54 protein-coding genes (1 of these 54 running past the window's edge) are annotated in these 56,113 nt (G+C 72.4%); 22 read left to right on the top strand and 32 right to left on the bottom strand.

Going from position 1 to position 56,113, the window contains the following annotated elements; all coding sequences use genetic code 11:
- Positions 1–70: the start of an SAM-dependent methyltransferase gene (locus tag BX285_RS16320; RefSeq protein WP_259470551.1), read on the bottom strand. Its footprint begins 836 nt before the window's first position; the window shows 70 of its 906 coding nt (coding positions 1–70); it begins with the start codon at positions 68–70; its stop codon lies off the left edge, out of view.
- 246 nt (positions 71–316) lie between these two features.
- Between BX285_RS16320 and BX285_RS16315 the strand changes: the two genes are divergently transcribed.
- Complete coding sequence (locus tag BX285_RS16315; protein WP_097238645.1) at positions 317–1,234, top strand: polysaccharide deacetylase family protein; 918 nt, start codon at positions 317–319, stop codon at positions 1,232–1,234.
- Positions 1,235–1,245: 11 nt separating this feature from the next.
- Here BX285_RS16315 and BX285_RS16310 read toward each other — a convergent pair whose 3' ends face one another.
- The gene (locus tag BX285_RS16310; protein ID WP_097238644.1) at positions 1,246–2,064 is read right to left on the bottom strand and encodes an SDR family NAD(P)-dependent oxidoreductase; all 819 of its coding nucleotides are present in this window, start codon (positions 2,062–2,064) and stop codon (positions 1,246–1,248) included.
- Positions 2,065–2,347: 283 nt separating this feature from the next.
- Between BX285_RS16310 and BX285_RS16305 the strand changes: the two genes are divergently transcribed.
- A complete protein-coding gene (locus tag BX285_RS16305) occupies positions 2,348–3,217 on the top strand; it encodes a 3-hydroxybutyryl-CoA dehydrogenase (RefSeq protein ID WP_097238643.1) in 870 nt (289 codons plus the stop codon).
- 95 nt (positions 3,218–3,312) lie between these two features.
- On the opposite strand, the gene BX285_RS16300 is transcribed toward BX285_RS16305, so the two are convergent.
- The 11 genes from BX285_RS16300 to infC all read right to left on the bottom strand — a co-directional run bounded on the left by BX285_RS16300 (position 3,313) and on the right by infC (position 14,365).
- A complete protein-coding gene (locus tag BX285_RS16300; protein ID WP_097238642.1) occupies positions 3,313–4,155 on the bottom strand; it encodes a chitosanase in 843 nt (280 codons plus the stop codon).
- Between the two features lie 122 nt (positions 4,156–4,277).
- Entirely contained in the window at positions 4,278–5,243 is a 966-nt protein-coding gene (locus BX285_RS16295) for an ABC transporter permease subunit (RefSeq protein WP_097238641.1), read from the bottom strand.
- Entirely contained in the window at positions 5,240–6,166 is a 927-nt protein-coding gene (locus BX285_RS16290) for an ATP-binding cassette domain-containing protein (RefSeq protein WP_097238640.1), read from the bottom strand. The genes BX285_RS16295 and BX285_RS16290 overlap by 4 nt, the downstream gene beginning before the upstream one ends.
- Complete coding sequence (locus BX285_RS16285) at positions 6,166–6,603, bottom strand: GntR family transcriptional regulator (RefSeq protein ID WP_097238639.1); 438 nt, start codon at positions 6,601–6,603, stop codon at positions 6,166–6,168. Before BX285_RS16285 ends, BX285_RS16290 begins: the two co-directional genes overlap by 1 nt.
- Before the next feature lie 125 nt (positions 6,604–6,728).
- Positions 6,729–9,230, bottom strand: a complete 2,502-nt coding sequence (gene pheT / locus BX285_RS16280; RefSeq protein WP_121175516.1) for a phenylalanine--tRNA ligase subunit beta — start codon at positions 9,228–9,230, stop codon at positions 6,729–6,731.
- Positions 9,230–10,351 (bottom strand): phenylalanine--tRNA ligase subunit alpha, encoded by a 1,122-nt coding sequence (gene pheS, locus BX285_RS16275; RefSeq protein WP_097238637.1) that lies wholly within the window; start codon positions 10,349–10,351, stop codon positions 9,230–9,232. The genes pheT and pheS overlap by 1 nt, the downstream gene beginning before the upstream one ends.
- 243 nt (positions 10,352–10,594) lie before the next feature.
- The gene (locus tag BX285_RS16270; protein WP_097238636.1) at positions 10,595–11,698 is read right to left on the bottom strand and encodes an ATP-binding protein; all 1,104 of its coding nucleotides are present in this window, start codon (positions 11,696–11,698) and stop codon (positions 10,595–10,597) included.
- 109 nt (positions 11,699–11,807) lie between these two features.
- Positions 11,808–12,674 carry an RNA methyltransferase gene (locus BX285_RS16265; protein WP_097238635.1) on the bottom strand — a complete coding sequence of 289 codons (867 nt, stop codon included), beginning with the start codon at positions 12,672–12,674 and terminating at the stop codon, positions 11,808–11,810.
- Between the two features lie 113 nt (positions 12,675–12,787).
- Entirely contained in the window at positions 12,788–13,183 is a 396-nt protein-coding gene (rplT, locus tag BX285_RS16260) for a 50S ribosomal protein L20 (RefSeq protein WP_030055649.1), read from the bottom strand.
- A 109-nt stretch (positions 13,184–13,292) separates the two neighbouring features.
- Positions 13,293–13,487, bottom strand: coding sequence for a 50S ribosomal protein L35 (rpmI, locus tag BX285_RS16255; protein ID WP_045701618.1), 195 nt, complete (start codon positions 13,485–13,487; stop codon positions 13,293–13,295).
- Between the two features lie 143 nt (positions 13,488–13,630).
- Positions 13,631–14,365, bottom strand: coding sequence for a translation initiation factor IF-3 (gene infC / locus BX285_RS16250; protein WP_121175515.1), 735 nt, complete (start codon positions 14,363–14,365; stop codon positions 13,631–13,633).
- A 478-nt stretch (positions 14,366–14,843) separates the two neighbouring features.
- Here infC and BX285_RS16245 point away from each other — a divergent pair, with 478 nt between their 5' ends.
- Positions 14,844–15,221, top strand: coding sequence for a DUF1844 domain-containing protein (locus BX285_RS16245; RefSeq protein WP_097238633.1), 378 nt, complete (start codon positions 14,844–14,846; stop codon positions 15,219–15,221).
- 67 nt (positions 15,222–15,288) lie between these two features.
- On the opposite strand, the gene BX285_RS16240 is transcribed toward BX285_RS16245, so the two are convergent.
- Entirely contained in the window at positions 15,289–16,062 is a 774-nt protein-coding gene (locus BX285_RS16240; RefSeq protein ID WP_121175514.1) for an SseB family protein, read from the bottom strand.
- 90 nt (positions 16,063–16,152) lie between these two features.
- On the opposite strand from BX285_RS16240, the gene BX285_RS16235 reads away from it, so the two are divergent.
- The 3 genes from BX285_RS16235 (at position 16,153) to BX285_RS16225 (ending at position 19,007) form a co-directional block, all read left to right on the top strand.
- Positions 16,153–17,370 carry an amino acid deaminase/aldolase gene (locus BX285_RS16235; protein WP_121175513.1) on the top strand — a complete coding sequence of 406 codons (1,218 nt, stop codon included), beginning with the start codon at positions 16,153–16,155 and terminating at the stop codon, positions 17,368–17,370.
- Between the two features lie 43 nt (positions 17,371–17,413).
- On the top strand, positions 17,414–17,848 hold the full coding sequence (locus BX285_RS16230) for a hypothetical protein (RefSeq protein ID WP_147465173.1): 435 nt from the start codon (positions 17,414–17,416) through the stop codon (positions 17,846–17,848).
- Between the two features lie 241 nt (positions 17,849–18,089).
- Positions 18,090–19,007, top strand: coding sequence for a lytic polysaccharide monooxygenase (locus BX285_RS16225; RefSeq protein ID WP_121175511.1), 918 nt, complete (start codon positions 18,090–18,092; stop codon positions 19,005–19,007).
- 141 nt (positions 19,008–19,148) lie between these two features.
- Here BX285_RS16225 and BX285_RS16220 read toward each other — a convergent pair whose 3' ends face one another.
- From BX285_RS16220 to BX285_RS16210, 3 genes are all read right to left on the bottom strand, one after another.
- Positions 19,149–20,324 carry a DUF2510 domain-containing protein gene (locus BX285_RS16220; protein WP_097238628.1) on the bottom strand — a complete coding sequence of 392 codons (1,176 nt, stop codon included), beginning with the start codon at positions 20,322–20,324 and terminating at the stop codon, positions 19,149–19,151.
- A gap of 130 nt (positions 20,325–20,454) precedes the next feature.
- Entirely contained in the window at positions 20,455–21,255 is an 801-nt protein-coding gene (locus BX285_RS16215; RefSeq protein ID WP_121175510.1) for a 3-oxoacyl-ACP reductase, read from the bottom strand.
- 41 nt (positions 21,256–21,296) lie between these two features.
- Positions 21,297–22,700, bottom strand: a complete 1,404-nt coding sequence (locus tag BX285_RS16210; protein ID WP_121175509.1) for a glutamine synthetase family protein — start codon at positions 22,698–22,700, stop codon at positions 21,297–21,299.
- Positions 22,701–22,856: 156 nt separating this feature from the next.
- Between BX285_RS16210 and BX285_RS16205 the strand changes: the two genes are divergently transcribed.
- The 5 genes from BX285_RS16205 to BX285_RS16185 all read left to right on the top strand — a co-directional run bounded on the left by BX285_RS16205 (position 22,857) and on the right by BX285_RS16185 (position 27,204).
- Complete coding sequence (locus BX285_RS16205; protein WP_121177564.1) at positions 22,857–23,645, top strand: gamma-glutamyl-gamma-aminobutyrate hydrolase family protein; 789 nt, start codon at positions 22,857–22,859, stop codon at positions 23,643–23,645.
- Between the two features lie 194 nt (positions 23,646–23,839).
- The gene (locus BX285_RS16200; protein ID WP_121175508.1) at positions 23,840–24,925 is read left to right on the top strand and encodes a cation diffusion facilitator family transporter; all 1,086 of its coding nucleotides are present in this window, start codon (positions 23,840–23,842) and stop codon (positions 24,923–24,925) included.
- Positions 24,926–25,000: 75 nt separating this feature from the next.
- The gene (locus BX285_RS16195; RefSeq protein ID WP_121177562.1) at positions 25,001–25,912 is read left to right on the top strand and encodes a 5'-3' exonuclease; all 912 of its coding nucleotides are present in this window, start codon (positions 25,001–25,003) and stop codon (positions 25,910–25,912) included.
- Between the two features lie 150 nt (positions 25,913–26,062).
- The gene (locus BX285_RS16190) at positions 26,063–26,857 is read left to right on the top strand and encodes a hypothetical protein (protein WP_121175507.1); all 795 of its coding nucleotides are present in this window, start codon (positions 26,063–26,065) and stop codon (positions 26,855–26,857) included.
- Entirely contained in the window at positions 26,854–27,204 is a 351-nt protein-coding gene (locus BX285_RS16185) for a transcriptional regulator (protein ID WP_121177559.1), read from the top strand. Before BX285_RS16190 ends, BX285_RS16185 begins: the two co-directional genes overlap by 4 nt.
- Before the next feature lie 121 nt (positions 27,205–27,325).
- On the opposite strand, the gene BX285_RS16180 is transcribed toward BX285_RS16185, so the two are convergent.
- The 4 genes from BX285_RS16180 to BX285_RS38410 all read right to left on the bottom strand — a co-directional run bounded on the left by BX285_RS16180 (position 27,326) and on the right by BX285_RS38410 (position 30,015).
- Positions 27,326–28,420, bottom strand: a complete 1,095-nt coding sequence (locus BX285_RS16180) for a radical SAM protein (protein WP_310794215.1) — start codon at positions 28,418–28,420, stop codon at positions 27,326–27,328.
- 13 nt (positions 28,421–28,433) lie between these two features.
- On the bottom strand, positions 28,434–28,967 hold the full coding sequence (locus BX285_RS16175; protein WP_121175506.1) for a class IV adenylate cyclase: 534 nt from the start codon (positions 28,965–28,967) through the stop codon (positions 28,434–28,436).
- 16 nt (positions 28,968–28,983) lie between these two features.
- Positions 28,984–29,565, bottom strand: coding sequence for an AAA family ATPase (locus BX285_RS16170; RefSeq protein WP_121175505.1), 582 nt, complete (start codon positions 29,563–29,565; stop codon positions 28,984–28,986).
- A 132-nt stretch (positions 29,566–29,697) separates the two neighbouring features.
- The gene (locus BX285_RS38410) at positions 29,698–30,015 is read right to left on the bottom strand and encodes an ATP-binding protein (protein WP_259470550.1); all 318 of its coding nucleotides are present in this window, start codon (positions 30,013–30,015) and stop codon (positions 29,698–29,700) included.
- Positions 30,016–30,715: 700 nt separating this feature from the next.
- On the opposite strand from BX285_RS38410, the gene BX285_RS16160 reads away from it, so the two are divergent.
- Complete coding sequence (locus tag BX285_RS16160; RefSeq protein WP_147465172.1) at positions 30,716–31,549, top strand: hypothetical protein; 834 nt, start codon at positions 30,716–30,718, stop codon at positions 31,547–31,549.
- Entirely contained in the window at positions 31,546–31,848 is a 303-nt protein-coding gene (locus tag BX285_RS16155; RefSeq protein WP_121175503.1) for a hypothetical protein, read from the top strand. Before BX285_RS16160 ends, BX285_RS16155 begins: the two co-directional genes overlap by 4 nt.
- A gap of 161 nt (positions 31,849–32,009) precedes the next feature.
- Here the strand turns inward: BX285_RS16155 and BX285_RS16150 are convergent, their stop codons facing one another.
- Complete coding sequence (locus BX285_RS16150) at positions 32,010–34,865, bottom strand: RNA helicase (RefSeq protein ID WP_097238622.1); 2,856 nt, start codon at positions 34,863–34,865, stop codon at positions 32,010–32,012.
- A gap of 253 nt (positions 34,866–35,118) precedes the next feature.
- On the opposite strand from BX285_RS16150, the gene BX285_RS16145 reads away from it, so the two are divergent.
- Positions 35,119–35,493, top strand: a complete 375-nt coding sequence (locus BX285_RS16145) for a hypothetical protein (protein WP_097238621.1) — start codon at positions 35,119–35,121, stop codon at positions 35,491–35,493.
- Positions 35,494–35,523: 30 nt separating this feature from the next.
- Positions 35,524–35,883 carry a helix-turn-helix transcriptional regulator gene (locus BX285_RS16140; RefSeq protein WP_257032865.1) on the top strand — a complete coding sequence of 120 codons (360 nt, stop codon included), beginning with the start codon at positions 35,524–35,526 and terminating at the stop codon, positions 35,881–35,883.
- 64 nt (positions 35,884–35,947) lie between these two features.
- Here BX285_RS16140 and BX285_RS16135 read toward each other — a convergent pair whose 3' ends face one another.
- Positions 35,948–37,162: an aminotransferase class V-fold PLP-dependent enzyme gene (locus tag BX285_RS16135; RefSeq protein ID WP_259470549.1), complete on the bottom strand. Its 1,215-nt coding sequence runs from the start codon at positions 37,160–37,162 to the stop codon at positions 35,948–35,950.
- Positions 37,163–37,283: 121 nt separating this feature from the next.
- On the opposite strand from BX285_RS16135, the gene BX285_RS16130 reads away from it, so the two are divergent.
- The 4 genes from BX285_RS16130 to soxR all read left to right on the top strand — a co-directional run bounded on the left by BX285_RS16130 (position 37,284) and on the right by soxR (position 43,008).
- Positions 37,284–39,389, top strand: coding sequence for a prolyl oligopeptidase family serine peptidase (locus BX285_RS16130; RefSeq protein ID WP_220783912.1), 2,106 nt, complete (start codon positions 37,284–37,286; stop codon positions 39,387–39,389).
- A gap of 100 nt (positions 39,390–39,489) precedes the next feature.
- Positions 39,490–39,867, top strand: coding sequence for a YrdB family protein (locus BX285_RS16125; RefSeq protein WP_121175501.1), 378 nt, complete (start codon positions 39,490–39,492; stop codon positions 39,865–39,867).
- 155 nt (positions 39,868–40,022) lie between these two features.
- Positions 40,023–42,389, top strand: coding sequence for an immune inhibitor A domain-containing protein (locus BX285_RS16120; RefSeq protein ID WP_121175500.1), 2,367 nt, complete (start codon positions 40,023–40,025; stop codon positions 42,387–42,389).
- A gap of 166 nt (positions 42,390–42,555) precedes the next feature.
- Positions 42,556–43,008, top strand: a complete 453-nt coding sequence (soxR, locus tag BX285_RS16115; RefSeq protein ID WP_097238617.1) for a redox-sensitive transcriptional activator SoxR — start codon at positions 42,556–42,558, stop codon at positions 43,006–43,008.
- 77 nt (positions 43,009–43,085) lie between these two features.
- Here soxR and BX285_RS16110 read toward each other — a convergent pair whose 3' ends face one another.
- The 5 genes from BX285_RS16110 to BX285_RS16090 are packed head-to-tail and all read right to left on the bottom strand — an operon-like array spanning position 43,086 to position 48,868.
- Positions 43,086–44,132 (bottom strand): ABC transporter ATP-binding protein, encoded by a 1,047-nt coding sequence (locus BX285_RS16110; RefSeq protein ID WP_121175499.1) that lies wholly within the window; start codon positions 44,130–44,132, stop codon positions 43,086–43,088.
- On the bottom strand, positions 44,132–45,130 hold the full coding sequence (locus BX285_RS16105) for an ABC transporter ATP-binding protein (protein WP_097238615.1): 999 nt from the start codon (positions 45,128–45,130) through the stop codon (positions 44,132–44,134). Before BX285_RS16105 ends, BX285_RS16110 begins: the two co-directional genes overlap by 1 nt.
- The gene (locus BX285_RS16100) at positions 45,130–46,116 is read right to left on the bottom strand and encodes an ABC transporter permease (protein WP_121175498.1); all 987 of its coding nucleotides are present in this window, start codon (positions 46,114–46,116) and stop codon (positions 45,130–45,132) included. The genes BX285_RS16105 and BX285_RS16100 overlap by 1 nt, the downstream gene beginning before the upstream one ends.
- Positions 46,113–47,105 (bottom strand): ABC transporter permease, encoded by a 993-nt coding sequence (locus BX285_RS16095; RefSeq protein WP_121175497.1) that lies wholly within the window; start codon positions 47,103–47,105, stop codon positions 46,113–46,115. Before BX285_RS16095 ends, BX285_RS16100 begins: the two co-directional genes overlap by 4 nt.
- Positions 47,106–47,116: 11 nt before the next feature.
- Complete coding sequence (locus BX285_RS16090; protein ID WP_121175496.1) at positions 47,117–48,868, bottom strand: ABC transporter substrate-binding protein; 1,752 nt, start codon at positions 48,866–48,868, stop codon at positions 47,117–47,119.
- 166 nt (positions 48,869–49,034) lie between these two features.
- Here BX285_RS16090 and BX285_RS16085 point away from each other — a divergent pair, with 166 nt between their 5' ends.
- Positions 49,035–50,489, top strand: coding sequence for an aminopeptidase P family protein (locus BX285_RS16085; protein ID WP_259470548.1), 1,455 nt, complete (start codon positions 49,035–49,037; stop codon positions 50,487–50,489).
- Between the two features lie 115 nt (positions 50,490–50,604).
- On the opposite strand, the gene BX285_RS16080 is transcribed toward BX285_RS16085, so the two are convergent.
- From BX285_RS16080 to BX285_RS16070, 3 genes are read right to left on the bottom strand one after another with little or no spacing between them, the layout of a single operon-like run.
- Positions 50,605–51,633, bottom strand: a complete 1,029-nt coding sequence (locus BX285_RS16080) for a nitronate monooxygenase (protein WP_121175495.1) — start codon at positions 51,631–51,633, stop codon at positions 50,605–50,607.
- A 44-nt stretch (positions 51,634–51,677) separates the two neighbouring features.
- The gene (locus BX285_RS16075; protein WP_097238610.1) at positions 51,678–52,310 is read right to left on the bottom strand and encodes a response regulator transcription factor; all 633 of its coding nucleotides are present in this window, start codon (positions 52,308–52,310) and stop codon (positions 51,678–51,680) included.
- On the bottom strand, positions 52,307–53,554 hold the full coding sequence (locus BX285_RS16070; RefSeq protein ID WP_121175494.1) for a sensor histidine kinase: 1,248 nt from the start codon (positions 53,552–53,554) through the stop codon (positions 52,307–52,309). The genes BX285_RS16075 and BX285_RS16070 overlap by 4 nt, the downstream gene beginning before the upstream one ends.
- A 179-nt stretch (positions 53,555–53,733) precedes the next feature.
- On the opposite strand from BX285_RS16070, the gene BX285_RS16065 reads away from it, so the two are divergent.
- Positions 53,734–54,810 (top strand): ABC transporter permease, encoded by a 1,077-nt coding sequence (locus BX285_RS16065; protein ID WP_121175493.1) that lies wholly within the window; start codon positions 53,734–53,736, stop codon positions 54,808–54,810.
- Positions 54,807–55,487: an ABC transporter ATP-binding protein gene (locus BX285_RS16060; RefSeq protein WP_121175492.1), complete on the top strand. Its 681-nt coding sequence runs from the start codon at positions 54,807–54,809 to the stop codon at positions 55,485–55,487. Before BX285_RS16065 ends, BX285_RS16060 begins: the two co-directional genes overlap by 4 nt.
- Position 55,488: 1 nt before the next feature.
- On the opposite strand, the gene BX285_RS16055 is transcribed toward BX285_RS16060, so the two are convergent.
- Positions 55,489–56,085, bottom strand: coding sequence for a Uma2 family endonuclease (locus BX285_RS16055; protein ID WP_121175491.1), 597 nt, complete (start codon positions 56,083–56,085; stop codon positions 55,489–55,491).
- Positions 56,086–56,113 lie beyond the last annotated feature (28 nt).

Below are 56,113 nucleotides of genomic sequence, written 5' to 3'. Positions count from 1 at the left end.
TCCAGTCGGTGTCGGCCGCCCGCCCCGCCGCAGTGTCCTCGTACATCCCGTCCCGCCCCCAATGCGCCATGCCGGAAGTGTGGCGACCGCGCGTCGTCCCGCGGTGCGCGGTGATCGTATCCAACGACAGGCCGTGGAAACAGCGGGAGTTCAGGTTTACGCAACACCCGTAGACAAGATGTGTGCACGTCAAACACGCCATGGACAGCGAACGGACAGCGAACGGACAGCGATACGGACAGCAGTACGGGCAACGGCCCGGACACCGGTCGTACCGGATCGCCCGCCGGGCCCGTCGTCTCTATGCTGGCTGCCGATGACTGCCGACCGCCGCACCGTGCTGCGCACCACCGCCAAGATGGCCGCCCTCACCGCCACCGCCGGCCTCCTCACGGCCTGCGGTACCGGCACGCCCCGCCGGGCCGACCCCGGGGCGCTGGCCGCGCACCCCGGCACCGTCGATCCGCAGCACACCACCGACCCGGCGTGGAACGGCGGCGAGGGCCCGGCCTCCCCCGCCCCCACGGCCCCGGCCGAGCCGGCCGAGCCGCAGGCCGCCGCCGGGGCGGGCGCGACCGCCGCCCAGCCCTCCGCCCCGCCGACCCCGCCCCCGCTGCCCCCGCTCGCGGCCGGCACCCCGGTCGAGGTCGTGTACGGGCCGCGCACCGGCAGGAACGTGGCGCTCACCTTCCACGGCAGCGGCGACCCGAAGCTGGCCACCGCCCTGCTGGAGATCGCCGAGCAGCGCGGCGCCAAGCTGACCGTGATGGTCGTCGGCAGCTGGCTCGACCAGCAGCCGCAGATGGCCCGACGGATCCTGGACGGCGGCCACGAGTTGGGCAACCACACCCAGAACCACCTCAACATCTCCGCCATGACGCCCGACCAGGCGCGCGCCGAGATCGCCCAGTGCGCCGAGCGGCTGCAGCGGCTCACCGGCTCGATCGGCCGCTGGTTCCGCCCCTCCGCCGCCCAGTACGCCACCCCGATGGTGCGCGAGCAGGCCAGGGCCGTCGGCTACGAGCACGTGCTGTCCTTCGACGTCGACCCGCGCGACTACAGCGACCCTTCGGCCGCCGAACTGCAGCGCCGGGTGCTGAACTCGGTGCGCGGCGGTTCGGTGGTGGCCCTGCACATGGGCCACCAGTGCACGGTGGACGCGCTGCCGGCCATCCTGGACGGCCTGGCCAAGGCGGGGCTCAAGCCGGTGACGGCCAGCCAGTTGTGCGCCTGAAGGACTGCTGATCAGACCATCGGGTCGTCGTCCTTGTACGGGCGCAGCCGCAGGGTGCGGGCGTCCGCGGCGCGGATCTCCTCGGCCCGGGTGACCAGCTCCTCCAGGTCGTCCCGCCCGGCGTGGATGAACCGCCCGTGCAGCGCGTCGAAGCGCCCGCGGGCGGCGTCCGCGGTGACCGCGACCATGTACGGGATGGAGCCCCAGGTCTTCATGTCCTTGAACATCGGCATCCCGGCGGTCATGTCGGTGGCCACCGCGCCCGGGCTGATGTCCAGGACGACGACGCCGTGCCCTGCGAGCGAGTCCGCCATGTTGTCGGAGAGCTGGAGCAGCGCGCCCTTGGAGGTGGCGTAGGCGGTGTAGTGGCCGTCGGGGCGCAGCGCGAAGCCGGAGTTGAGGTTGAGCACCCGCCCGCTCCGCCGGGCGACCATGCCGGGCAGGACGCAGCGCAGCAGGTTGTAGGGGCCGCGCAGGTTGGTCTCGACCACCTGCCACCACTGGTTGGCGTCGGTCTCCCAGATCGGCACCTCGGCGCGGTCGACCTGTCCGGCGTTGTTGACCAGCAGGTCGATCGGGCCGAGGTCGCGTTCGACGAGCCGGACGGCCTCGCGCACCGAGCCGGGCCGGGTGACGTCGGCGGTGACGGCCACGCCCCGGGAGCCGTGCTTGACGCACTCCTTGAGGGTTGCGGTCAGCGTCTCGTGGGTGCGGCCGACCAGGCCGACGGCCATCCCCTCGGCGGCCAGGCCGATGGCGATCTCCCGGCCGATTCCCCGGCCGGCGCCGGTGACCAGGGCGACCTGTCCTGTGAGCGATCCCGTCGGCACCGTGTGCTCCCTTCCCGTCCCCGGCCCCCGTCTGCGGCATTCTGTCGGCCGGCGGGCGGTGGCGGCCCCCGGGCGCACCCGCAGGGGGCGCGGGCTCACCCTTTCGGGGGACTCCCGGCGGTGGCACTCCTCCGGGGAGGGGGTGACCTACCGGCCGGTACGGAGTAGTAACGTCGTCGGGGCGGTGACCGGTGCACCCATTCCGGCGCACCGGCCCGTTGACCAGCAGCTTGCTGGGCCACCAGTCGCTGGGTGACCCCCAGCACCACCGAAGGGCAACTGAGTGAGTGACATCGCGCGCGTCGGAGTAGTCGGCTGCGGTCTGATGGGGTCGGGCATCGCCGAGGTCTTCGCCCGGGCCGGGCTGGACGTCCTGGTGTCGGAGGCCAGCGGCGAGGCGCTGGAGTTCGGCCGTACCCGGCTGACCAACTCCCTGGAGACGGCCGTCAAGCGCGGCAAGCTGACCCCCGAGCAGCGGGACGAGGCGATGGCCCGGCTGTCCTTCACCACCGACCTGTCCGACTTCGCCGACCGTGACCTGGTGGTCGAGGCGGTCGCCGAGCGCGAGGACATCAAGGTCCAGATCTTCCAGACCCTGGACCAGGTGATCGAGCGCCGCGACGCGATCCTGGCCTCCAACACCTCCTCGATCCCGATCGTGAAGCTGGCCGCCGCCACCTCCCGCCCGGAGCAGGTCATCGGCCTGCACTTCTTCAACCCGGCGCCGGTGCAGAAGCTGGTCGAGGTCATCCCGACCCTGACCACCTCGGCGACCACCACCGAGCGGGTCGAGGCCTTCGCCACCCAGGTGCTCGGCAAGGAGCCGATCCGCGCCCGCGACCGGGCCGGCTTCGTGGTCAACGCGCTGCTGGTGCCGTACCTGCTGTCCGCGGTGCGGATGTTCGAGTCGGGCGTGGCCACCGCCTCCGACATCGACAAGGGCATGGAGGCCGGCTGCGCCCACCCGATGGGCCCGCTGCGGCTGTGCGACCTGATCGGCCTGGACACCATCGTCTCGATCGCCGAGTCGATGTACGACGAGTACAAGGAGCCGCTGTACGCCGCTCCGCCGCTGCTGTCCCGGATGGTCGACGCGGGCCTGCTGGGCCGCAAGTCGGGCCGCGGCTTCTACGACTACACCGCGAGCGCCTGACCCTTCCGGCGGGAGCGACAACGGGGCCCGGCGGCCGTGATCCGGCTGCCGGGCCCGTTGCATTGACGATACGTCAGCTACTGATGGTGCATCAGCTAGCTGTTGATGGCGTAGCTGTCGCCGTAGACCTTCCACTTCAGCGGCGGGTTGAGGTCGAAGTTCTTCGCGTTGAGGAAGACCAGCTGCTCGGTGTCGACCCGGCTGGTGTCGGAGTGGGCCTCCTCCTTCTTCATGACCACCTTGCGGGCGTCCAGGAACGCCTTCAGGTAGGTGGCCTCGTCGCCGCCCTGGGCCGGGGTCTTGGCCTTCTTCATGGCGGCGGCGCGGATGCCGCCGAAGCTGTCCGAGCTGTTGCCCGGGCCGTGCATGACGATGGCGTCGTAGTAGGCGAACTGGCCGAGCGCGCGCAGGCCGTCGGCCTTGGCCTGGTTGACGGCCGGGTTGAAGTAGACCCGGTCGCGCTCGTCGTTCTGGGCCTGCTGGAAGACGGTGTCCTTGGCGGCCGTGGCCCAGTCGCGCTCGAACGCGGAGCCGAGGCCGGCGTGCGAGTCGGTGCCGTTGACCTTCTTCAGGGCCGGCAGGTACTTGGCGAGGATGTTGCCGGGCTTGAGGTCGGTGTAGTGCTGGACGAGCTCCAGCATGTCGCCGGTGCCGGAACAGAAGCCGATGATGCCGGCGGTGTAGCCGCGGCCGTCCTTGATGTCCTCGATGTACTTGTACTGGGCCTTCCAGTCCAGCGAGGAGTTCTCCGCGCTGGACACCAGCTGCATCGCGATGTCCTTCTTGTGCGGGTCGTCCAGCCCGACCCCCTTGAGCCGGACGGACGCGGCCGGCGCCGGGGCGGCCTGGGCCGCCGTGGTGGCCGCGACGGTGAGGGGCGCGGCCACCAGGGCGGCGGCGAGGGCGATGCGGAGGGCACGGCGGGGCTGAGGGCGCATGGGACGCTCCGATTCCTCGTGGGTTAGGAAACTTTCCTAACGAGAGGAAAGGAAACGCCCTCCGGACCCGCCCCCGCAAGGGTTTTGACGGAAACTCTTCAAGCGATCAAGGGAGTCGCAGGTCAGGCCGCCCGGCGCCGGACCCACCACACCGCCGCCGCGCAGGCGGCCAGCCCCAGGGCGGTCATCCACCCGAACTCGATGAACTGGAACGGCCAGAAGCGGTCCGCCGGCTGGTACACCTGATGGGCCGTGTAGCCGCCGTCCCGCAGCAGTGCCTGGAGCTGCCCGAAGTCGCCGTGCCGGTAGAACTCGTCGACGGAGATCCGGTTCCCGGCCGGGTCGGAGTACCAGACCTCCCCCAGCCAGCGCCCGTCCAGCGCCATCGCCCGCATCGAGTGCACCGGCTCCTCCAGCGGCTGCAGGTAGTGGAACCGGAAGGACGCGGCCACGTACGGCAGCAGGACCGAGACCGCCAGGCCCGTACCCACCGCCACCACCGTGCGCCGCAGCACGGCGCCGACCAGGGCGGCCACGCCGAAGGGCAGCACCACGCGGCCGATCATCACCGGCCAGGTCTGCGCGAACAGGTCCTCGGAGAACTGCCCGTCCGCCAGCTTCAGCGGCGAGCTCCACCAGCGCAGCAGGAGCCCGAAGAGCCCGGCCACCACGGCCACCACCCCGCCGGCCAGCGCCAGCGAGCCGGCCGTCCAGCGGGTGCGGCCGACGCCCTGGGTCCAGACGAAGCGCACCGTCCCGTGCTCGAACTCCCGCGCCAGCAAGGGACCGCCGACGAAGGCGCCGAACGCTCCGCCGAGCACGTACAGCACCAGGTCGAGGGACTGCAGCCCCGCGCCGCCGTACTGGTGCAGGAACTGCTTGAACTTCTGCAGGCAGGCCTCCGAGGCCGGGTCGCAGGACGCGGCCCCGGAACGCTCCAGGCCGTCGTGGACGTACCAGCCGTGCAGCAGCAGCGCGAGCGCGATCGCGGCCATCACGGCGAGCAGGGTCACCAGGGTCGTCCGGTGGCGCAGCCCGGCCGCCCGCAGGACGGCGGAGCGGGGCGGGGCGATGGTGGTGGCACTCACGGCAGCAGCACCCTCTCGTTCGGGCGAACCGCTCCGCGCGGGCCGGGCAGGGCGGAAGCGGTCGGCTCGCGCAGGTAGGCGAGCACCAACTCCTCCAGGCCGACGCGCTGTTGGCGCCAGCCCTCGGACACCGGGGCGTCCGGGCCGCCGGTGCGGACCAGTAGGTGGGACTGGACTCCGGCCCGGCGGTCGCGGACCACCGGCAGCCGCCCGGCGACCGCGTCCGCCTCGGCGGTCGGGCCGGTGAGCATCCGGTGGCCGGCCAGCAGGTCGTCCACCTCCCCCGCCACCTGGACCCGGCCGCCGCCGAGCACCACCAGGTAGTCACAGCTCTGCTCCAGCTCGTTGACGGCGTGCGAGGAGAACACCACCGAGAGGCCGTCCTCGGCCACGGCGGTCAGCAGCACGGACATGAAGTCGTGCCGGGCCAGCGGGTCGAGCGCGGCCAGCGGCTCGTCCAGGAGGAGGAGTTCAGGCCGCTTGGCGAGCGCCAGCGCGAGCGAGACCTGCGCCTGCTGGCCGCCGGAGAGACGGCCGTACTTGCGGTCCAGCGGGATGCCGAGGCCGTCCAGGTGGGTGCGCGCCCGGGCGGCGTCCCAGCGGCGGTTGAGGTGGCGGCCCATCGCGAGCAGGTCGCGCACGCGCAGGCCCGGGTAGAGCACGGCGTTCTGGGCGACGAAGCCGATCCGGTCCAACGCCCGGGGAGAGCCCGGGAGTTGGTCACCCAGGACGGTCATGGCGCCCACGCTGGGCAGGGTCAGGCCGGCAGCCAGGCCGAGCAGCGTGGTCTTGCCGGCGCCGTTCGGGCCGACCAGGGCTACCACGTGCCCGGCCGGGACGGCGAGCCGGCAGTCCCGCAGCGCCCAGGAGCGGCGGTAGCGCTTGCCGAGCCCGGCGCAGTCGATCACCGTGTCCGCGGCCATCAGGCCACCACCCCGTCCCGGCCCTCGCGCAGGTCGCGCAGCGCGTCCTCGAACACGGCGGCCATCCCCTCCTCGTCCAGCCCGGCGGTCCGCGCCGAGCGCATCCAGTCCAGCAATCCCCGCCGCAGCGCGGCCCGTTCGCGCAGCGGCACCACCCCGGCGGGCAGCCCCCGGACGAAGGTGCCCTGGCCCCGGCGGCCGACCGCGAGGCCACGGTGCTCCAGCTCGCGGTACGCCTTGAGCACGGTGTTCGGATTGATCGCCAGCCCGGCCACCACCTCGCGCACCCGGGGCAGCCGGTCCCCCTCGGTCAACCAGCCCATCCGCAGCGCCTGTTCGACCTGCTGCACGAGCTGCAGGTAGGTCGGGACGCCGGAGGCCGGGTCCAGGCGGAACTCGATCGGAGAGGGCCGGTCCTCGCCTTTATCTACTTCCATAGGTAAAGAGATAAGCGATGGACTGATGTCCGGTCAACCCAAGACACCGTCAAATCCGGAACATGCAAAGGGCCCCACCCCGACCTCTCGGTCCGGAGTGGGGCCCCTGGCAGGGCGCTACGCGATCAGGCGCCGCGCAGCACCGCGCCCGTACGGGTGACGGCCTCGGCGACGGCCGCCTCGCGGGCCGCGCTGGCCTCGTCGGCGGTCAGCGTCCGGTCGACGGCGCGGAAGCGCAGCGCGTAGGCCAGCGACTTCTTGCCCTCACCGATCTGCTCGCCGGTGAACACGTCGAACAGCCGGATGGCCTCCAGCAGTTCGCCGGCGCCCGCACGCAGCGCGGACTCCACGTCGGCGGCCGGGACCTTGGTGTCGACGATCAGCGCGACGTCCTGGGTGGCCACCGGGAAGCCGGAGACGGTCGGGCCGCTGACCCGCTCGGCACCGTCGGCGGTCAGCAGGTCGATGTCGATCTCCATCGCGACACTGCGGGCCGGCAGCCCGAGCGCCTTGACCACCCGCGGGTGCAGCTCACCGGCGTGGCCGACGACCCGGTCGGTGCCGGCCACGACCAGCTCGGCGCAGCGGCCCGGGTGCCAGGGCGCCAGCTGCCCCTGGCGGACGGTCAGCTCGACGCCGGCCGCACGGGCCACCGTACGGGCCGCCTCGACGGCGTCCGCCCAGGAGGCCTGGTCTCCCTTGCCCCACCAGCCCGAGGGCAGCCGCTCGCCCGCGAGGGCGACGGCGATCCGGCGCGGCTGGTCCGGCAGCGCGGCGTCCAGCTCGGCCAGCTCCTCGTCGCTGGGCCGGTGGTCGACGGCCGGACGCGGGGCGACCCGCAGCTCGTCCTTGGGCAGGAAGACGGTGCCCGCCTCGAAGATCGCCAGGTCGGTGTTGCCGCGGCCGACGTTGCGGCGCAGCGCCCCGAGCAGGCCCGGCAGCAGCGTGGTGCGCAGCGCCGGCTCCTCGTCGTTGAGCGGGTTGACCAGCTTCACCGTACGGCGGCGGCGGTCGTCCGCCTCCAGGCCGAGCGCCTCCCAGGCGGCGTCGCCGAGGAACGGGTAGTTGTTGACCTCGACGTAGCCGGCCGCGGCCAGCGCGACGCCGATCCGGCGGTTGACCCGCTGGTCCTCGGTCAGGCCCTTGCCCGGCGGCACGTTGGGCATCCGGGCGGGGACGTTGTCGTAGCCCTCCAGCCGGATGACCTCCTCCGCGAGGTCGTACGGGTCGGTGAGGTCGGGGCGCCAGCTCGGCGGGGTGACCTCCAGGACGTCCGCACCGGCGACCGCGCAGCCGACTTCCTGCAGGCGCCGGGTGACGGTCTCGCGGCCGTACTCGGTGCCGGCCACCCGGTCGGGCAGGTCGGCGGCGATGGTGATGGTGCGCACCGGGTGCGGGCCGGCGATGTCGGTGACCCCGGCCTCGGCGGTGCCGCCTGCGATCAGCACGAGCAGGTCGACGGCGCGCTGCGCGGCGGCGCGGGCGGCCTCCGGGTCGACGCCGCGCTCGAAGCGCTTGGACGCCTCGGAGGGCAGCTTGTGCCGCTTGGCGGTGCGGGCGATGGCGACCGGGTCGAAGTGCGCCGCCTCGATGATCACCTCGGTGGTGCCCGGGCCGGCGGCCGGGTCGAGGATCTCGGTGGAGGCGCCGCCCATCACGCCGGCCAGGCCGATCGGGCCGCTGTTGTCACAGATCAGCAGGTCCTCGGCGGAGAGCTTGCGCTCCACACCGTCGAGGGTGGTGAGGGTCTCGCCCTCCTCCGCCCGGCGGACCGTGATCGGGCCGTTCACGCGCTGCTTGTCGTAGGCGTGCAGCGGCTGGCCGACCTCCAGCATCACGTAGTTGGTGATGTCGACGGTCAGTGAGATCGGGCGGATCCCGGCCTTCTGCAGGCGGCGCTGCAGCCAGATCGGGGACTTGGCGTTCGGGTCGACGCCGACGACCGTCCGGGCCACGAAGCGGTCGCAGCCGGCCGGGTCGTTGACCTTGACCAGGTAGCCGAAGGAGTTGGCCGGCGGCACGTCGAGCAGCGCCGGGTCGGCCAGCGGCAGACCGTACGCGGCGGCGGCCTCGCGGGCCACGCCGCGCATGGACAGGCAGTAGCCGCGGTCCGGGGTGACGGCGATGTCGAGCACCTCGTCGACGAGCTGAAGCAGCTCGATGGCGTCGGTGCCGGGCTCGTACTCCGGCGGGAGCACGATGATGCCGCTGTGGTCGTCGCCCATGCCCAGCTCCCGGGCGGAGCAGATCATGCCGGCCGAGGTGTGGCCGTAGGTCTGGCGGGCGGCGATCGGGAAGGGGCCGGGCAGCACGGCGCCGGGGAGCACGACGACGACCTTGTCGCCGACCGCGAAGTTGGTCGCGCCGCAGACGATCTCCTGCGGCTCGCCGGTGCCGTTGGCGTCGCCGACGTTGACGAAGCAGTGCCGGATCGGCTTCTTGAAGCCGGTCAGCTCCTCGATGGAGAGCACCTCGCCGACCACCAGCGGGCCCTTGAGCTCGCCGCCGAGCTGCTCGACGGTCTCGACCTCCAGGCCGGCCCGGACCAGGCGCTCCGCGACGTCACGGCCGGTCTCGCCGGCCGGCAGGTCGACGTACTCGCGCAGCCAGGAAAGCGGGACGCGCATCAGATCTCCATCCCGAACGGGAGGGTGAAGCGCACGTCACCCTCGACCATGTCGCGCATGTCGGCGACGTTGTGACGATTCATCAGGATCCGCTCCAGGCCCAGGCCGAAGGCGAAGCCGCTGTAGCGGTTCGGGTCGACGCCGCAGGCGATCAGCACCCGCGGGTTGACCACGCCGCAGCCGCCGAGCTCGATCCAGCCCTCGGAGGAGCAGGTGCGGCACGGCCGGTCCGGGTTGCCGACGCTCTCCCCGCGGCACACGAAGCACTGCAGGTCGACCTCGGCCGACGGCTCGGTGAACGGGAAGTACGAGGGGCGCCAGCGCAGTTCGAGGTGGTCGCCGATCAGCTTCTCGACCAGCACCTCGATGGTGCCCTTGAGGTCGGCGAAGGTGATGCCCTCGTCCACCGCGAGACCCTCGACCTGGCGGAAGACCGGGGTGTGGGTGGCGTCCAGCTCGTCCGTCCGGTAGACCCGGCCGGGGCAGACCACGTACAGCGGGGGCTCGCGGTCGAGCATGGTGCGGGCCTGGACCGGGGAGGTCTGGGTGCGCAGCACCACGCCGGAGTCGGCGGAGCCGTCCGGGGCCTGGACGAAGAAGGTGTCCTGCATCGACCGGGCCGGGTGGTCCGGGCCCAGGTTGAGGGCGTCGAAGTTGAGCCACTCGGCCTCGACCTCGGGGCCCTCGGCGACCTGGTAGCCCATGGCCACGAAGGTGTCCTCGATGCGCTCGGCCATGGTGGTCAGCGGGTGCCGGGCGCCGCGCGGGGTGCGGTCGTACGGCAGCGTGACGTCCACCGCCTCCTCGACCAGCACGCGGGCGTCCCGCTCCGCCTCCAGCTCGGCCTGGCGGACGGCGTGGGCCTTGCCGACCCGTCCGCGGGCCTCGCCGATCATCTTGCCGGCGGCGGCCTTGGCGTGCGGGGGCAGGGCGCCGATCTCGCGGTTGGCGAGCGAGAGCGGGGACCGGTCGCCGGTGTGGGCGACCTTGGCCTGCTTCAGCTCGTCCAGGGTGGTGGCGGCGGCGAAGGCGGCGATGGCCTCGTCCCGCGCCTGCTCCACCACCTCGGGCTTGAGGGCCTCGACCTCGACCGGGTCGTACGACTTGTTGGGTGCCGACATCTCTATCTTTCCCGTGCTCCTGCTCGTCCGTGCTCAGGTGGGTGGGCTCGCCTTCGCGTCACGCCCGGCGGGGCCGGAGGCACGGGCAGCCGATCTCCGTTCACCGGAGGCTCACGGGAGGGGGTGTCCGCGGCTCAGCCGCGCAGGGCGTTGCGCGACGCCAAAGGTCGAGTGTAGTCGCAGCGCGTAGCGCGGCTGCCGCGAAGCCCGTCCGGCGGGACCTCCGTGACCTGTCGGAACAGGTCAGAGCATGAAGTCCGGAATGCCGGCGGGCAGGATAAATCGGAACCGGGCGCCGCCGCCGGGTGCGCGGTCGACGCGGATCGAGCCGCCGTGCGCCTCCACGATGCCCTTGACGATGTAGAGGCCCAGGCCCGTGCCGCCGCGCTTGGAACCGCGCCAGAACCGGGTGAAGACGCGCGGCATCGACTCCTCGGGAATGCCGCTACCTTCGTCGCTCACGGTGACCGCTGTGCCTTCCACGATGCGGGGCGGGGTGCCGGAGCGCTCCCAGACGGGCGCCTCGACGACCTCCTTGGCCGGTGCCACCTCGATCGTGACAGTTCCCTCACCGTGCCGCACCGCATTTTCCAGCAGGTTGGCGAGCACCTGGTCGACCTTGTCCGGGTCGGCCCACAGGACGGTCAGCGGCTCGTTGACCCGGACGTCGAAGCGCTCCTCGGGGATTCCGGTGGCGACCTTGCGCTCGACGTGCCGGCGCACCGCCGCGGCCAGGTCCACCACCTGCTTGCGCAGCTCCAGCCGGCCGGCGTCGATCCGGGAGATGTCCAGCAGCTCGGCGATCAGCCGGGTGACCCGGTCGGCGTCGGCGTCCACGGTCTCCAGCATCAGCCGCTTCTGCCCGTCGGTGAACCGCTCCCACTTGGCCAGCAGCGTCGCCGTGAAGCCCTTGACACTGGTCAGCGGCGAGCGCAGCTCGTGCGCGACGGTGGCGATCAGCTCGGCGTGGCTGCGCTCGGTGCGGCGCCGGGCCTCGGTGCCGCGCAGGGCGATCACCAGGCGCTCCAGCCGCCCGCACGGCTCCGTACGGACGTACCGGGCGGAGACCAGCACCTCGCGGCCGCCGGGCAGCAGCAGGTTGCGCTCCGGCTGGCGGGTGCGGGTGGCCAGGCCGCCGTACGGGTCGGTCAGCTGCCACCAGCGCCGGCCGTCCAGGTCCTCCAGCGGGAGGACGTCCTCCAGCTCGTGGCCGAGCGCGGCCTCCGGGGACACGCCGGTGAGCCGGGCCGCGGCCCGGTTGAAGCAGACCACCCGGCCCAGCCCGTCGGCGACCACCAGGCCGTCCGGAAGGTCGTCCGGGTCGAGCTCGGGCCCGCTGCCGACCATGGGTTGCCTCCCCGATTACCCACCGTGCCGTTCCCCCCACCGAGGCAGACCCTAGCGCCTCCCAGGCCCAGGCAGTAGGGCTTGCAACGGGTGATCCGCACGCGCCCGGTCAGGCGTTCGAGCGGCAGCCGCCCGGGGAGCGCTGCGCCCGGGCGGAGGCGTACAGGCAGACGGCGGCGGCGGTGGCCAGGTTGAGGCTCTCGGCGTGGCCGTGGATCGGGACGCGCACGACCTCGTCGGTGAGCGCGCGGGTCTCCTCCGGGAGCCCCCACGCCTCGTTGCCGAACACCCACGCGCCGGGTGCGCCCAGGGTGCCCTCGTCCAGTTCCTGGTCCAGGTCGCGCTCCCCCGCGCCGTCCGCAGCGAGCACCCGGACGCCGGCCTCGCGCAGCCTGCCGACGGCCTCCTCGACCGGCACGCCGACGGCCACCGGCAGGTGGAAGAGGCTGCCCACGGAGGCCCGGACGGCCTTCGGGTTGTAGAGGTCCACCGAGGCGTCGGTGAGCACCACCGCGTCCGCCCCGGCCGCGTCGGCGGTGCGCAGCACGGTGCCGGCGTTGCCGGGGTCGCGCACGTGGGCGAGGATCGCGACCAGCCGCGGGCGGGCCTTGAGCACCTCGTCGAAGGGGGTGTCGATGAAGCGGCAGAGCGCCACGATGCCCTGCGGGGTCACGGTGTCGCAGATCCCGGCGATGACCTCGTCGGTGGCGGTCAGCACCGGCAGCCCCTCGGCGAGGGCGGCCTCGACGATGTCCGCGTGCCGCTCGGCGGCGTCCGGCCCCACGTACACCTCCACCACGGCGTGCTCGGCCGTGCCCGGCAGCCTGCCGAACGCGATGGCCTCCCGGACGGCCTGCGGGCCCTCGGCCAGGAAGCGGCGCTCCTTGGTCCGCTGGTTGCGCTTGGCCAGCCGGCGGGCGGCCACGACGCGCGGCGAGCGCAGGGAGGTCAGCAGGGGGGTGTCGGTGCTCGGCATGGTCTCGTTCTCTGGAGGCGCTGGCGGACGGAGGTCGCTGAGGGGCTGGAATGCAGAACCGGACCCGCAGGAGAGCCTGCGGGTCCGGTCAGAGCTCAACCGATCTCGGAAGATCAGGCGGCGTCCGCGGCGGCCTTCGGGGCGTTCACGTCGGCCGGCAGCGCCTTCTGGGCGACCTCGACCAGGGAGGCGAACGCACCCGGGTCGTTGACGGCCAGGTCGGCCAGCATCTTGCGGTCGATCTCGACGCTGGCGGCCTTCAGGCCCTGCACGAAGCGGTTGTAGGTGATGCCGTTGGCACGGGCCGCAGCGTTGATGCGCTGGATCCACAGCTGACGGAAGTCGCCCTTGCGCTTCTTGCGGTCGTTGAAGTTGTAGACCAGCGAGTGGGTGACCTGCTCCTTGGCCTTGCGGTACAGGCGCGAACGCTGGCCACGGTAGCCGCTGGCGCGCTCCAGGATGACCCGGCGCTTCTTGTGGGCGTTGACTGCCCGCTTGACGCGTGCCACTTGATTACTCCTTGGGTTGGACCACGGACTACTTCACGTGGTCCGTCATTCGAATGGGTCGGGAAGGATCAGCTGCCCCGCTCACGGCTCGCGCCGGGCGGGAGGGCGATCACTTGCCGAGAAGCTTCTTGATCTTCTTGGCGTCAGCGGGGGCCAGCTCGATCGTCCCGGCCAGCTTGCGGGTCAGCGTCGAGGGCTTGTGCTCCAGGAGGTGGCGGCGGCCGGCGCGCTCGCGCAGCACCTTGCCAGAGCCACTGATCTTGAAGCGCTTGCTGGCGCCACTGTGCGTCTTCTGCTTCGGCATTTCGCCGTATCTCCTCGTCGGTCCCGTTCGCGCCCGCGCGGCGCGTGCCACGCGGGCGTGAACTGGATGGATCTGCGGTGACCGGGCGGGCTGCCCCGTCACCTTGGGGGCCGGTCCCCCGGACTGCCCGAGCCGGTGAAGGCTCAGGCGCCCTGGGAGGCGGCCGGCTGCTCGACCGGAGCCTCGGCCTCGGTGGCCGGCGCCTCGGCCGGGGCGTCCTGCGCCTCGGTCTCGGCGTCCTCGGTCACCAGGTCCTCGGCCACCGCGTCGTCGTCCGCGGGGGCGGCGTCGGAGCCGGGGGTGCGGCCCTGACGCTCGGCCTTGCGGGCGTCCGCGAGGGCGCGGGCCTCGGCCATCGCCTCGGTCTTCTTCTTGTGCGGGCCAAGAACCATGATCATGTTACGGCCGTCCTGCTTCGGCGAGGACTCGACGAAGCCCAGGTCCTGGACGTCGTCGGCGAGCCGCTGCAGCAGGCGGAAGCCCAGCTCGGGGCGGGACTGCTCACGACCGCGGAACATGATCGTGATCTTGACCTTGTCGCCCTGCTTGAGGAACCGAACGACGTGACCCTTCTTGGTGTCATAGTCGTGCGGGTCGATCTTCGGCCGGAGCTTCATCTCCTTGATGACCGTGTGCGCCTGGTTCTTGCGCGCCTCACGGGCCTTCATGGCCGACTCGTACTTGAACTTGCCGTAGTCCATGAGCTTGCACACCGGCGGCCGGGCGGTCGCCGCGACCTCGACCAGGTCGAGGTCGTACTCCTGCGCAAGCTCCAGCGCCTTGGCAAGCGGCACGATGCCGACCTGCTCGCCGCTGGGACCGACGAGTCGCACCTCGGGGACGCGAATCCGGTCGTTGATGCGGGGCTCGGTGCTGATGGGGCCTCCTCGGTTGCACCTTCTGCGATGCGGCCGTCGGACGGCGGTCGCACGTAGTGGACTCGACCACTGGGCGGGGCTTCATTCGTGCTGCGCTGCCCGGCACCCTCCGGCACCGTGTGCACCCGCGACACGAAAAAAGCCCCGCTCGGTACAAGCGGGGCTCCACACAACCGGGGGCGGCGCCCGGTGAGGGGCGCTGCGGCGACTCGGCGCCAGAGCGCCCGTCGCGGACCGGGACCCGTCGACCGCGAAGTCGATCAGGTGGGAGACTTTCGCGGTTGCCCTCTCGGGCCTCCTCAGTGGAGCCTCCACTTGCTGGCCAGGCGCCCATGCGGGATCCCGGCCGGTCAGTCTCGAAGCTTACAGCGTCGCGCCGTCGAACGCTATTCCGCCCCCGCGCACTGCCTTTCCGGCGCGTTCCGGAGCCCTTGTACGCTCCACCTGTACCCACTTGGCACGAAGGAACGAGCCCCTCTTGAGCAGCGAGCCCACCCAGACCCCCGGCGCGGACGACGACGCGATCGGCTTCGACGACCTCACCCGCGACATCGCCGAGGTCCCGGCCGTCGAGGTGATCACCACCGTCGCCGTGCACCTGATGAGCGCGGCCGCCGTCAAGTGCGGTCTCGCCGAGGGCGGCGAGAAGGACAAGGATCTGGACGAGGCCCGCAAGCTGATCACCGCGCTGGCCGGGCTGGTCACCGCCGGCGCCCCGGAGATCAGCAACTTCCACGCCGCCCCGCTGCGGGACGGGCTGCGCTCGCTGCAGCTCGCCTTCCGCGAGGCCTCCCTCGTCCCGGACGCGCCGGGCGCGGGCCCGGGCGAGAAGTTCACCGGGCCGGTCTACGCCTGAGAACCTGCGAGAAGGGCCACCTCACCCATCCGGGCAGGTGGCCCTTCGGCGTCTCCCAGGGCCTGTCCTAGCGCCGGTACAGCGGCTCCCCCGGCAGCTCGGCGCTCGCCGGCAGCACCGCGAGGTCCAGGCCCCGGTCCAGCCGCACCCGCAGTACCGGGTCGGCGGCCACCGCCTGCCCGACCCGCTGCGCGGCGGCCTGCAGCCCCGACTGGTCGAGCGCCGCGTCGAACACCACCGCGAGCACCCCGTCCGAGCTGTCGGAGGGCGCCAGCAGCCCGGCGGCCACCTGCGGCTCGGCTGCCAGCAGTGCCCGGACCGCCTCGCGCACCTCGGGATCCCGGGCCGGCGGCAGGAACGGGCGGTTCTCCGCGAGCGCCCGCAGCCGGGCGCCGGTCAGCTGGAAGGCCACCGGGCCGGCCGGATCGATCAGCAGGGTGTCGGCCCGCTCCGAGAAGGCCACCATCGCGGCCTGCGGGGCGGCCACCGGCGCCGGGCGGGCGTCGGCCCGCCAGCGAGCGAGCGTCTCCAGCGAGGTGAAGGCCGGCAGCGCCCGGCGCCCGTCCGGGGCCTCCAGCACCGGGACGGCCATGTCGCTGCTCTTGTCGTGCTTGTGCCCGTGCTCGTCCACCTCGACCTCGCCGAGGAGCGCGACGATCGGGACCATCAGCCGGGTCGGGGTCAGCGCCGCCAGCACCCCGGGCTCCGCCGTACGGTCCTGCGACCAGCGGGCGAGCGCCTCGGCGAGCGCCGGATCGGCCGTGCCGTCGTCGTCGCCGAAGCCGGGGTTCGGGATGTTCTTGCCGACGAACGCCGGGTTGGAGAAGTCTTTGCGGTCCACCCGCCGACCCTATGCCACTGCACCCGACCGGCCCCATTTCGCTGCGCGCACCCCCTACCCCCCGGTAGCCCGCTGTGGCACCCTGCGGCCATGGTGATCCTCGACGCACCCGCGCCCGCCCCGGTCTCCGACCGCCTCCGGTACGACCGGGCCACCGCCCACCTGGACGGACCGGTCGCCGTCGTGGACCTCGCCGCCTTCGACGCCAACGCCGCCGACCTGGTGCGCCGAGCGGGCGGCAAGCCGGTCCGGGTGGCCAGCAAGTCGGTGCGCTGCCGGGCCCTGCTGGAGCGGGTGCTGGCCACGGACGGCTTCGCCGGGGTGATGGGCTTCACCCTGGACGAGTCGCTCTGGCTCGCCCGCTCGGGCTTCCGCGACATCCTGCTCGCCTATCCCTCCGCCGACCGGACCGGCTTCGCCGAACTGACCGCCGACCCGCAACTCGCCCGGGAGATCACCGTCGTCCTGGACGACCCGGCCCAGCTGGACCTGATCGACAAGGCCCGGGGCGGCGACGCCGAGGTCCGGGTCTGCCTGGAGCTGGACACCGCCCTGCACCTGCTCGGCGGACGGGTCCGGGTCGGCGCCCGCCGCTCGCCGCTGCGCACCCCCGAGGACCTGGGCGCCTTCGCCGAACTCGTCCAACGGCGCCCGGGCTTCCGGGTGGTCGGCCTGATGGCGTACGAGGGGCACGTCGCCGGGGTGGGCGACCGGGTACCCGCACGGCCGGTGCGCTCGCAGCTGGTCCGGCTGATGCAGGCCAGGTCCCGGGCCGAACTGGCCGAGCGGCGCGCGGCGGTGGTCCGGCGGCTGCGGCAGGTGGCCGAGCTGGAGTTCGTCAACGGCGGCGGTACCGGCAGCGTCGAGTCCACCGTGGCCGAGCGCGCCGTCACCGAGGTGGCGGCCGGCTCCGGGCTGTACCAGCCGCAGCTGTTCGACAACTACCGCGCCTTCCGGGGCCGTCCGGCCGCCCTGTTCGGCCAGCCGGTGGTGCGGCGCCCCGGCGTCGGCGTGGTCACGGTGCTCGGCGGCGGCTACCCGGCCTCCGGCGCGGCCGGCCCGGACCGCTCCCCGGTGCCGTACCTGCCGCCGGGCCTGCGCTACGACCCGATGGAGGGCGCCGGCGAGGTGCAGACCCCGCTGCTCGGCTCGGCCGCGGACGACCTGCTGATCGGCGACCGGGTCTGGTTCCGGCACGCCAAGGCGGGCGAGCTGTGCGAGCGCTTCGCGGAGCTGCACCTGATCGAGGGCGACCGGGTCGTCCGGACCGTGCCGACGTACCGGGGCGAGGGGAAGACGTTCCTCTGACGCTCCGTCCGGCCTTGCCCTACCGTGGTGGCGACACTGCGTCATGAGCGAGGGAGTGGCATTGGACGCCGAGATCACGGAAATCGCAACGAGGGGCGCGACCGTTCTGGCCGGCCTCATGGTCACCTCGGCCTGGGAGCGGGTCAGGCCGCGCATCGCGGCGATGTTCGGCCACCGGGCGGAGTCGGTCTCCGAGGAGCTGGACGAGACCCAGGCCGAGCTGGTCGCGGCGCAGGAGGGCGACAGCGAGTCCGCCGCCCGGAGCGCGCAGGGCGAGTGGGCGCCGAAGCTCCGCCGACTGCTGGCCGCGAACCCGGCCATGGTCACCGAACTCCGGTCGATCCTCGACGAGTTCGAGCCGGAGGTGTCCGAGCAGGCGACCACCGTGAACTACATCACCAACACCCACAACGGCGGCGGATCGACGTACAACGACACCGTGATCCAGGCCGGCATCATCCACAACCTGAAGCGCTGACCTTTCCGGAGCCTTAAGAGGGCCCGATGGAAGAGCCAACTCCGGCCTTTCATCGGGCCTTTGTGCTGCTCTGGGGCCTACGGCCCGTCAACAACTGCTCCACGCACGACTATTGCGCGATGGTCCAGACCAATCCTACGCTCTGGCCGGGGGTCGCGCACCGGGCCGGCGACCCCCGAGCGGGCAGGCGTGCCCGTTCCCCCACACTCGCCCGGAACGACGGTCAAGGAGTCCCCACCCCATGTCCCTCAAGCGAACTGCCCTGTCCGTCGGCGTGGTCGGCGCCGCGGTCCTCGCGGTGGCCGCGACCACCGCCGGTACCGCCAGTGCCCACGGCACGATGACCAATCCCGTCAGCCGGGTCGCCGCCTGCTACGCGGAGGGCCCCGAGCACCCGGTGTCCCAGGTCTGCAAGGACCTCGTCGCCGCGAGCGGCACCCAGCCGCTGTACGACTGGAACGAGGTCAACATCGCCAACGCCAACGGCAACCACCAGGCGCTGATCCCGGACGGCAGGCTCTGCTCGGCCAACCGCGACAAGTACGCCGCACTGGACTGGCCGCGCACCGACTGGCCGGCCACCCCGGTCAAGGCCGGCGCGTTCACCTTCCAGTTCCGCACCACCGCGCCGCACCTCGGCACCCAGACCGTCTACCTCACCAAGCCGGGCTACGACCCCACCAAGCCGCTGAAGTGGTCGGACCTCGACCCGACCCCGGTGGCCCGGGTGCAGGTCGACCGCACGGCCACCAACGGCTACTACACCTACTCGGGCACGCTGCCGCAGCGCACCGGCCGTCAGCTGCTGTACATGATCTGGCAGCGCAGCGACAGCCCGGAGGCGTTCTACAGCTGTTCCGACGTCGACTTCGGCTCGGCCTCCGGCGCTGCAGCCCCGGCGCTCGCCGCCGAGGCCCCGGCCGCGCCCAGCGACGCCCAGATCGCGGCCGACGCGCCCAGGTCCACCGTCGCCCACCACGGCCACGGCGGGGATCCGAACGCCCCCGCGGGCCGGATCGCCCCGACCAGCTCCGCGGCCGTGGCCGGCACCTCGGCCACCGGTCCGCTGCTGCTCGCCGGTGCCGCCGCGATCGGCGTCGGCTGGGCCGGCATGGTGCTCCGGCGCCGTCGTGTCGAGGCTGTTCGACGCGACTCCTGACGCCGGACGCGGGACCGGGCCGGCCACACCCCCGTCCGGCCCGGTTCCCGCGGCACTGCGGGAACCCTGAACGTGAACGGCGGCGGCCCACCCGGGGGTTCACGTCCCGGGTAGGCCGCCGCCGTGTGAGGAGCGCGGGGCTCAGGTGGTGGTGCCCCCGGTGCCTCCCGTACCGTCGGCCCCGGAACCGGAACCCGATCCCGAACCCGAGCCGGGCAGCCCGGGGATGCTCGGGATCTTGCCCTTGAAGTCGGCGATGCCCTGGACGATGGTGTCCATCACCGCGACGTCCGGCGCCTTGTCGGCGATGTCGAAGCCGAAGTGCACCGAGACCAGTGCCTTGCCGTCAGCGGACGGGAAGACCACCGTCTGCACGTACCCGTTGTTGCCCTTGGGTGCGTCCACCTTCCAGCGGACCAGGTAGCCGTTCCGGCCGTCGACCTTGACCGCCTCGGACTTGAGCTCCTGGTGCCCGGTGATGTCGCCGTACGACTCCTTGGCGGCCTTGGCGATGTCGGCGTTGGCCGCCGCCTGGACGTCGGTGCCGCCGCCGTCGATCCGGCCGGTGGTCACGCCGCCGAGGGTGCAGTTGTCGGTGCCGTCCGCGCAGGTGTACGAGCCGACGGTGATCATGGCGTAGCCGTCGCCGGAGGTACCGGCCTGCCAGCCGGAGGGGACGGGCAGGGTGAGCCGGTTCACCACGTCGATCGCCTGGCCGGCGCCGGGCCGGGACTTGCCGCTGCCCTTGCCGTCCCCGCTGCCGCCGCCCTTGCCGCCCTTGCCGCCGTTGCCGCCGGGCGCACCGTTGCCGCCGGGCGCACCGTTGCCGCCGGGGTCGCCGAAGCCCGGGAAGCCGTCCCAGGGCCCGTACCCGCCCTGCGGGGCCTGCCGGGCGGAGGCCTTCGGACGGTCGCCGTGCCCGTCCATCGCGAGGTAGGTGATCCCCGAGCCGGCGCCCAGCCCGAGCAGGGCGGCGACGGCGGTCGCCACGACCAGCTTGGACGGCTTGCGCCAAGCCTTGCGCGGCGGTGGCGCGACGGGCGAGCCGTAGGCCGTGCCGAACGGCGGCGGCTCCGGGTAGCGGACGGTCGGGCCGCTCTCCAGGACCTCGCCCTCCAGCACCGTGGCCTGCTCGGCCGTCCCCGGCGCGGCCGGCTCGGGGGCCTGCGGTGCCTGCGCGGCCGGCTCCGGGGCGTCCGAGGGGGCGGGCCGGGTGTCGGCCGTCCAGCCCTTGCCGTCCCACCACCGCTGCGCCCGCGGCTCGCCGACGGTGTCCTTGGGGTCCGGGTACCACCCGGCGGGGATCTGCTCACTCACAGCAGAGAATCTAAAGGCAGCCGGATAAACGCGAAATCAGCGCGGCACGGAATTCCCCCGGTTTTCGATGAGATTACGGTGAGAAGCCCTTCCAGGCCCCCGCCACACCCCCGTCCCGCCCCCGCTCCGCTTACGGCGGGGTGACGTACGCCCCCGAGATTCCGCCGTCCACCAGGAACTCGCTCGCCGTGATGAAGGAGGAGTCGTCACTGGCCAGGAAGGCCACCGCGGCGGCGATCTCCTCGGCCCGGGCGAACCGGCCGAGCGGGATGTGCACCAGCCGCCGCGCCGCCCGCTCCGGGTCCGCGGCGAACAGCTCGCGCAGCAGCGGGGTGTCCACCGGCCCCGGCGAGAGCGCGTTGACCCGGATCCCCTCCCGGGCGAACTGCACGCCCAGCTCCCGGGACATCGCGAGCACCCCGCCCTTGGCGGCGGTGTACGAGATCTGCGAGGTGGCCGCGCCCATCCGGGCCACGAAGCTCGCGGTGTTGATGACGGAGCCCCGCCCGTGTCGGCGCATGTACGGCAGGGCGGCCCTGCAACACAGGTACACCGAGGTCAGGTCGGCCTCCTGGACCCTGCGCCAGGCGTCCAGCCCGGTGGTCAGGATCGAGTCGTCCTCCGGCAGCGAGATGCCCGCGTTGTTGAACGCCACGTCCACGCTGCCGTAGGTCTCGTACGCCTCGTCGAACAGCGCCTCGACCATGTACGGGTCGGTGACGTCGGTGTGCACGAACAGCCCGCCGACCTCCTTGGCGGCGGCCCGGCCGGTCTCCTCGTCGAGGTCAGCGCAGACCACCTTCGCCCCCTCCGAGGCGAGCCGGCGGGCGGAGGCCAGGCCGATGCCGCTGCCCGCGCCGGTGACCACGGCGGTGCGGCCGACCAGCCGGCGGCAGACCGGCCCGTCCTGCGCGGCGTGCTTCTCGCTCATCGGGCCGACCCTCCACGTCCGTTCGTCACGCGCCACATCCGTCACATCCGTTCGAAGGACCGGTAGCGCTCCCAGTCGGTCACGGAGCCGTCGTACGCGGCCTGTTCGACCCGGGCCATGTTCAGGTAGTGCTCGACCACGTCGTCGCCGAAGGCCTCCCGGGCCAGTTCGCCCCCGGCCCACGCGTCGGCCGCCTCCCGCAGCGATCCGGGCACCCGGGCGTACTCCTCCACCGCGTACGCGTTGCCCAGGCAGGGTGCGGGCAGCTCCAGCTTGCGCTGCAGCCCGTACAGGCCGGCCGCGATCATCCCGGCCACCGCGAGGTACGGGTTGACGTCGCCGCCCGGCACCCGGTTCTCCATCCGCAGGCCGGGGCCGTGGCCGACCACGCGGTAGGCGCAGGTGCGGTTGTCCCGGCCCCAGGCGACGGCGGTCGGGGCGAAGGAGCCCGGGCGGTAGCGCTTGTAGGAGTTGATGTTCGGGGCGTACAGCACGCTGAACTCGCGCAGTGCGACCAGCTGGCCGGCCAGGAAGTGCCGCATGGTGTCGGTCATCCGGCCGTCCCGGTCGGCGAAGGCGGGGGCGCCGACGGCGTCGCGCAGCGAGAGGTGGATGTGGCAGCTGTTGCCCTCGCGCTCGTCGTACTTGGCCATGAAGGTGAGCGCGCAGCCGAGTTGGGCGGCGATCTCCTTCGCCCCGGTCTTGTAGACGCTGTGCTGGTCGCAGGTGGTGAGGGCGTCGGCGTAGCGGAAGGCGATCTCGTGCTGGCCGAGGTTGCACTCGCCCTTGGCGGACTCCACGACCAGTCCGGCGCCGGCCATCTCGTTGCGGATGCGGGAGAGCAGCGGCTCGACCCGGGCGGTGCCCAGCATCGAGTAGTCCACGTTGTAGAGGTTGGCCGGGGTCAGGCCGCGGTAGCCGCCGAGCCAGGCCTGCTCGTAGGTGTCGCGGAAGACCAGGAACTCCAGTTCGGTGCCGATGTCGGCGGCCAGGCCGTACTCGGCGAGCCGGGCGATCTGGCGGCGCAGCAGTTGGCGCGGGGCGGCGTCCACGGGGTGACCGCCGTGCCGGGCGAGGTCGGCGGTGACCTGGGCGGTGCCGGGCTGCCAGGGGGTCAGCCGCAGGGTGCCGAGGTCGGGGCGCATCGCGAAGTCGCCGTAGCCGGTGGCCCAGGAGGAGAAGGCGTAGCCGTCCACGGTGTTCAGGTCGACGTCCACGGCCAGCAGGTAGTCGCAGGCCTCGGCACCGTGCTCGGCGACCTCGTCGAGGAAGAACCGGGCGGCGAAGCGCTTGCCCTGCAGACGGCCCTGCATGTCGGTGAAGGCGAGCGCGACGGTGTGCACCTCGCCGGCGTCCACCAGGGTGCGCAGCTCGTCCAGGGTCAGCGGCGGCCGGGGGGTGGTGTGCTCGGGGGTGTTGTGCTCGGGGGTGTTGTGCTCGGGCATGGCTGAACCCTCCTTCCTCGATCACTCTTCGAGATCAAGCGGTCACAGCGAACCGTACGGCCTGCGACTCGTGGGGCGGAAGAGGGCGGTCGGGTGTGGCGCGCCGATGCGCGTGGCTGACGGTCGATCCGGCAGCTCGGGGGCAGAATGCCCGCCATGGATCGCAGGCCTTTGATCGGCGTCAGCACCTACCTGGTGGACGCGAGTTGGAGCGACTGGCGGGACCGCCCGGTGGCCCTCGTACCCGAGCGGTACACCGCGTACGTCCAGGACGCCGGCGGTATCGCCGTCCTGCTGCCGCCGGACGCACCGGAGCGCGCGCCGGAGGTGCTGGCCCGGCTGGACGCCCTGGTCATCGCCGGCGGGCCGGACATCGACCCGGCGTACTACGGGGCGCCCGCCCATCCGGCCACCGAGGCGGACTCGCCGCGGCGGGACGCCTGGGAGGTCGCCCTGCTGCGGGCCGCGCTGGCGGCGGGGATGCCGCTGCTGGGGGTCTGCCGGGGGATGCAGGTCCTGAACGTGGTGTGCGGGGGGACGCTGGTGCAGCACCTGCCGGACGTGGTGCCGGTGGACGTGCACCGCGGCTCCCCGGGGCGGTACGGGTCGCACCTGGTGCGGCCGGTGCCGGGGACACTGCTCGGCGGGCTGCTGCCGGAGAGCGAGCTGTCCGTGCCGACCTTCCACCACCAGGCCGTCGACCGGCTCGGCAAGGGCCTGCGGGTGAGCGCGCACGCGCCGGACGGGACGGTGGAGGCGGTGGAGGGGCCGGGCTTCACGCTGGGGGTGCAGTGGCATCCGGAGCAGGGGGACGACCTGCGGGTGATGCGGGCCCTGGTCCGGGCCGCCACCGCCGCGGCGCTGGACATCACGGTGCTGGACGCGATGGAACTGGACGCCGCCGCACCGGACCCGGCCGCGCTGGACGCAATCACGCTGGGCTAGCACAACTGGGCGCGAGCACACGGGACTTCCGCCGACCGGGGGGCTGCGGCCTGCACCGGGTACGGCCGCCCGAACGGCAACGACAACGGTCACCAGTACAGCCTTTGGATCTTTGTCGATTCTGCGGTTCACTTCGGGTGCAGGGCGGTCGCGCCGCGCCCCTGTTCCCACCCGTGCGCCCAGAGAGGACTTCCATGGCCGGGCACGAGCACTCGCACGATGATCATGCGCATGACCACACGAACTCGCGTGGCCACGCGCACGGGGGCCACGCGCACGGTCCCGGGGGGCACGGGGGCCACTCGCACGGCGTCGCCGCCGACGCGGACCGCCGCTGGCTGCTCAGCGCCCTCGCCCTGATCGTCGTCTTCATGGCCGGCGAGGTCGCGGTCGGCTTCGCCGCCCAGTCCCTCGCGCTGATCTCCGACGCGGCGCACATGCTCACCGACGCCGCCTCCATCGTGCTGGCGCTCATCGCGATGCGGCTCGCCGCCCGCCCGGCCCGCGGCGGCTACACCTACGGCCTCAAGCGCGCCGAGATCCTCTCCGCCCAGGCCAACGGGGTGACGCTGCTGGTGCTGTCGGCCTGGCTCGGCTACGAGGCCGTCACCCGGCTGATCACGCCGCCGGAGGTCGCCGGCTCGCTGGTGCTGGTCACCGCGCTGGTCGGGATCGTCGTCAACCTCGCCGCCACCTGGTGCATGTCCAAGGCCAACCGCAGCTCGCTGAACGTCGAGGGCGCCTTCCAGCACGTGCTCACCGACCTGTACGCGTTCATCGCCACCGCCATCGCCGGCCTGGTCGTCCTGACCACCGGCTTCGCCCGGGCCGACGCCATTGCCTCGCTGATCGTGGTCGCCCTGATGCTCAAGGCCGGCATCGCGCTCGTCCGCGACTCCGGACGGATCTTCCTGGAGGCCGCTCCGGCCGGCATCGACCCGGACACGGTCGCCGACCGGATGGTCACCGAGCCGCTGGTCGAGGAGATCCACGACCTGCACATCTGGGAGATCACCTCCAACCAGCCGGCCCTGTCCGCGCACATCCTGGTCACCCCCGGCGGCGACTGCCACGCCGTCCGGCGCCAGCTCCAGCGCCGGCTGGCCGACGAGTACGGGATCACCCACAGCACCCTCCAGGTCGACCACGTCGGCGAGGACGAGGCGGGCGCCCTGCTGCAGATCACCGCCCCCGACGACACCGCCGACGACGACACCGCCGCCGAACACTGCGCCGAGGCCCACGGCCCGGTCCACCGTGCCGGGCCGCACGAACACTGAGGCCGCCCGTCCGTCGAAGCGGCCCGTCCGTCAGTGCGGTGCGGCATGATCTGACGCGTGACCGCACCGCGACTGATGCTGCTCGACTCCGCCAGCCTGTACTTCCGGGCCTACTACGGCGTACCGGACACCCTGCGCTCGCCGCAGGGCGAGCCGGTCAACGCCGTCCGCGGCCTGCTGGACTTCATCGCCCGGCTGGTCCACGACCACCGGCCCGACCAGTTGGTCGCCTGCATGGACGCCGACTGGCGCCCGCAGTGGCGGGTCGACCTCGTCCCCTCGTACAAGACCCACCGGGTCGCCGAGGCTCCCGAGGCCGCTGCGGCCGGCGAGGAGGAGGTGCCCGACACGCTCGCCCCGCAGGTCCCGGTGATCGAGCAGGTCCTCGACGCCCTCGGCATCGCCCGGGTCGGCTCCCCCGGCTACGAGGCCGACGACGTCATCGGCACCCTCACCGCCCGTGCCGAGGGCCCGGTCCAGATCGTCACCGGCGACCGCGACCTCTTCCAACTCGTCGACGACGCCCGCCAGATCACCGTCCTCTACCCGGTCAAGGGCATGGGCAACCTGCAGGTCACCGACGACGCCCTGCTCCTGGAGAAGTACGGCGTGCGCGGCGCCCAGTACGCCGACATGGCCGCCCTGCGCGGCGACCCGTCCGACGGCCTGCCCGGCGTCAAGGGCATCGGCGAGAAGACCGCCGCCCAGCTGATCAACGAGTACGGCGACATCGCGGCCGTCCGCGCCGCCGCCCTCGACCTCGGCTCCAGGCTCACCCCGGCCCGCCGCCGCAACATCGTCGAGGGCGCCGGCTACCTCGACGTCGCCCCGACGGTCGTCCGCGTCGCCGTCGACGCCCCCCTCCCCGCCTTCGACCCGGCGCTGCCGCGCGAACCCCTCGACCCGATGACGCTGGAGCACCTCTCCACCCGCTGGGGCCTCGGCACCTCCCTGGAACGCGTCATCGAAGCCCTCGCCACCCGCTGACCCCGCGCACCCCGGAGGGGCCCGTCGCACGCGACGGGCCCCTCCGGCGTTCCCGGACCGCCTTCTGCTTTGCCTTCCCGTGAACTCTTGACCACAATCAACTTTGCGATGCAAAGTGAAGTCCACGATCAAGCACACCAGAGGTGGACCATGGACACACTGCACAGCGACGACCCGTCCGAACTACTGGCCGCCACCGAAGGGTTGCGGGCCCGCACCCGCAACCGGCTGCGCGGCGCGGGAGTGCCACTGCTGGGCTTCGGCCTGCTCTCACTGGCAGCCGCCCCGATCGCCGGACAGGCCTACAACTTCGGCGCCAACGGACGGAGCGTCGCCTCGTACCCGGCCTTCGCGTACGCGCAACTGACCGGCCTCTGCGTCTCCCACGCGCCGGACGTCGCCTGCGACACCCACGAATTCGACGGGGCGATCCTCCGCTTCCTCGGCTGGGGGATCTGGTTCACGGTGCTCCCCCTCGCCTGGCTGGCCCTGGCCCGCTGGTACCGACGCCGCGGCGAGGCCCGCGGCATCGTCCCGCGCCGCACCCCCTGGCTCGCCACCGCGGCCGGCGCCGGCGCCCTGGTCACCGCCGTACTGCTCGTGCTGCTCCTCGCCGACCGGACGCCGTTCACACTGTCCCTGCTGGCGAACAGCTACGCCTCGCCCTGGTACGTGATCGGCATCGGCCTGCTCGTCCTCGGCCTGACCGAACGCAGCCCGCTCGTCGCCGGCGCCGGCCTCGCCCACACCGCCCTGCTCACCGCCTACCTCGCGGCCTCCTGGGACAGCGGCTGGCTGCCGTGGCTCCACCGGAACGACGGCGGCTGGACCGACGGCCCCCAACCCAAGGCCCTCCTGCTGGCCACGATCCTGCTGGCCGCCGGGCTGGCCCAGTGGGCCGCGGCCCGCCGCAGCCCTGCACCGTCCCGTACGGTCAACTCATGAGCTTTGCCGACGAAGCCGGAGAACAGCACCCGACCCTGGCCCTGGACGACACCGTCCACCAGCGGGTCCGGCTCGGCATCCTGACCATCGCCCGCGAGGCCGAGAGCGTCGAGTTCGGCTTCCTCAAGGAGCAACTCGCCGCCACCGACGGCAACCTGTCCCGCCACCTCAAGGTTCTGGAGGACTCCGGCCTGGTCACCGTCACCAAGGGCTACGTCGGCCGCCGCCCCCGCACCTGGGTCTCCCTCACCCCCCAGGGCGCCCAAGCCCTCGACCACGAACTGCGCGCCCTCCGCGCCCTGGTCCGCCGCCTCGACACCGCCGCCTCCGAACACCCCCGAACATAGGAAGTCGGCCCGGCCGACTTCCCGTGCAGCGGCTTCCACAGTTCGCCGCCGGAACCTCACCCGGCATACCAAGGGGCCCGCACGTTCATCACGAACGTGCGGGCCCGCGTCCGGACTCGCGTCAGGCAACGGCGCCGTACTCGTGTGTCAGCCGCCGGACTTCGGCGTCCTTGAAGGCGAGTACCTCCTCCACGATCCCGCTTCCCGGCAGATCGGTCACGGGGACACAGAGGTCCATCCGCTGGATGCAGACGCCGACCATGTACTCCCCCTGCTCGGTGAGGTAGAGACGGATGCCGTAGTAGCCCTCCTCGCAGTCCGTGTCGTTGTTGAACCGGCACGACGCACAGGTGTCGGGGAGCCGTACGGGCAGCAGCCGCTTCACGTAGACCGCCCGGCCGCCGAGCGCCCGGTAGAGGGTGCGCTCGTCGGAGGTCCCGGCGGTGAACGTCCGAAGGACCGGTTCCGCACCGACGCGGGCCAGCACTTCGGCGATCGCCGCGGCCGACTCCGCTCCGTCCCCGATGCTGGTGAGCATCCGCACGTCCGCGAACTGGCCGTACGACTCGACCAGGTTGACGACCCGGTCGACGTGGGCCATTCCGGGAACGACGATGTTCACGGACACCTTCACGCCGTTGGACACGGCGGCGCGGATGGTCTGCTCGGCGGCACGGATCTTGGAGTCCGCCAGGCCCGCCGAGTTGAAGCGCTCGGACTGGACGGCCTGGAGTTCCTCGGCGGTGGTACCGAAGACCGAGACGTTGACCCGGTTGAGGCCCGCCGCCGAGCACGCCGGCATCACCTGGCGCCCGCGCTCCCCGTTGCTGGTCATCCCGACGCTCAGTCCCATTCCGGTGAGTGCCGAGACCAGCGACGCCACCTCCGCGTGAAGCGTGGGCTCCCCTCCGGTGAGGTGAACCTCGCCCGCGTCGAAGGCCCTCGCCACCGCTCGGACCGCCCGCCGGAAGGACATGTCCGGGGCCATCTTCGCCGAGAGGAAGTCGACACCGTTCGTCTCGCTGTAGATCGACACGCGTCCGGTCCGGCCGGGCCCCGACAGGAAGGGCAGCAGCGTGCGGCCCTTGTTGTCGGCGGTCACGGGCGTGCCTTCGTTGTGGCAGAACGTGCAGGCCATCCCGCAGGCGTCGATCACCTTGACGCGGATGGTGTTGTCCCGGACGATCCGGACCGCCGGGCGTTGAGTCACGGGCACGGCGTTCCTCCTTTCATTCGAACGTGAGCCGGGGGATCGCCTCGATGTCGATCCCGTACCGGAGGTAGACCTTGGTCGTGTTCTCGCTCGTCAGCTCGCCCAGCGGGAGGCCGAGCGCGAGCGCCGTCGCGTGGACGTGATCGGCGCTGTCCCCCTCGATCTCCAGGTACGGCGGGATCAGCGGCCACTCGTCGATCTCCACGGCCGCGCCGCCCAGCGTCCAGGAGGACCGCCGGTTCTCCTGGTACGCCTTCGGCTGGTAACCGAGCTTGCCGAGGAGCGTGTTCGCGGTGTCGAAGTCGCCGACGACCGTCTCCGTCTCGGTCACGCCGTCGATCGCGTCGGAGTGGATCTCCTTGACGCACAACGTGACGTTGTGGCCGGTGTCGCGCAGGCGGACCCATACGCCGGGCCGACCGGGGATGTCATAGACGTACCGGCGCTGGACCCGGTCGCCCAGGTGCTCCGCCCCGACTTGGGCCAGCACCGCACGGATCCTCTCCGGCTCGACGTTGAGGAGCTTCGCTTCGAACTCAGTTGCGGCCATGGGGAGTTAGCCTTTCCTAGTGCGGGTTCTGGACATTCGAGCGCACGATAGCGGCAATCGCGGCGGCCACCTCCTCCGGCGAGCGGTCAGTGCCGTCCACGCGGACGAGGCCGAACATCCAGTACACGCGGGAACTCTCGGCGATGTTCGGCTCCTCTCGCTGGTGCCAGTAGCTCAGCTTCCCGAGCTCGGCCCGGCGACGAAGGCGGTCCTGGCGAACCCGCTCGTCGACCTCCAGCAGGATCGCCACGTCCGGAATGAGGACCCCGCTCGGGTACCCAGGAGCGCAGTCGTGCCCCATGGCCCGGTGGGTGGCCACGGTGCGCGGGAAGTAGGACTCGACCACCACCGTCCGGCCGCTCTCAACGAGAGCGCGGGCCGCCTCCGACTTGATGTGGTTCGCCATCATCCACCAGTGGAACCGCGCCGACAGGACGCCGGTGGCGTCGACCTCCGCACGCATGCGGGGGAACGTCGGCAATGTCGCGTCCGTGACGTGAACACCACCGAGGAGGGTTGCTACCAAAGGCGCGACGGTGGTCTTCCCACTCGCGCTGAGGCCGTCGAGGGTGATGAAGGATCCTCGGGCCACTTCCATGTGAACTCCGTTTCCTAGTTCGGTTCACGGTTGTGCGATGCTCACCACTCGCCCGGCCGCCAGCGGTGGTCGGTCGGAACGGGGCTCACATCAGGCCGCGCCGACGACCGTCTGCCGCAGTCCGCTCCGCCGTCACGAAGTCGCCGTTGTCAGCTCGAACCAGACCCACTTCCCGCGCGGAGCCCAGGCCACCCCCCAACGAGAGGAAAGCGTCTCCACCAAACCCAGGCCGTACCCGGACTCGGCCTCGCGCTTCGGCTCCGACCGGCAGGGCAACGCACCGGACGAGTCCCGGACACCCACCCAGACGCAGCTCTTCCGCCGGTGCACCGAGACGGAGATCCGTGTGCGGCCCGTGTGCCTGGCCGCATTGGCGACCAGCTCACTGACCAGCAGCTCGGCCACGTCACGCAACTCATCGGCGGACCAGGCAGTCAGCGCAGTAGCCACCAACCTGCGAGCGGGCCTGGCGGATTCGGACGGCAGTCCAGTTCCAGCAGGCACCTGGCGTCATCAGGTCGAACCTCGGGAATCCTGACAAGTACGCCGTCCGAAGGATCGGCCGGCGTTGCACTGGCACTGACTGACATACGGGCCCCCAGGTTGCGAGCGGGCAGGTTGGAATAGCGCCGCTCATGGCCCTTCCGGCAAGCCTGGAGTGATCGATCCATCACCCCGAGCGACTGAGACTCATCAAAACGCCTGCGCTGCGGGTCGGAACAGGGCGATCCTGTAGGCAGACGCTAGGCACTTCACTAGGGCGGTCTGACTCCCAGCAGCGGCACCGCACGGACGGGTCCGAGATGACCAACGACGCACTACGCAGGCTTCGCCTCGGGCGAGAGTGGACACAAAGGGAAGTCGCGAATCGGGTGAACGCCCGGATCAAGGCTGCGACAGGGCGAGAGTCCGCGATTGACGCCAACGTGATCAGCCGATGAGAACGTGGCGTGATCGGCTGGCCGGAGGGGGACGTCCGCGACGCACTACGCGGCGTCTTCGGAGTGGCCACGAACGCAGAGCTGGGACTGTTCTCGAAGAGGACCCGGCGAGACCGCGAGGAGGTGAGTGAATCGAAGCGCCGCGACTTCCTGTCCGTCTCGCTGGCCTCGATCCTTCCCGATGTGATGCCTTGCCCATCTTCCTTGGGATGAAAGACGTTGAGGACATCGCGGAGCGAACCTTCGCCTTGGAGGAGTGGGACCGGCGCAGCGGCGGCCTGGCCACCCGCCACCTTGCTTTCGGCGAGCTGCGAAGCGTCGTCGATCTCACCAAGGCATCAATGGGGCCACGTGTCCGCGATCGTTTGTGCGGCCAGATCGCCAACCTCGCGGACCTCGCCGCTTGGGCGGCGTTCGACGCGGGTCAGAGCGGGCCCTCACGGAACACCTTCGGACTCGGCATCAGGGCGGCACAGGAGGCAGGCGACGACGGACTCCTGTGCCACGTCGCAACCGGCCTCGCTCGTCAGGAGATTACCGAACGCAGGTCGAAGGACGCCGTGGCGCTCGCCGACCGGGCGATGGGCAACGTTCCCTTGTCAGCACTCTCGATGATCGCAGCCGTGAAGGCCCAGGCCTATGCCATCCAGGGCGACGAGACCGAGGTCATGCGGCAGATCGCCCTCGCGGAGTCGATCTACAGTCGCGTCACCGATCTCCGCAGCGAACCGCGCTGGATGTGGTACTTCACCGAGCACAAACTGCTTGGAGAAACCGGGCACGCCCTCTACCTCCTTTCCCTGGTCAAGGACAGACCGGTCTCCGATCTCGTGTCCCGGCTCCGACGGGCCGTCGACTCCCAGACGTCCAACCGGGCCCGCTCGAAGGCAATCGACACTGCCAAGCTGGCCACTGTGCTCTACCGCCAAGGTGCTCCGGAAGAAGCCGAGCACTATGCCCGCACCGCGACCGACCTTTCAGCCGTCGTCCGTTCCGCGCGACTGGACGCTGCACTGGCCGAGATGAGGAGAGCCCGAACATGACCATCGAAGACGTGATCAAGGAAGCCGCCGCCCGGGGCATCACCGGACTACCGGAGCCTTCCCGGCTGACCCACGTCCGGGTGTGGCCGGGCGCGTCCCAGTGGGTCGGCGAGGTCGGCCAACCGCCTCACAATGAGACTGTGGGCGACGGGATGTTCGATACCAAGGACGAAGCTCAAGAGGCTGCCTTGCGCGCCGTGGCCGATGGCCGTTCGCTGCTGCTTGCCCTGCTCCCCGCGGACCTCGCGGCAACGGAGCCGGAATGGCCCGAGCCGGTCGTGAGCGCCTGGGACGCCTGAAATCTGACCTGACAGGCGCTCGAAGCTCTCATGTCTTCGGCCCGCGCCCCAGGGCATCCGGGGCGCGGGCCTTCCGAATCCCCACCGCAACATCAGCACCACACCAAGGCCGGGCACGCGCAATCAGCGCGGGCCCGGCCTTCGAGCTTGGTGGGCGGGGGTCAGCCCACCGAGGAGTAGGCGATGATGCCGCGGCGGAGGCTGTCGACGGCCTTGCGGGCGGTCTTGCGGAGTTCGGCGTCCTGGCCGGCGGCGTCCTGGATCTGGCCGAGGACGTCGATCAGTTGCTTCGTCCAGCGGACGAAGTCGCCGGCGGGCATGTCGGCGTCGCGCAGGACCTGGTCGAGGTTGTGGCCGAGGGCCCAGCGGTAGGCGGCCCAGGCGAAGCCGAGGTCGGGCTCGCGCTGGCCGACGCCTTCGGCGGTGTTGATCCGGTGCTGCTCCTCCAGGGCGTCGAGGTGGCCCCAGATCCGGACCATCTGGCCGAGCGCCTCCTTGGCGGCGCCTTCCGGTACGCGGGGGGCGCCGGCGTCGTCGGACTGGCGGGCCTCGTACACCAGCGCCGAGGCGCAGGCGGCGAGTTCGGCGGCGGCGAGGCCGTTCCAGACGCCTTCGCGGATGCATTCGGAGGCGAGCAGGTCGAGTTCGCCGTAGAGCCGGCCGAGGCGCTTGCCGTCGTCGGTGACGGTGTCGCCGCGCAGGTAGCCGAGGTCGGTGAGCAGGGCGCAGACCCGGTCGAAGGTGCGGGCGATGGTGTGGGTGCGCGAGCGCATCCGGCGTTCGAGCAGTTCGGTGTCGCGGTGCAGCCGGTGGTAGCGCTCGGCCCAGCGGGCGTGGTCCTCGCGGTCGGAGCAGCCGTGGCAGGGGTGTTGGCGCAGTTCGGTGCGCAGCCGGGTGATCTCGGGGTCGTCGGCGGCGGCCGCGCGGCCGCGGCGGAAGCGCTCGGGTTCGAGGTGGCCGGCCTTGGTGCGCAGCGCGGAGGCGAGGTCGCGGCGGGACTGCGGGCTGCGCGGGTTGAAGGACTTGGGGATGCGCACCCGCTCGATCGCGACGACCGGGTGCGGGAAGTCGATCATGGCGAGCCGCTTGACCTGGCGTTCGGCGGTGAGCACCACCGGGCGCGGGCCGTCCTGGAAATCGGGGTGGCGCGGGCCGCCGCGGCCGGAGCGGTGGACCGGCGGCAGGCCCGGGTCGAGGACCAGGGCGAGGCCGGCGAACTTGCCCGTGGGGACGTGGATGACGTCGCCCGGCTTGAGCTGCTCGATGGATTCGACGGCGGCCGCGCGGCGCTGGCTGCTGCCCTCGCGGGCGAGCTCGTTCTCCCGGTCCTTGAGCTGCCGCCGCAAGGACATGTACTCGTCGAAGTCGCCGAGGTGGCAGGTCATCGACTCGCGGTAGCCCTCCAGGCCCTCCTCGTTGCGCTGCACCTGGCGGGCGATGCCGACGACCGAGCGGTCCGCCTGGAACTGGGCGAAGGAGGTCTCCAGCAGTTCGCGCGAGCGGTGCCGGCCGAACTGGGAGACCAGGTTGACGGCCATGTTGTAGGAGGGCCGGAACGAGGACTTCAGCGGGTAGGTGCGGGTGCCGGCCAGACCGGCCAGCGCCTCAGGGTCGAGCCCGCGCTGCCAGAGCACCACGGCGTGGCCCTCGACGTCGATGCCGCGGCGCCCGGCCCGGCCGGTGAGCTGGGTGTACTCGCCGGGGGTGATGTCGGCGTGCATCTCGCCGTTCCACTTGACGAGCTTCTCCATGACCACCGAGCGAGCGGGCATGTTGATGCCGAGCGCCAGAGTCTCGGTCGCGAAGACGGCCTTGACCAGGCCCTTCACGAAGAGCTCCTCGACGACCTCCTTGAACCGGGGCAGCATCCCGGCGTGGTGGGCGGCGATGCCGCGCTCCAGCCCGTCCAACCACTCGAAGTAGCCGAGGACGTGCAGGTCCTCGTCGGGGATGTCGGCGCAGCGCTCCTCGACGATGGCGCGGACCTGGGCGCGCTCGGAGTCCTTGTTGAGCCGCAGCCCGGAGCTGAGGCACTGCTGGACGGCGGCCTCGCAGCCGGCCCGGCTGAAGATGAAGGTGATCGCGGGCAGCAGGCCCTCGGCGTCGAGCCGGTCGATGACGTCGACCCGGCCCGGCGTCCAGACCTTGCCGGGGCGGCCGTTGGGCATCGAGCGGCCCCGGCCGCGGCCGAAGCGGTCGCGGGGGTTGCGGTCGAGTTCGGAGCGGGCGAGCCGGACCAGCTCGGGGTTGACGGCCTTGCCGGGGTTCTTCAGGTTGTTCTTGGGGCGGCCGTCGCGGTCGGGGTCGGCGAACAGGTCGTACATCCGGTTGCCGGCCATGACGTGCTGCCACAGCGGCACCGGGCGGGTCTCGGAGACGATCACCTTGGTGCCGCCGCGCACGGTGTCCAGCCAGTCGCCGAACTCCTCGGCGTTGGAGACGGTCGCGGAGAGCGAGACGAGGGTGACCGACTCGGGGAGGTGGATGATGACCTCCTCCCAGACGGCGCCGCGGAAGCGGTCGGCGAGGTAGTGCACCTCGTCCATGACGACGTAGCCGAGCCCGTTGAGGGTGCTGGAGCCGGCGTAGAGCATGTTGCGCAGCACCTCGGTGGTCATGACCACCACGGGGGCGTCGCCGTTGACGGTGTTGTCGCCGGTGAGCAGGCCGACCTTGGCGGCGCCGTAGCGCTTGACCAGGTCTCCGTACTTCTGGTTGGACAGCGCCTTGATCGGCGTGGTGTAGAAGCACTTGCGGCCGGCGGCCAGGGCCAGGTGCACGGCGAACTCGCCGACGATGGTCTTCCCGGAGCCGGTGGGGGCGGCGACCAGGACGCCGGATCCGGCCTCCAGCGTCTCGCAGGCCTCCAGCTGGAAGTCGTCCAGCGGGAAGTCGTACAGCTGCTGGAAGCCGTACAGGGCGGTGGCCTGCTCCTTGGCCCGGCGACGGCTGGCCGCGTACGCCTCGGCGGGGCTGAGCTCCCGGTCGTCCTGGGGCTCTGGATCGGGGGTGTTCATCGCCGTCCGGGTGTGATTGGTGTGATCTCGCATCTCAGCGAGAGGTTACCCGGGAGGACTGACATCGATAGCACCGTTTTTCTGCACCTCGGGATCAGTTCTCTCTCAGGTCCATAGTTGCAAATGTCTTCAAGTGATCACGGACGGACTGACTTCGAACGTCTTCGGTCATTGCCGGTGGAACACCGTCCGGCCTCCCTACCTTCGACGGCACTGCACCACGCAGCCACCGACACACGGGAGGACAGCCACGATGGCGAACCTGGAGACGGCCCTCAAGGAGGCCATGGCGATCGAGGGCGCGATCGGCGTCGCCCTGGTCGACTACGGCAGCGGCATGGCCCTCGGCAGCCTCGGCGACGGGGGCGAGCTGGACCTCAACGTCGCCGCGGCCGGGAACACCGACGTGGTCCGCGCCAAGATGCGGGCGATGGAGGCGCTCAACCTGCACGACAACGAGATCGAGGACATCCTGATCAGCCTGACCAGCCAGTACCACATGGTCCGGCCGCTCACGACGCACGCCGGACGCGGCCTCTTCCTCTTCCTGGCGCTCAACCGCAGCCGGGCCAACCTCGCGATGGCCCGCCACCGGCTCAAGCAGATCGAGGGCTCGCTGGAGATCTGACCCCGGACCGACACCAGGAAGGGGGGCCTCGTGACGTCGGGGACACCTCCCGGCCAGCGGCTGGGGGAGCTCTACCAGGTCAAGGCAGAGTTCTTCCGGATGCTCGGCCATCCCGTCCGGATCCGGGTGCTGGAACTGCTCCAGGCCGGGCCGACGCCCGTCCGCGGCCTGCTCGCCGAGCTGGAGGTCGAACCCTCCAGCCTGTCCCAGCAGCTCGCGGTGCTGCGCCGGTCCGGCATCGTCACCGCCACCCGGGAGGGCGGCACGGTGGTCTACGCGCTGGCCGGCGGGGACGTGGCCGACCTGCTGCGGGCGGCCCGGCGGATCCTCACCGGGCTGCTCGCCGACCGGAACCGGCTGCTCGCGGAGTTACGGGCGGGGCCGCAGTAGCTCCTCCGCGGGCCGGCGAGCCGGCCCCTCCGCGGGCCGCCTCACCGTCCCTCCGCCGGCCGCCTCACTTCAGCAGTTCCGCCAGCCCGTCCGCCAGCCGCTCGTACTCCCCCGGCCGGTTGTAGAGCTGGGCGCTGACCCGCAACACCCCGCCGCCGGCCCACGGGCGGACGGCGATCCGGGTGCGGAGCCGCCGCCACACCTCGGCCATCAGCGCCTTCGCCTCCGCCTCGACCTCGCACCGGCCGGCCGGCAGCCGCACGGCCCGCATCCACACCCCGGGCGTCGCGGGCAGCGGCGGCAGGCCCGCCCGCTCGGCCAGCACCCGCTGGCCGTACGCGGCGAGCGCGGCGTTGTGGCCCGCGACCGCCGCCGGGCCGAGTTCGCGCAGCAGCCCGAAGCCGGCCGGGGCGGCCAACCAGGGCGTGTAGTCGCAGGTGCCGCGCCACTCGACGTTGCCGGGGAAGCCCTTGTCGTGTTCCCAGGACAGCGCGAGCGGGCGCACCCGCCCCGTCCACTCGGAACGGACGGCGAGCACGCCGGTGGCGCGCGGGGCGAAGGCCCACTTGTGCAGGTTGCCGAACCAGAAGTCGGCGTCGGGCTCGGCCGGGGCGGGCAGCATGCCGGGGGCGTGGGCGCCGTCCACCACGGTGGTCACGCCGCGGGCGCGCAGCTCGGCGAGCAGGGCCGGGCCGGCCACCAGACGGGCGGTGGGCGAGGTGAGCTGGTCGAGGACGGCGACGGTGGTGCGCGCGTCCACGGCGGCGAGCACCGCCTCGCGGACGGCGTGCTCGTCCGGTGCGTCCAGCGGCAGCGCGGCCACCACCAGCTCGGCGCCGGTCTCGGCGGCCTTGCGGGCGACGGCCTGGGTCACCGCGCCGTAGCCGTGGTCGGTGACCAGGATCCGGTCACCTGGGGCGAGCGGGATGCTGTCCAGGGCGATCGCGGTGGCCTCGGTGACGTTGGTGAGCAGGGCGAGCCGGTCCGGGTCGGTGCCGAGTTCGGCGGCGATCAGGGCCCGGGCGGCGGCGATCCGGGCCGGGAGGTCGGCGAAGAAGCCGTCCGGGTCCAGCTCGTGCTCGGCGCGCAGCCGTTCCTGCGCCCGCTGTACGGGGACGGGCACCGCGCCGAAGGAGCCGTGGTTCAGGTGGGCGGCCTCCGGTGACACGCTGAACAGCCCGTCGGCGGCGGGCAGCGGGGCCGGCGGTTCGGCCGTCCACAGGTCCTCGATCACGCCGTCCTCCCGCACGACGGCCTCAAGCGCCCTTTCCTCAGGCACTCGCTCCCCACCCGCTCTGTCTTCCCGCACGACGTCCTCCCCCAACGCAATGACATGGTGTGTGACATTTCACATGGTAGAATACTGGTCGAGGCCCGCACCGCGCGACCACGATCGGGCCGTGACCATCACCGACGCCTTCCTTGCCCTCAGCGCCCGCACCGGCCGGTTCACCTACGGGGCGCCGCGCGCGTACACCCTCGCCGAGGACGGTACCCGGCTGCTGCTGCTCCGCTCGACCGGTTCCGAGGACCCGGTCGACCGCCTGCACCTGCTCGACACCGCCACCGGCGAGGAACGCCTGGTCGCCGACCCCGCCGCACTGCTGCCCGGCCGCAGCGGCCGCCGCGACGACCTGCCCGCCGTCGAGCGCCGGCTGCGCGAACGCACCCGGCTGGTAGCCGCCGGAATCGGCAGCTACGCCGCCACCGCCGACCTCGCGGTCGCCGTCTTCACCCTCGACGGCCGGCTGTTCCGCACCGACACCACCACCGGCAGCAGCGACGAACTCCCCGTCGCCGGGCCCGCGTTCGACCCCCGCCCGGACGCCACCGGACAGCGCGTCGCCTACGTCACCGAGGAAGCCGGGCACGGCACCGCCCTGTACGTCACCCCCGGCCTCGACCCGCTCTCCCCCGCCGACGGCGCCCGCTGGGGCGTCGCCGAGTTCGCCGCCGCCGAGGAACTCGGCCGCGCCCGCGGCCACTGGTGGCGCCCGGACGGCGGCGCGCTGCTGGCCGCCCGGGTCGACGAATCCGCCCTCCCCCGACGCCACTTCGCCGACCCGGCCCACCCCGGCGAGGCACCCGAGGACTTCGCCTACCCGCAGGCCGGCGGCCCCAACGCGGACGTCCAGCTCTGGGTGCTCGGCCTCGACGGCAGCCGCACCCGGCTGCACTGGGACGCCGACGCCCACCCGTACCTCTGCGCCGCCTCCTGGGCCTCCGACCACGAGGTGCTGCTCACCGTCGCCGACCGCCTGCAGCAGAACGTGCTGCTGCTCAGCGCCGACCCGGCCACCGGCCTGACCCGCGAACTCTCCCGCACCACCGACGAGTTCTGGGTGGACGACCTGCCCGGCACCCCCGCCAGGCTGCCCGGCGGCCGGCTGCTCACCGCCTACGACACACCGCAGGCCCGCGGCCTCGCGCTCGACGGCAAGCCGCTGGACACCACCGGCCTGCAGATCCGCCGGGTCGTCGGACGGCTGCACGGCCGGCTGCTCTGCGAGACCGGCCAGGGCGACCCGGCCGACCAGCACGTCCACCTGGTCGACCCGGACGGCGGCGCCCCCGAACCGCTCACCACCGGCCCGGGCGTCCACTCCGCCCTCGCCGCCGCCGACACCCTGCTGCTCATCGCGGCCGGCCCCGGCGGAATCCGCCGGACCGTCCGCCGCACCACCCGCGGGGCCGACGGCCGGGACGGCCCCGAACTTCCGCTCACCGACCTCTCCGCCGCCCTGCCGTACCCGGTCCGCCCGCAGTTCGCCCGGGTCACCGACCGCGAACTGCCGAGCGCCGTGGTCTACCCGCGCGATCACGTCCCCGGCCGGCGGCTGCCCGTCCTGCTGGACGTCTACGGCGGGCCCGGCTACCAGGCCGTGGCCACCGAGCCGCGCCGCTGGCAGCTCCGCCAGTGGTGGGCCGACCAGGGCTTCACCGTCGTCACCACCGACAACCGCGGCACCCCCTTCGTCTCCCCGGACTTCACCCGGGCGATCTTCCGCCGCTTCTCCCGGGCCGCCCTGGACGACCAGGTCGACGCCCTGCACGCGCTCGCCGCGCACCACCCGGACCTCGACCTCCGCCGGGTCGGCGTGCGCGGCTGGTCGTACGGCGGCTACTTCGCCGCCCTCGCCGTGCTGCGCCGCCCCGACGTCTTCCACGCCGCCTGCGCGGGCGCCCCGCCCACCGACTTCCGGCTGTACGACACCGCGTACACCGAGCGCTACCTCGGCCTGCCGCAGGACAACCCGGAGGGCTACGCCGGCGACTGCCTGCTCACCGACGCGCCCGGGCTGACCAGGCCGCTGCTGCTGATCCACGGGCTGGCCGACGACAACGTCCACCCCGCGCACACCTTGCTGCTCTCCCAGGCGCTCACCGAGGCCGGCCGCCCGCACGCCGTACTGCCGCTGCCCGGCGTCACCCACATGACCCCGGACGGCATGAACGAGCAGCTGGCCCAGGCCGAACTCGCCTTCCTCCGAGACGCCTTGGGCTGAACGGTCGCCCCCGCTCCATTGCACGGCCCGGGCCGGACTGCGACACTCCGCGTGATCGCCGCCCGGCCCGGGCGGCACGACGCACGGGGAGCGCGGACGGATGAGGATCGAAAGACCCGGCCCGGTCGGGCAGCGACAGTGGACGCCGTTGACCGCGGTCAACGGCGGGCTCGCGTTCGGACTGGAACTCGCCATGCTGGCGGCGCTCTGCTACTGGGGCTTCAAGACCGGCTCCAGCCTCGGCACCCGGCTGCTGCTGGGGCTCGGCGCCCCGGCCCTGGCGGCCGGCATCTGGGGCCTGTTCCTGGCCGCGGGCGGGCCCAGGTTCCGGCTGCCGCTCGCCGCGGAGATCGTGCTCAAGCTGGTCGTCCTCGGCTCGGCCGCGCTCGCGCTGCATGCGACCGGACGGACCGCCCTCGCCGCGGTGTACGGCGGGCTGGTGGTGGTCAGCGTGGCGGTGGAGTACACCACCGGCTGACGGAGGAGCCGGGACGGGGCGTCGCACGCCGGTGCGGCGCCCCTTCGCTTGCCCCGAACCTCTTCCACGTGACCCGTGACATGTGAAATATTACCTGCGCTTCACCGACCCACCCATGCCCGAAGCACCCTCATCCCCCGGAAAGGACCGGTCAGTTGCGCAGACTGTCCGCGGCCCTCGCAGCCGCGCTCACCACGAGCGCGATAGCGGCCACCCTGCTGGGCACCCCCGCCCAGGCCGCACCCCCGACCCCCGTCACCGTCGCCGCGGCGGCGGACCCCGCCGAGCAGGGCGCCGAGGCCCCGCCCGCCCCGCTCGTCCCGCAGGAGCGCGAGCGCCAGTCGCTCCGCAGCAAGGCCCTGGAGCAGCTCAACAAGGGCGCCGTCGCCAAGACCGCCGACAAGCGGGCCCCCGCGAAGGTGAAGATCGGCAACGACTACGTCCAACTGGCACACCAGCGCACGGACAAGGTCTTCGTGATCCTCGCCCAGTTCGGCGACGAGGTGGACGACACCACCCAGTGGAACGGCCAGCCCCGCTACGGCGGCACACCCGGCCCGCGCCACAACCAGATCCCCCAGCCGGGCAAGGACGACAACCACACGCTCTGGTCGGCGGACTTCGACCGCTCTTACTACCAGAAGATGTTCTTTGACGACACACCCGGCGCAGTATCGATGCGCAACTACTACCGCACCCAGTCCTCCGGCCGCTACGACGTCGAGGGCACCGTCAGCGACTGGGTCACCGTCCCGTACAACGAGGCCCGCTACGGCAGCAACAAGGGCCCACAGGGCTCCGGCGCCTGGACCCAGGCCCAGGAGTTCGTCCGGGACGCCGTGAAGGCCTGGTACGACGGCGAGATCGCCAAGGGCCGCCCGGTGGCCGACATCAAGGCGCAGCTCGCCCAGTACGACGTCTACGACCGCTACGACCACGACAAGAACGGCGAGTTCAACCAGCCCGACGGCTACCTGGACAACGTCATCGTCGTGCACGCCGGCGTGGACGAGACCTGGGGCGGCGGTGCCCAGGGCGCCGACGCGCTGTGGGCGCACCGCAGTTGGGCCTTCCCGGACGCGACCGGGCAGACCGGCCCGGAGGGCGACAAGATCGGCGGCGCGCCCGTCGGCGACACCGGCCTCTACGTCTACGACTACGTCCAGGGCGGCGAGAACAGCGGCGTCGGCCTGTTCGCCCACGAGTACGGCCACAACCTCGGCCTGCCCGACCTGTACAGCACCACCGGCGGCGACAACAGCGTCAACTTCTGGTCGCTGATGTCCTCCGGCTCGTACCTGGGCAAGGGCCCCAACACCACCGGCGGCTACCCGGGCGACCTCGACGCCTGGAGCAAGCTGCAGTTCGGCTGGCTCAACTACGACGAGGCACAGGCCGCGACCCGCTCCAGCCACGCCCTCGGGGTGAGCAGCTACAACACCGACCAGGCGCAGGCCGTCCTGGTGCACCTGCCGGACGGCACCACCAGCACCGACCTCGCCGACCCGTACGAGGGCGCCAAGCAATGGTGGAGCGACACCGGCGACAACCTCGACAACTCCCTGGCCCGGGACGTCGACCTGCGCACCGCCACCGGGCCGGCCGCGCTGGACGCCGCCGCCTGGTACGACACCGAGCAGGACTACGACTTCCTGACCGTCGAGGCCTCCACCGACCAGGGCAAGCACTGGACCGCCCTGGGCGGCACCGTCGACGGCGCGCCGATCGGCAACACCAGCGCCAACACCCCCGGCCTGAGCGGAAGTTCCGGCACCTACCGAAAGCTGCACATCCCGCTGGACGGCTACCTCGGCCAACAGGTCCGGCTGCGCATCCACGCGACCTCGGACGGCAACACCCACGGCCGCGGCGTGCTGGTGGACGCCGTACGGGCGACCGCCGGCGGCACCGAACTCTTCGCCGACGGCGCGGAGAACGGGCTCAACGGGTGGACCGCCAGCGGCTTCACCGTCATCACCGGCCGCACCGCCGTCAAGCAGCACCCGCGCGCGTACCTCGCCGAGAACCGCCGCTACACCGGCTACGGGGCGTTCCTGAAGACCGGCCCGTACAACTTCGGCTACGGCGGCGTCGCGGGCAAGGCCAACGTGGTCGACAACTACCCGTACCAGGAAGGCGTCCTGCTCTGGCTCTGGGACACCTCGTACGGCGACAACAACACCAAGGACCACCCCGGCGGCGGGCTGATCCTGCCGATCGACGCCCACCCGACGCCGATCCGCTTCACCGACGGGACGCTGGTCAACGGGCGGGCGCAGACCTTCGACGCACCGTTCTCGCTCAAGCCGACCACGCCGTTCACCCTGCACAAGGGCGGGGTCGCGGTGCGGATCCCGGCCGAGCCGGCCGTCCCGGTCTTCAACGACCACAGCGGGGTGTACGCCGACCCGGCGACGCCGCAGCTGACGGTGAAGGTGCCGGACACCAACACGAAGATCGAGGTCGTCCGGGAGTCCCAGGGCGGGCGGATCACCACCGTCCGGGTGGGCCCGGCCTCCTGAGGCGGTCGTGAGCAGGCCCCGGATCCCCTGACGAAGGGGATCCGGGGCCTGCTCACGTGTGGCGCCCAGCCGGTCCGGCAATCGGCTGACCAGCGTTGATCCGGTCACGTCCGGTACGCTGGGACTTCAACAGAACTTGAAGTCAGGGAGAAGCCGAGGAGCCGCCATGAGCACCGCGCCGGTCGATCTGCTGAGCGTCGGCGAGGTGGCCCGACGGGCCGGGATCGCCACCTCGGCGGTGCGCTTCTACGAGGACCAGGGGCTGATCTCCTCCGAGCGGTCGGCCGGCAACCAGCGCCGCTACCGCCGGCACGTGCTGCGCCGGATCTCCCTCATCCTGGTCGCCAAACGGCTCGGCATCCCGCTCTCCGAGGTCGCCGAGGTCTTCACCGGCCTCCCGGAGGACCGGATGCCCGGCAAGCACGACTGGGAGCGCATCTCGCTGCGCTGGGCCGAGCAGCTGCGCGCCCGCCGGATCGAGCTGGAACGGCTGGAGGGCGAGCTGACCGGCTGCATCGGCTGCGGCTGCGTGTCGCTGCGCCGCTGCCGGGTGCTCAACCCCGGCGACGAACTGGCCGCCGAGGGCCCCGGCCCGCGACTGCTGCTGCCGGAGGAGTGACCACCCCGGCGAAAAGGTTGGAACCCGGTCGGACGCGGCCCTCGTAAGGTTCCCCGCCACGCCCGACCGGGGGTCTCTCAGCTTCCCGGTGTCTCCGGGAAGTGGCAGGCCGCCTGCCGGCTGCCCGGCCCGGCGATCCGCAGCAGCGGCCGCTCGGTACGGCACAGGTCCTGCGCCTTCGGGCAGCGCGGGTGGAAGCTGCACCCGGGCGGCGGGGCGGCCGGGCTCGGCGGGTCGCCGAGCAGCACGATCCGCTCCCGGGTCCGCTCCGCCTGCGGGTCCGGCAGCGGCACGGCGGACAGCAGCGCCCTGGTGTACGGGTGCGCCGGGCTGCCGTACACCTCGGCCTTGTCGCCGATCTCCACGATCCGGCCCAGGTACATCACCGCGACCCGGTCGCAGACCCGCTTGACGACCGAGAGGTCGTGCGCGATGAACACGTACGCCAGCCCGAGCTCCCGCTGGAGCCGTTCCATCAGGTTGACCACCTGGGCCTGGATGGACACGTCCAGCGCGGAGACCGGCTCGTCGGCGATGACCAGGCGCGGCGAGGTGGCCAGCGAGCGGGCGATGCCGATGCGCTGCGCCTGACCGCCGGAGAACTCGTGCGGGTAGCGGTCCAGGTGCTCGGGGATCAGCCCGACCAGCTCCATCAGCTCGGCGGCCCGCTTGCGCGCCGCCGCCGCGCTCTCGCCCTGGACCAGCAGCGGTTCGGAGATGATCCGGGCCACCGTCTGCCGGGGGTTGAGCGAGGAGTACGGGTCCTGGAAGACCATCTGCAGGTCCCGCCGGTGCGGGCGCAGCCGAGCCTGGGAGAGCCCGCCGATCTCGGTGCCGTCGAAGGTGACGGTGCCCGAGGTCGGGTCGAGCAGCCGGACGATCATCCGGCCGGTGGTGGACTTGCCGCAGCCGGACTCGCCGACCAGGCCCAGGGTCTCCCCCGCACCGACGTCGAAGCTGACCCCGTCCACCGCCCGGATCGGCGCCCCGGGCCGCCCGGTGCGGCTGCGCCGGCCGGGGAAGGTCTTCACCAGGTCCCGTACGGACAACAAGGGTTCGGCCCGCACGGCCCGCACGGCCGGTTCGGTCAGCAGGTGTTCGGCCTGCCCGGTCGGTTCGGCCATCACAGCACCCCTTCCGGCACCAGCGGCAGGTGGCAGGCGGCCTGGTGGCCGGCGGCGAGCGGGCCGAGCACGGGGCGCTCGGCCAGGCAGCGGGCGTGCTCCTCGGCGGACGCGGCGGTGGTGCGGGCGCAGCGCGGGGCGAAGGAGCAGCCGGGGGCGGGGGCGATCAGCGACGGCGGGCTGCCGGGGATGGCCCGCAGCGGGGCGTCGTCGGTGTCGTCCAGGCGCGGCAGCGAGTCCAGCAGGCCGCGGGTGTACGGGTGCGCGGGCTGCGCGAACAGCCGGTCCACCGGGGCCTGTTCGGCGGCCCGGCCGCCGTACATGACCAGCACCTCGTGGGCGACCCGGGCGACCACGCCGAGGTCGTGGGTGATCATCACGACGCCGAGGCCGCGCTCCTGCTGGATCCGGGCGATCAGGTCGAGGATCTGCGCCTGGACGGTGACGTCGAGGGCCGTGGTGGGCTCGTCGGCGATCAGCAGGTCGGGCTCGCAGGCGAGCGCCATGGCGATCATGACGCGCTGGCGCATGCCGCCGGAGAACTGGTGCGGGTACTCGTCGATCCGGCGGGCCGGCTCCGGGATGCCGACCTCGGCCAGCATCTCCAGCGCGCGGGCCCGGCCCGCCTTGCGGTTGGCCTTGAAGTGCACCCGGTAGTGCTCGGCGATCTGCTCGCCGACGGTGTAGAAGGGGTGCAGGCTGGACAGCGGGTCCTGGAAGATCATCGCCGCCCGGCGGCCCCGGACGGTGCCCAGTTCCTTCTCGCCGAGCCCGTTCAACTCCTGTCCGTGCAGCCGGATCGAGCCGGTGACGGCGGCGCCGCGGTGCAGCCCCATGACGGCGAGCGAGGTGACGGACTTGCCGCTGCCGGACTCGCCGACCAGGCCGAGCGTGCGCCCGGCCTCGACGCTGAACGAGATGCCGTCCACCGCCCGGACCGTGCCGCGCGGGGTGTCGAAGGCGACCTTGAGGTCCTCGACCTCCAGTAGCGGAGCCATCAGTACCTCACTCTCGGGTCGACATAGGCGTAGAGCAGGTCGACCAGCAGGTTCGCGGCGACGATGAAGGCGGCCGCGAGCAGGGTGACGCCGAGGATGACGGGCTGGTCGGAGCGGACCAGCGCGTCGTAGAAGAGCCGTCCGACCCCGGGCAGGCCGAAGATCGACTCGGTGATGACGGCGCCGGCCAGCAGTCCGCCGAGGTCCATCCCGAAGATGGTCAGGATCGGCGTCATCCCGGAGCGCAGCCCGTGCTTGACGGTGACCGTCCGCGGCGGCAGGCCCTTGGCCCGGGCGGTGCGGATGTACGGCTCGGCCATCGCCTCGATCATCGAGTTGCGGCTCTGCCGGGCGTACATGGCCGCGTACAGCAGGGCCAGGGCGATCCACGGCAGCAGCAGGTTGGAGGCCCACGCGAAGGGGTTGTCGGTGAACGCGTGGTACGCCGGGTAGGGCAGCAGTCCGGCCGTCCTGACGACGCCCCAGATCAGCATGATCGAGGTGAAGTAGACCGGCAGCGAGGCGGCGCCCACCGAGAGCACCATCAGCGTCCGGTCGGTCGTGCTGCCCTTGCGCAGCGCCGAGGTGACGCCCGCGCCGAGGCCGAGGACCAGCCAGAGCACGGAGGCGCCGACGGCCAGCGAGACGGAGACCGGCAGCCGGTCGGTGAGCAGGTTCCAGACCGGCAGCGAGTACTCGTAGGAGTACCCGAGGCAGGGGAAGCCGCAGTGGGTGGCGCTCGGCCCGCTGCCGTAGTCACGCCCGGCGAAGATGCCGGTGAGGTAGCTGAGGAACTGTTCCCAGACCGGCTTGTCCAGGCCCATCGCCACCTTGACCTCGGCGATCCGCTCGAGGCTGCAGGTCTTGCCGCAGGCGGCCACGGCGGGGTCGGAGGGCAGCAGGTAGAAGATGGTGAAGGTGATCGCGCAGACGGCGAGCAGGATGCCGGCCGCGGCGAGCAGCCGGCGGCAGAGGTAGAGGATCACGACCGGCCTCCTCTGGGGTCGAGGATGTCGCGCAGCGCGTCGCCGAGCAGGGTGAAGGCGAGCACGGCGAGGAACAGGAAGGCCGTCGGGATCAGGAAGTACGTCGGGTCGGTCTCGTAGAAGCTGATGCTCTCGGCGATCATCTGCCCCCAGGACGGGGTCGGCGGACGGACGCCGACGCCGAGGTAGCTGAGCGCGGCCTCGGTGGCGATCATGCCGGGGACCAGCAGCGTGGTGTAGGCGATGATCGGGCCGGAGACGTTCGGCAGGATCTCCCTGGTGAGGATCCGCCAGGAGCGGGCGCCGCCGACCTTGGCGGCCTCGACGTACTCGCGGTGCTTGAGCGAGAGGGTCTGGCCGCGCACCACCCGGGCGATGCCGGGCCAGCCGAACAGGCCGATCACCAGGGTCATCAGGACGACCCGGTTGACGTCCTTGGCCACCGACATCATCGAGATCATGAAGATCAGGGACGGGAAGGACATGGTGAGGTCCATCAGCCGGGAGAGCACGGCGTCGGCGCGGCCGCCGAAGTAGCCGGCCGCGATGCCCGCCAGGGTGCCGACGACCACGACGACGGCGGTCGCGGTGAAGGCGATCAGCAGGGAGACCTGGCCGCCGTGCAGGACCCGGGCGAACAGGTCGCGCCCGGTGGCGGGTTCGACGCCCAGCCAGTGCCGGGTGCCGACCCCGCCGAAGTCGCCGATCGGCAGGCCGCCGAGGTACGGGTCCACCGCGCGCTTGTCGAACTCCTCGGGGGTCCAGCCGCCGAGGTCGCTCAGCGGGCCCGCCAGCGCGGCCAGCAGGACCAGCAGCGCGACGGTGACCAGGCCGAACCGGGCCGCGCCCTTGGCCCAGAGCTGGTCCCAGACCAGCCGCCAGGGCCCCCTCCCGGTGGGACCGGCGGCCGAGGCGGGGGCCGCCTCGACTGTGACTCCTCGCTCGGCGCCGGCGCGGCCTTCGGCGCCCGAGGGGGTGGTGGTACTCATCGGACGGTCCCTCAGCCCTGGCTCTTGGAGGGGTCCTTGAGGCCGATCGTGGCGAAGTCCCACTGACCGGTCCACACCGGGTGGCCGAAGGCGCCGGCGATGTTCGTCCCGGCCAGCAGCGGGCGGCGCTGCCAGATCAGCGGCACGGTCGGCGCCTTCTTCAGCAGGTCGTCGTTGAGCTGCAGCCACGCCTTGTTGGCCTCGGTGACGTCGGTCATCGCGCTGATCTGGTCGATCCGGTCCGAGGTGGCCTGGTCGCGGAACTGCTCGACGTTGCCCTGGTTGCCCTTCTCCTTGATGGTGCGGCCGTCGAAGACCATCGGCAGGAAGGTGGCGCCCGAGGGGTAGTCCGGACACCAGCCGAGGATGGCCAGGTCGGGCGCGTTCTTGGTGTCGCCGATGGTGTCGTAGTAGACGGACGGGTCGGCGGTGGTGATGGTGACCTGGATGCCGACCTTGGCCAGCGACTGCTGCAGCGCCTCGGCCCGGGTCTTGTCGCCGGAGGAGACGGTCAGCGAGACTTTCAGGTCGGTCTTGCCGGCGTCCTTGAGCAGCTGCTTGGCCTTCTCGACGTCGCCGGTGGCGGGGATCTTCAGGCTGTCGACCTTGGTTCCGCCGGTCAGCGCGGGCGGCAGGTAGGAGGTGGCCGGGTCGGCCATCGCCGGGCCGCCGTTGGCGGTCACCTGCGCGTCGCGGTCCACCGCGTACAGCAGCGCCTCGCGGACCTTCGGGTCGTCGAAGGGCGCCTTGGAGGTGTTGGGGTAGAGCATGTCGGTGCAGCCCTGCTGCTCGGCGATCAGCCGGTTCTTCACGTCCGGCTTGGGCAGCACCTTGGCGATCGACTCCGGGCGCAGGCCCATCCACTCGACGGTGGAGGCGTCCGCGCCCTCGCTCGCGATGATCCGGTCGTCGACCTGGCCGCCCTTGAGGCCCTGGGTGACCACGATCTTGTCCGGGTAGGCCTTGCGGACCGGGTCGGTGGACTGGTCCCAAGCGGCGTTGCGGACGAGCACCAGCTGCTTGCCGCGGTCGTAGGTCTCGATCTTGTACGGGCCGGAGGAGAACGGCCGCAGGTCGTACTGGGTGCCCTTGTCCTGGGACTGCGGCACGGGCGCGAAGGTCGGCAGGGTCGCGGTGTACGAGAACTCGGCGACCGGACGCTTGAGGTGGAAGACGATCGTCTTGTCGTCCGGGGTCTCGACGCCGGCCAGGTGCTCGCCGGTCAGCGGGCCCTTGTAGTTCTCGCCGCCCGCCAGGTACTGCTGGGCGTAGTCGGGGCCGCCGGTGAGGTCCGGGGCGAAGGAGCGCTCGACGTTGTACTTGATGTCGGCGGACTTGATCGCCGTGCCGTCCTCGTACTTGACGCCGTCCTTGAGGGTGAAGGCCCAGGTCTTCCCGCCGTCCGAGGAGCGGCCGAGGTCGGTGGCGAGGTCGGGGACGATCTCGCTGCCGGCGGCACCGGGTTCGGCCTTGAAGGTGACCAGGGTGCGGTAGAGCAGCCGGATGCCGAAGTCCATGTTCGGCATGGTCCAGTTGCGGGCCGGGTCGAGGTGGGCGAAGTCCTGGTTGGACAGCACGGTCAGGGTGCCGCCCTTGACCGGGGTGCCGCCGACGATGGATCCGGACGCGGCGCCCGGGGCCTGGGTGCTGCCGGCCGTGGTGCTGCCGCCGCTGTCGCTCTTGTCGTTCTTGCAGGCCCCGAGGCCGAGGGTGAGGGTCGCCGCGAGGGCCGCCGCGAGGGCGGCGTGGGTGCGCCTGGTCATGTTGCAACTCCGCTGTGGGGGGCCTGATCCGGCCGCTCCGCTGTGTGACCCGTAACATAGTAATGTGAAATTGCACTGCACAAGAGGTGACGCCACCCGTTACCGAGCTGTGTCCGTGCCCACGACCGTGCCGCACATCTCCCCAGCCCCGCCTAGGAGTTCACCGGTGACCACGCCCCCGACCGGCCTCAACACCGGGAGTCACGACCTCCCGGTCTCCCCCGCCCTCGCCGCCTTCATGGGCACCCAGTGGGCCGCCACCCCCCTCCCCGCCGACCTGCGCGTCCCCGGCCACCACCACTTCCCCGGCCGCCGCGCCCGCCTCTCCGCCGCCTTCCCCGGCGAACGGCTGATCGTCCCGGCCGGCCGGCTCAAGGTCCGCTGCAACGACCTGGACCACCGCTTCCGCCCGCACAGCGCGTACGTCTGGCTCACCGGACTCACCGGCGAGGACCAGGCCGACCACGTCCTCGTCCTCGAACCGGCCGGCCCCGAAGGCCACGAACCCGTCCTCTACCTGCGCCCCCGCTCCCCGCGCGACGGCGGCGAGTTCTACCGCGACCGCCGCTACGGCGAGTTCTGGGTCGGCTCCCGCCCCGACCTCGCCGAGGCCGCCCGGCTCACCGGGGTGCGCACCGAACACCTCGACGACCTCGACACGCTGCTCTCCGGCCCGCAGCCGCCCACCCGCGTCCTGGCCGGCACCGACGCGCGGGTGGACGAAGCCACCGGACGGCCCGGTGCCGGCACCGCCTCGGACGGCGAACTCGCCGCCGTCCTCTCCGAGTTGCGCCTGGTCAAGGACACCTGGGAGGTCGAGCAGCTGCAACTCGCCGTCGACCACACCGTCACCGGCTTCGAGGACGTCGTCCGCGCCCTGCCCACCGCACTGCGCCACCACCGCGGCGAACGCTGGATCGAGGGCGTCTTCGACCTGCGCGCCCGCGCCGAGGGCAACGGCACCGCCTACACCACCATCGCCGCCTCCGGCGCCCACGCCTGCGTCCTGCACTGGATCCGCAACGACGGCGCCCTCGACCCGAACTCCCTGCTCCTGCTGGACGCCGGCGTCGAAACCGACACCCTCTACGCCGCCGACATCACCCGCACCCTCCCGCTCTCCGGAACCTTCACCCCCGTCCAGCGCCAGGCCTACGACCTCGTCCTCGCCGCCCAGAGCGCCGGCATCGCCGCCCTGCGCCCCGGCGCCCGCTTCCGCGACTTCCACCGCGCCGCCATGCGGGTCATCGCCGAAGGCCTCGCCGACTGGGGCGTCCTGCGCATCCCCGCCGAACAGGCCCTCGCCGAGGACAACGGCCTCTACCGCCGCTACACCCTCTGCGGCAGCGGCCACATGCTCGGCCTCGACTACCACGACTGCGCCAAGTCCCGCGCCGACCGCTACCTCGACGGCACCCTGGAGGAAGGCATGGTCCTCACCGTCGAGCCCGGCCTCTACCTCCAGCCCGACGACGAAACCCTCCCCACCGAACTGCGCGGTCTCGGCATCCGCATCGAGGACGACCTCGTCATCACGCAGGACGGCGCCCACCTGATGTCGAGTGCCCTCCCCCGCACCGCCGACGCCATCGAGTCCTGGATGGCCACCCTGCTGAGCTGAGGAGTAGCCGGAGCGGACGATCAGGCCACCTCGGCGACTTCGACCTCGCCGCCGATGGCCGCGGCGTACGCCCGCAGGTTGTCCCTGCGAGCGACAACGCGCCCCGCCCGGCGCTCTACCCCCGCGCGCTGCTCCACAGGTCCGCGACGATCTGCTCCGCCGGGCCGGAGCGGGCCAGGTGGTGGGCCGTGCCGGCCCAGAGGTGCATGGCGGTGGTGTCTCCGCGGCGGGCGGCAGCGGCCCGCAGGGGGGCGGTGAGGTGGTGGACCTCGGGGTAGGCGGGCGGGGCGTACGGGCCGTGGCGGTCGATGAAGGCGTTGCGCAGGCCGCGGGCGGGGCGGCCGGTGAAGGCGCGGGTGACGGTGGTCTCCGGGAGTTCGGTGAGCGCCGCCCGGTGGGCGGCCGAGGCGCCGGACTCGTCCGAGCGCAGCAGCGCCGTCCCCAGCTGCACCGCGACCGCCCCGGCCCGCAGCGCCGCCGCGATCGCCGCGCCGTCCCCGAGACCGCCGGCGGCGATCAGCGGCAGCGCCGTCACCGCCCGTACCGCGGGCAGCAGTCGGAGCAGCGGCAGCTCCCCCGGCAGGTCCGCGGCGCGGTGGGTGGCCCGGTGGCCCCCCGCCTCCGGGCCCTGCACGCACAGCGCGTCCATCCCGGCCGCCTCCGCCGCCCGCGCCTCCTCGGGCGTGGTGACGGTCCCCACCTGCAGCGTCCCGGCCGCCCGGAACGCGGCCGCCTCCTCCGCCGTCGGCAGCCCGAAGGTGTACGAGACCACCGGCACCGGGTCGGCGAGCAGCGCGGCGAGCTTGGCGTCCCAGTCGTCCCGGTCCGGCCCGATCTCGGCCGGCAGCTCCACCCCCCACCGTTCGGCCTCGGGCCGCAGCCGCTCGCGGTAGGCGGCCACCGCCTCCCGGTCCCCGGGAGGGGCGGGGACGAAGAGGTTCACCCCGTACGGCCGTTCGGTCGACTTCCGCAGCAGCGCGATCTGTTCGACCATCGCCGCGGCGCTGCGGTACCCCGCCGCGAGGAACCCGAGCCCGCCGGCCCGGTTCACCGCGGCCGCGAGTTCCGGCGTGGAGGCGCCGCCCGCCATGGGCGCGGCGATCACCGGCACGGCGAGCGTTTCGAGGGCGGGACGGACGGCCATCGGTGGCTCCTCACGCTGCTGCGGGTACGGACGGCGTCCTCAGCCTACGCGCGGCGGATCAACCCCCGCCCGCGCGCCTCCCGCACCGCCGCCGTACGCGAGTCCACCCCCAACTTGGTGTAGATGTGCACCAGATGGGACTTCACGGTGGCCTGGCTCAGGTGCAGCCGCTGGCTGATCTGCTGGTTGGTCAGCCCGTCCGCGACCAGCCCCAGCACCTCGGTCTCCCGCGCGCTGAGCGCCGCCGCGGGCGTCCGCATCCGCTCCAGCAGCCGGTCGGCGACGCTGGGCGCCAGGGCCGAGCGTCCGGCCGCGGCGGCCCGGACGGCCTGCGCCAGTTCCTCCGGCGGCGCGTCCTTCAGCAGGTAGCCGGTCGCGCCGGCCTCCAGCGCGGGCAGGGTGTCGGCGTCGGTGTCGTACGTGGTGACGACCAGCACCCGCGGCGCGCCCGCCCGGGCGGTGATCGCGGCGGTGGCCTGCGCCCCGTTCATCGCCGAGCCGGGCCCGAACTGCAGGTCCATCAGCACCACGTCGACCTCCGGCCCGGCTGCCAGTTCGACGGCCCGCTCGGCGGTCGCGGCCTCCGCGACGATGGTGAAGTCCGGCTCGCTCTCCAGCACGGCGCGCAGCCCGGCCCGCACCACCGGGTGGTCGTCGGCGATCAGCAGCCGGATCACGGCGCCACCTCCGGGCTCGGAGCTTCGAGCCCGCCCGGCCCGACCGCGCCGACCGGCAGCTGCACCGCGACCGCCGTGCCCTCCCCCGGCGCCGACTCCACCGTGAAGCTCCCGCCGAGCGCCCGGGCCCTGGCCCGCATCGAGGGCAGCCCGAACCCCCCGTCCCCGCCCGCGCGGCCCGCGACCGCCGCCGGATCGAACCCGGCCCCGTCGTCGAACACGTCCAGCGCCACCTCGCCCTCCATGTAGCTGAGTGTCACCTCGGCCCGCGCGGCCTGCGCGTGCCGCACGGTGTTGCCGAGCGCCGACTGCGCGATCCGCAGCAGCGCCACCTCCTGCGCCGCCGGCAGCCGCACCGGGTCACCGGAGAGGTGCAGCTTCACCGGCAGGCCGGACTGCGCCGTCGTCGTCGCGCACAGCCGCTCCAGCGCGACCGGCAGCGAGTCGCCGTCCAGCGCGGGCGGGGTGAGCGCGCGGACGAACCGCCGGGCCTCGTCCAGGTTGTCCTGGGCGGCCTGCCGCGCCTGCTCGACGTACCCGGCGGCGGCCTCGGTGCGCTCGGGCAGGGCCCGCTGGGCCGCCCGCAGCAGCAGCTGGATGGAGCTGAGGCTCTGCGCCAGGGTGTCGTGGATCTCCCGGGCCAGGCGCTCGCGTTCGGCGAGCACTCCGGCCGTGTGGTGGGCGGCGGCGAGGTCGGCGCGGGCGGCGGTGAGTTCGTCGATGAGTCGGCGCCGCTCCTCGCTCTCCCGGTACAGCGCCTGGTAGCCGAGCACGGTGGCGGTGGCGACGGCCGCGCCGAGCGCGGGCCCGATCGAGGCGGCGAGGCTGAGGCTGTGCTGGTGCCAGGACCACGCGGCGATCGCCCCGGCGGCGGTCAGGGCGACGGCCACCGGCCCGCCGCGCCGCCCGAGCAGGTGCAGTTCCAGGAAGTACAGCGGGAAGGCCAGCCAGACCCCGTCCTGGGTGGCGAGCAGCACGCCCGCCCAGGTGACCCCGAGCAGGGCCAGCCAGAGCGCGGCCGCCCGGCGCGAGCGGCGGACGGCGGCCAGCTGCGGCCCGACGGCGTAGGCGGCTCCCATCGCGGTGGCCGCGGCGGCGACGGCGGCCGGGCCGCCGCCGGGCCCGGTACCGCCGGCGAGGACGGACCGGGCGACGGCGAGCACGAGCAGGCCCGCCACGAGCAGGTGCAGGCAGACCTGGAGGACGCGGGCGACGGGGGTGGTGCGGGATCGTTCGGTCGCCATCCCTCCAGCCTAAGTTCCGCCCACCGGCCCCGGCATCAATCAAAAGGTTGAGCTCCGCTTCTGCCCTTCGATGCCCAGGATGCAATCCGCGGCGCGATGCCCCGGAGCCCGGCGGTCCGCGACGGTGGGAGCGTCGGAAACACCGTGCCCGGCAGACACCCGTGCAGAGGAAGGCCACCGTGTTCGTCGCCTGGAGGGACCTGGGGTTCGCCAAGGGGCGGTTCGCCCTGATGGGAACCGTCATCGTGCTGATCACCGTGCTGGTCGGCCTGCTGTCGGGGCTGACCGCCGGGCTCGGCCGGCAGAACATTTCCGCGATCACCGGCCTGCCCGCCGACCACCTGGTGTTCGGCCGGCCGGCCGACGGGCAGAAGCTTTCCTTCACCGACTCCCAGGTCACGCCCGACCAGTGGCAGGCCTGGGCCCGCGAGCCCGACGTCACCTCCGCCCAGCCGCTCGGCATCACCACCACCAAGGCCGCCGCCGGAAAGCGCACCGCCGCACTCTCCGCCTTCGGCGTCCCGGACGGCTCCGGGCTGGCCCCCCAGGGCAGCCGGATCGCCCCCGGCCGGGCCGTGCTGTCGAAGACCGCCGCCGAGAACCTGGGCGGCCTCACTCCCGGCGCCGATCTCACCCTCGCCGGGCACCCGCTGCGGGTCGCCGCCGTCGACGGCGACGCCGCGTACAGCCACACCCCGGTGATCTGGACCAGCCTCACCGACTGGCAGCAGCTCGCCCCGGGCGGCGCCGGCCACGCCACCGTCATCGCCCTGACCACGGCGAACGGCGCCGACCTCGCCGCCGCCGACGCCCGCCACGGCACCGAGAGCCGCACCCGCGACGACGCCCTCGCCGCGATCGGCTCCTACACCTCGGAGAACGGCTCCCTCCAGCTGATGCGCGGCTTCCTGTTCGCCATCTCCGCGCTGGTGATCGGCGCGTTCTTCACCGTCTGGACGATCCAGCGCAGCGGCGACATCGCCGTCCTCAAGGCCCTCGGCGCCTCCACCCGCTACCTGCTGCGCGACGCCCTCGGCCAGGCGGTGCTGCTGCTGGTGCTCGGTACGGCCGTCGGCACCGCGATCGCGGCCGGCTTCGGCGCGCTGATCGGCTCCGCCGTCCCCTTCGTCCTGGACGCCCCGACCGTCCTGCTGCCCGCCGTCGTCATGATCGCCCTCGGCGCGGTCGGCGCGGCCCTGTCCATCCGCCGGATCACCTCCGTCGACCCGCTGACCGCTCTGGGGAGCGCACGATGACTCTGCACCTCGACCGCATCACGCTCACCTACCCGGACGGCGACGACCGGCTCACCGCCCTCGACCAGGTCTCGCTGACCGTCCCCAAGGGCTCCGTCACCGCCGTCGTCGGCCCGTCCGGCTCCGGCAAGTCCAGCCTGCTGGCGGTGGCCGCCACCCTGATCACCCCGGACTCCGGGCACGTCGTCATCGACGGCACCGACACCGCCGGCCTCGGCCGCGCCGAACTCACCGCCCTGCGCCGCACCCGGATCGGCATCGTCTTCCAGCAGCCCAACCTGCTGCCCTCGCTCACCGCCGTCGAACAACTCCAGGTGATGGCCCACCTCGACGGCCGTCCCCCGCGCGCAGCCCTCCCCCGCGCCCTGGACCTGCTGGACGCCGTCGGCCTGCGCGACCAGGCCGCCCGTCGCCCGCACCAGCTCTCCGGCGGCCAGCGTCAACGCATCAACATCGCCCGCGCCCTGATGAACGACCCCACGGTCCTGCTCGTGGACGAGCCCACCAGCGCCCTCGACCACGAACGCGGCGCCGCCGTCCTGGACTTGATCACCGACCTCACCCACCGCCGCGCCACGGCGACCATCCTGGTCACCCACGACCGCACCCACCTCACCGCCGTCGACCGGATCGCCGAAGTCCACGACGGAAGGCTGACGGTGCTGTCAGCGGTCTGAGCTACTTCTTGGCGGCAAGCACGTCGTCCACCGCGAGCGTCACCGGCGCTCCGATCGACTCCGGCAAGGTGAACGACTGACCCCGGTGGTGGACGGCGTGCACGCGGTACTCGTCGTCCTGCGGCTCGGTCAGCACCAGGACGCGCTGGTTCGTGCGGTCCACGATGACGTAAACGGGTACCCCAGCCGTGGCGTACACGGTGGGTTTCCGCTTCAGATCATCACTCAGGTTCGATGAGGTGACCTCCAGTACGAGACGGAAGACCGCTGGGTCGTAACAGTTGTACTCGATCAGGTGGTCATCGATGTCGGAGTCAACGATCGACAGATCGGGCACGGCATAGTCCGATGGCCCAGTCGGCAACCAGATCCCGACGTTCTGCAGGACGTCGACCTCGTCCCCGTCGAGGCCGGCCGCGAACAGCACCCGCATGAGGCGGCTCAGCGACCTGCCGTGCGAAGCATTCGGCAGTGGCGTCACGGTGATCTGGCTCCCGACGATCTCGACCCGGTGCCCGGCGAACTGGTTGGAGATCAGCTCGGCGGCTTCGAGCAGCGTCGGCTGCTCCATGGGCTCTTCCACTGCTGCGGCGGACACGGAATTCCTCCTGACTGCCGATGTCGGG

Origin of the sequence: Streptomyces sp. 1114.5, from assembly GCF_003635085.1 — a bacterium.
Taxonomy (GTDB): Bacteria; Actinomycetota; Actinomycetes; order Streptomycetales; family Streptomycetaceae; genus Kitasatospora.
Note: the sequence above shows the minus strand (reverse complement) of the source record. Positions and strands in the feature narration are given on the sequence as shown.

Excerpts from the sequence above, each read along its gene's own strand:
- BX285_RS16155 (WP_121175503.1), top strand. The coding sequence starts at position 31,546 with ATGACCATCGAAGACGTGATCAAGGAAGCCGCCGCCCGGGGCATCACC.
- BX285_RS16190 (WP_121175507.1), top strand. The coding sequence starts at position 26,063 with ATGGACACACTGCACAGCGACGACCCGTCCGAACTACTGGCCGCCACC.
- BX285_RS16285 (WP_097238639.1), bottom strand. The coding sequence starts at position 6,603 with ATGGAAGTAGATAAAGGCGAGGACCGGCCCTCTCCGATCGAGTTCCGC.
- BX285_RS16215 (WP_121175510.1), bottom strand. The coding sequence starts at position 21,255 with ATGAGCGAGAAGCACGCCGCGCAGGACGGGCCGGTCTGCCGCCGGCTG.
- BX285_RS16315 (WP_097238645.1), top strand. The coding sequence starts at position 317 with ATGACTGCCGACCGCCGCACCGTGCTGCGCACCACCGCCAAGATGGCC.
- pheT (WP_121175516.1), bottom strand. The coding sequence starts at position 9,230 with ATGCGCGTCCCGCTTTCCTGGCTGCGCGAGTACGTCGACCTGCCGGCC.
- BX285_RS16150 (WP_097238622.1), bottom strand. The coding sequence starts at position 34,865 with ATGAACACCCCCGATCCAGAGCCCCAGGACGACCGGGAGCTCAGCCCC.
- pheS (WP_097238637.1), bottom strand. The coding sequence starts at position 10,351 with ATGTCGGCACCCAACAAGTCGTACGACCCGGTCGAGGTCGAGGCCCTC.
- BX285_RS16160 (WP_147465172.1), top strand. The coding sequence starts at position 30,716 with ATGAAAGACGTTGAGGACATCGCGGAGCGAACCTTCGCCTTGGAGGAG.
- BX285_RS16070 (WP_121175494.1), bottom strand. The coding sequence starts at position 53,554 with ATGGCGACCGAACGATCCCGCACCACCCCCGTCGCCCGCGTCCTCCAG.
- BX285_RS16270 (WP_097238636.1), bottom strand. The coding sequence starts at position 11,698 with ATGGTCGGCAGCGGGCCCGAGCTCGACCCGGACGACCTTCCGGACGGC.
- BX285_RS16105 (WP_097238615.1), bottom strand. The coding sequence starts at position 45,130 with ATGGCTCCGCTACTGGAGGTCGAGGACCTCAAGGTCGCCTTCGACACC.
- BX285_RS16235 (WP_121175513.1), top strand. The coding sequence starts at position 16,153 with ATGGTGATCCTCGACGCACCCGCGCCCGCCCCGGTCTCCGACCGCCTC.
- BX285_RS16090 (WP_121175496.1), bottom strand. The coding sequence starts at position 48,868 with ATGACCAGGCGCACCCACGCCGCCCTCGCGGCGGCCCTCGCGGCGACC.
- BX285_RS16230 (WP_147465173.1), top strand. The coding sequence starts at position 17,414 with ATGAGCGAGGGAGTGGCATTGGACGCCGAGATCACGGAAATCGCAACG.
- rpmI (WP_045701618.1), bottom strand. The coding sequence starts at position 13,487 with ATGCCGAAGCAGAAGACGCACAGTGGCGCCAGCAAGCGCTTCAAGATC.
- BX285_RS16145 (WP_097238621.1), top strand. The coding sequence starts at position 35,119 with ATGGCGAACCTGGAGACGGCCCTCAAGGAGGCCATGGCGATCGAGGGC.
- BX285_RS16300 (WP_097238642.1), bottom strand. The coding sequence starts at position 4,155 with ATGCGCCCTCAGCCCCGCCGTGCCCTCCGCATCGCCCTCGCCGCCGCC.
- BX285_RS16080 (WP_121175495.1), bottom strand. The coding sequence starts at position 51,633 with ATGGCCGTCCGTCCCGCCCTCGAAACGCTCGCCGTGCCGGTGATCGCC.
- BX285_RS16195 (WP_121177562.1), top strand. The coding sequence starts at position 25,001 with ATGCTGCTCGACTCCGCCAGCCTGTACTTCCGGGCCTACTACGGCGTA.
- BX285_RS16225 (WP_121175511.1), top strand. The coding sequence starts at position 18,090 with ATGTCCCTCAAGCGAACTGCCCTGTCCGTCGGCGTGGTCGGCGCCGCG.
- soxR (WP_097238617.1), top strand. The coding sequence starts at position 42,556 with ATGAGCACCGCGCCGGTCGATCTGCTGAGCGTCGGCGAGGTGGCCCGA.
- BX285_RS16265 (WP_097238635.1), bottom strand. The coding sequence starts at position 12,674 with ATGCCGAGCACCGACACCCCCCTGCTGACCTCCCTGCGCTCGCCGCGC.
- BX285_RS16110 (WP_121175499.1), bottom strand. The coding sequence starts at position 44,132 with ATGGCCGAACCGACCGGGCAGGCCGAACACCTGCTGACCGAACCGGCC.
- BX285_RS16170 (WP_121175505.1), bottom strand. The coding sequence starts at position 29,565 with ATGGAAGTGGCCCGAGGATCCTTCATCACCCTCGACGGCCTCAGCGCG.
- BX285_RS16125 (WP_121175501.1), top strand. The coding sequence starts at position 39,490 with ATGAGGATCGAAAGACCCGGCCCGGTCGGGCAGCGACAGTGGACGCCG.
- BX285_RS16175 (WP_121175506.1), bottom strand. The coding sequence starts at position 28,967 with ATGGCCGCAACTGAGTTCGAAGCGAAGCTCCTCAACGTCGAGCCGGAG.
- BX285_RS16185 (WP_121177559.1), top strand. The coding sequence starts at position 26,854 with ATGAGCTTTGCCGACGAAGCCGGAGAACAGCACCCGACCCTGGCCCTG.
- BX285_RS16205 (WP_121177564.1), top strand. The coding sequence starts at position 22,857 with ATGGATCGCAGGCCTTTGATCGGCGTCAGCACCTACCTGGTGGACGCG.
- BX285_RS16200 (WP_121175508.1), top strand. The coding sequence starts at position 23,840 with ATGGCCGGGCACGAGCACTCGCACGATGATCATGCGCATGACCACACG.
- BX285_RS16095 (WP_121175497.1), bottom strand. The coding sequence starts at position 47,105 with ATGAGTACCACCACCCCCTCGGGCGCCGAAGGCCGCGCCGGCGCCGAG.
- BX285_RS16290 (WP_097238640.1), bottom strand. The coding sequence starts at position 6,166 with ATGGCCGCGGACACGGTGATCGACTGCGCCGGGCTCGGCAAGCGCTAC.
- BX285_RS16060 (WP_121175492.1), top strand. The coding sequence starts at position 54,807 with ATGACTCTGCACCTCGACCGCATCACGCTCACCTACCCGGACGGCGAC.
- BX285_RS16210 (WP_121175509.1), bottom strand. The coding sequence starts at position 22,700 with ATGCCCGAGCACAACACCCCCGAGCACAACACCCCCGAGCACACCACC.